Below are 56,317 nucleotides of genomic sequence, written 5' to 3'. Positions count from 1 at the left end.
CAGATCGATCTGCGGCACCGCGCCGCCATCGAAGCCGCGCTGGTAGCGCTGCAGGTCGCGGTCGGCGGCCTGTCGCTCGATGCTGGCCTGGTCGGTTTCCTTGCGCGATTTGGCCCGGGCCAGGGTGGCATCCAGGTTGGCGCGGCTGGCCTCGGCCTCCAGGCCGGCCAGGGTGGCCTCCTCCTGGGCGAGCTTGCTGCGCAGCTCGGGGCTGTCGATGATCGCCAGCTCCTGGCCCTTCTTGACCACGTCACCGGCGACCACCTTCAGGTCCACCGTGCCGGCGGAGATGGCGTACAGCACCGGGCTGTTGGCGGCGATCACGCGGCCGTCGGCGGCGATGTCGCGCACCAGGTCGCCGCGCTGCACTTCGGCGATGCGCACCCGGCTGCTGTCGAACGAGCTGCTGGCATTGGACCAGGCATGCACGGCCCAGCCGATGCCGGCCAGCAGCGCGATACCCGCCAGGGCCGGCCAGCGGTAACGGTGCCATGCGGCCTTGGGGGCACTGGCTGAAGCGGAGGAAACGATCTGGTCCTGGGCGGAGGTGTCGCGGATCATCGGGTTCGTGCCTGTCGGTGGTGCCAGAGTGGTGCTATGGACAAAGCACACAACGTGCCAACTTTATTTCCTTTTCCATCAATGAGTTGAACATGTGTCGCTACTGTCCGGGTGTCCGCGGACACCTTTCCGGACACTTTCATTAAGCGGACAGGAGGGGGCTGGCGGACGCGCAGGCTAGAATGCGGCGACCGTCTTCAAGGAAATGCGTGACATGTGTGGAATCGTGGGTGCGATCGCCGGGCGCGACGTGGTGCCGCTGCTGATCGAAGGACTGAAGCGACTGGAATACCGCGGCTACGATTCCTCCGGCATCGCCGTGATCGATCAGGCCGAACGGCCCGAGGTGCGCCGCGTACGCCGCACCGGTCGTGTCTCGGAGATGGCCACTGCTGCCGAGGCTGAAGGCTTCAACGCCAGCCTGGGTATCGGCCACACCCGCTGGGCCACCCATGGTGGTGTCACCGAGGCGAACGCGCATCCGCACATCAGCCATGGCGTGGCGCTGGTGCACAACGGCATCATCGAGAACCATGAGGAGCAGCGCGAGAAGCTGCGCGCGCTGGGCTATACCTTCGAGTCGCAGACCGACACCGAAGTGATCGCCCACCTGATCCACCACCATCTGAAGAAGGGCGATGACCTGCTGGTCGCGCTGCAGCACACGGTGAAGGAACTGACCGGTGCCTATGCGCTGGCCGTGGTCAGCCGTGCCGAGCCGGAACGCTTCGTCTGTGCCCGCATGGGCTGCCCGCTGCTGGTCGGGCTGGGCGAGGGCGAGAACTTCGTGGCGTCCGATGTGTCGGCCGTGCTGTCGGCCACGCGCAAGGTGATCTTCCTGGAAGAGGGCGACACCGCCGAGATCCGCCGGGATGGCGTGAGCATCTTCGATGGCAACGATCAGCCGATCGAGCGCGATGTGCATCTCTCCGATGTCTCGCTGGCCTCCCTGGAGCTGGGCCCGTACCGCCACTTCATGCAGAAGGAGATCCACGAGCAGCCGCGTGCGCTGGGCGACACCATCGAAGCGGCGATCGATGCTGGTGGCTTCCCGGCCGAACTGTTCGGCAAGAATGCCGAAGCGGTGCTGTCGGGAATCGAGGGCGTGCAGATCCTGGCCTGTGGTACCAGTTACTACTCGGGCCTGACCGCGCGCTACTGGATCGAGGCCATCGCCGGCCTGCCGTGCAGCGTGGAGATCGCCAGTGAGTACCGCTACCGCGCCGCGTATGCCAATCCCAAGCACCTGATCGTGACCATCTCCCAGTCCGGCGAAACGCTGGACACGATGGAAGCGCTGAAGTACGCCAAATCGCTGGGCCACACGCACACGCTGTCGATCTGCAACGTGCCGGAAAGCGCGATTCCGCGCGCCAGCGAACTGGTCTGCTACACCCGTGCCGGCGCCGAGATCGGCGTGGCCTCGACCAAGGCGTTCACCACCCAGCTGGCCGCGCTGTTCCAGCTGACCGTGGTGCTGGGCAAGCTGCATGGCCGCGTTGATGCCGCACAGGAAGCGGACTACCTGGAGCAGCTGCGTTTCCTGCCGGGCAGCGTGCAGCATGCGTTGAACATGGAACCGCAGATCGCCGCATGGGCCGAGCGCTTCGCACGCAAGAGCAGTGCGCTGTTCCTCGGCCGTGGCCTGCACTATCCGATCGCCCTGGAAGGCGCGCTCAAGTTGAAGGAAATCTCGTACATCCATGCCGAGGCCTACCCGGCCGGCGAGCTCAAGCACGGGCCGCTGGCGCTGGTGGACGAGGACATGCCGGTGGTGGTGATCGCACCCAACGACAGCCTGCTGGAGAAGGTCAAATCCAACATGCAGGAAGTGCGCGCGCGTGGCGGCGAGCTGTTCGTGTTCGCCGACCAGGACAGCAACTTCAACGAGTCCGAAGGCGTGCACGTGATCCGCACCCCGCGCCATGCCGGCGTGCTCAGCCCGGTGGTGCACACCATCCCGGTGCAGCTGCTGGCGTACCACACCGCGCTGGCGCGCGGCACCGACGTGGACAAGCCGCGCAACCTGGCCAAGAGCGTTACGGTGGAGTAACACTCGGATCCATTGGATGCTGCATGCGAAAGGGGCCCACGTGGCCCCTTTCGTTTACGACGCTGGCGCTGCCAAGTGGGACAGCTGCCGGGTTTTCTGTCCGCAGTCGGCAGCAGGCAATCAATCTTTAATGCGCGACATCGCCTGTATTCAGCGGCGGTTTCAGCCGCGGTGCCATTCTCTGGATCGTCAGTTGGTTCCTACGACGAACTGTCCCATCGATGCCGCTAGTGACCGATGGTCGCAGTCGTAGAATCGAGTTGACCGAGATCCGGGTTGAGCCGTTGAACCCCCTCGTTCGTGTTGCAGCACGACGTCTGCCGATCCATTCCAAGCGGCAGGTGGGTGCGCCAGACGTGCACTGAAAGGTCTGTTCCCGGGGAGGGGGCGAATCGGCAGAGCACACTTTTTTGACTTCAGTGACCTGCACCAGGAAACAAGAATGAACGTCCGCGAGCTCCTGCAATCCAAGAAAGAAGCTGTCATCACCATCGACACGGAAGACACGATCGGTGCCGCCGCGCACAAGATGAGCGCGAATAAAATCGCCGCACTGGTAGTGATGAAGGATGATGCGCCGGTCGGCATCATTTCCGAAAAGGACATCGTCCGCAGCCTGGCCGATGATGGCCCGCAGGCCGGTCGTCGGGTGATTTCCAGCCTGCCGTCCACCGGCCTGGAAGGCATTGCGCCGGACGCCACGTTGAAGCAGGCCATGTCCCTGATGACCTACTCGCGTCGTCGCCACCTGATGGTCACCGACGGCAGCAAGCTGGTCGGCATCCTCAGCCTGGGTGACATCGTGAAGAACCTGCTGGGCGAGCTGGAGCTGGAAAAGGCCGTGTTGCAGGACATCTACATGGCGGCCCACTGAGGCCTGCGCTGTGTGATGAAACGAAGCCGGGCATTGCCCGGCTTCTTCGTTGGTAGCGCCGGGCCATGCCCGGCGAGCGCGTAGCGCAGGAATCAGAAACTGACCTTCACCGAATCGGCGCTGTAGTTCGCCGGGCCGTGGTAGACGACCTCGATGTTGTTGCCATCCGGATCGAGCACGAAGGCGCCGTAGTAGCCGGGATGGTACGGGCGCTCGCCGGGCGCGCCGTTGTCCTTGCCGCCAGCCGCCAGCGCAGCGCTGTGGAAAGCATCGACGGTGGCGGTATCGCGTGCCTGGAACGCCAGATGGTGGCGACCGGTCAGCTGGCCGGCAGCGGCCTCGCTGCTGGCGCTGGAAATGAACAACTCGTCGGCCCAGAAGTAGTCATCGCCTTCGCCGGCCACCGGGATGCCGATCGTGTCGAACACCGCCTGGTAGAAGCGGCGGCTGGCGGCCAGATCGCGTACGACCAGCTGGATGTGGTCGATCAATCGCCCACGGTGCAGTTCCATCGTTTCCATACGAACCTCGCAAAAAAGGGGGACGGAGTCGGTAGCGCCGGGCCGGGCCCGGCGAGCGCGCAGCGCGGCCTGCTCAAGGCCGCCGGGCATGGCCCGGCGCTACCGGAATTGTGCCCCTTTCTGGGTCAGGCGTTGGCGATGATCTCGACCCAGTAGCCGTCCGGGTCCTTGATGAAGGCCAGGTTCTTCATGCGGCCGTCGGTCAGGCGCTTCTGGAAGGTGACGCCCAGGTCTTCGAAACGCTGGCAGGCCGCTTCGATGTCCGGCACCGACACGCAGATATGGCCGAAGCCGCGCGGGTCGCTGTTGCCGTCGTGGTAGACGGCGCCTTCCTGGTTCTCGGTGCCATGGTTGTGGGTCAGTTCCAGCACGCCCGGCAGGCCGGCCATCCACAGGCGGCGGGTGTTGTCATCTTCCGGCACCATGGTGCCGGCCGGTACGTAGGCCAGGAAGTACAGGCTGAACTGGGCTTCGGCAAAGTCGCGCTTGTCGATCAGCTGGTAGCCCAGCACGCGGGTGTAGAAGTCCAGCGAGGCGGTGGCGTCCTTGACCCGCAGCATGGTGTGGTTGAAGACGAAGCCGGTGGTCTCGGCCGGGGCCTGGGTGGCGACGCCGGGGACATCGCGCAGGGCGGGAATGGTCATGGGGGAGGTCCTTCAGACAGGGCCGTTGCCGGCCGGATGGGTGTCATTCTACGGGCCGGCAGCTGACGGCACCGCGACGTACAATGGCCGGATCGCACCGTTCCGTCCTGATGACCATTGCCCGCCATGTCGCAGCGTGAATGGGTGGCCGCCGCCATCCGCAAGATCGAAGCCGATTTCAACCGTTCCGCCGATACCCACCTGATCCCGCTGGCGCTGCCCGGGTTCGAGGGCATCGAGGTGTACCTGAAGGATGAATCGAGCCATCCCACCGGCAGCCTCAAGCACCGGCTGGCGCGTTCGCTGTTCCTGTATGCGCTGGCCAACGGCTGGCTGCGTGAAGGGCGGCCGGTGATCGAGGCCTCCAGCGGCTCCACCGCCGTTTCCGAGGCCTACTTCGCGCGCCTGCTCGGCCTGCCGTTCATCGCAGTGATGCCGGCCACGACGTCGCCGGAGAAGATTGCCGCGATCGAGTTCCACGGTGGCCGCTGCCATCTGGTCGAGCGCGCCTGCGACCTCAACTGCGATTCGGAAAAGCTGGCCCGCGAAACCGGCGGCCACTTCATGGACCAGTTCACCTATGCCGAGCGCGCCACCGACTGGCGTGCCAACAACAACATCGCCGAATCGATCTTCAAGCAGATGGCCGAGGAGCCCAGCCCGATTCCGGACTGGATCGTGTGCAGCCCCGGCACCGGCGGTACCGCAGCAACGCTCGGGCGCTACGTCAGCTATCGCCGGCATGACACCCGCATCCTGTGTGCGGACCCGGAAGTCTCGGTGTTCTACGATGGATACCAGGCTGCCCTGGCCGGCGGCAACGCGTGGCGCGGCATGACCTGCAACGGCGGCTCGCGGGTGGAAGGCATCGGCCGGCCGCGGGTGGAGTCCAGCTTCATCCCGACCAGTGTCGATGCCATGGTGAAGGTGCCCGACGCCTTGAGCCTGGCTGCGATGCGTCATGTCAGCCGCCAGCTGGGGCGCCGCGTCGGTGGCTCCACCGGCACCAACTTCATTGGCGTGCTGCAGGCCGCGCAGTGGATGCGCGAGGCCGGCCGCCAGGGCAGTATCGTCAGCATCCTGTGCGACAGCGGCGATCGCTACGCGCACAGCTATTACGACCCGGCCTGGTATGTGCGGCAGGGAATCGATGTGGACGCTGCCGACGCGCAGGTAGCGGCGGCGGTGGCCGGGCAGGGCCTGCCTGGATTGCCGTGGTGCAGTCTGGAAGCGCTGTAAGCCCGTCAGGCATCCGCCGGGCCATGCCCGGCGAGCGCAGCGGCGCATTGGATCGCGCTCAATACCCGGCGGCCATGAAGGCATCCAGTACCGCATCGCGCAGCGCGTCGGGCAGGGCCTCGATCTCCACGGCGCGGTCGTCCAGGTGCAGGCGTGGGTCCAGGCTGCTGGCCCGGCCCTGGGCCAGGGCCTGCAGCCACAGCAGCACGCAGATGACGAATTCGCGCTCGTGGCCCAGCCGCACCTGGCTGGCACCGCGCTCGATCACTTCGAAGGGATACCATTCCTGCTCGTCGCTGAACCTGCCGCCCTGGCGCTGCAGTGCCTGCAACTGCTGCAGGTGGCGCGGCGCATCATCGCCCGCATCGCACAGCGCGGCGATCCAGGCCAGTTCAGTCGGGCTGGCCGACAGCGCCAGCGTTGGTGAACGTACTGCGGATGGAGCTGGAGCCAGACCTTCCATGTGGGGCCTCCTCGACACGTTCCGCTGCGGTCTCCCCCGCGCAGCAAGCTTCAGCCGGCGGCCGTAAGGCCGACGTGAACAATGGCCCGCCGCCCCTTGTCTGCCGGCCCGGCCAGCGCCATATCGATCTGGCTGCCCGCGCTGCCGGGCCCGTACTCTGGAGACCTGCCGTGACCGTTGCCAACCCCCTGCTCGATTTTTCCGGCCTGCCGCGCTTCGAGGCGATCCGCCCCGAGCATGTGGCGCCGGCGCTGGACGTGCTGCTGGCGCAGGCCGAAGCGGCGGTCAGCGCTGCCGAGCAGGTGCAGCCGGTAACCTGGCAGACCTTCGTCACCCCGCTGGACGACGCCACCGAACGCCTGTGGCGCGCCTGGGGCCTGGTGGGACACCTGCAGGGCGTGGTCAACACGCCGGAACTGCGTGAGGCCTACAACAGCAACCTGCCGCGGGTGACCCGCTTTGCCAGTGCGCTGGGCCAGAACCTGGCGCTGTACCGCCAGTACCAGGCGCTGGCGGCCAGCACCGAAGCGGCCGGTTTTGATGAGGCGCGCCGCAAGGTGCTGGACAACACCCTGCGTGATTTCCGCCTCGGCGGTGCTGAACTGGATGCGGACGCGCAGCAGCGTTTTTCCGCCATCAAGGAGGAACTGTCGGCGCTGTCGGCGAAGTTCTCGCAGAACGTGCTCGACGCCACCGATGCGTGGTCGCTGATCGTCGAAGACCCGGCGCGCCTGGCCGGCGTGCCGGACGACGTGAAGGCTGCTGCACGCGCCGCTGCGGAAAAAGACGGCAAGGCAGGCTGGAAGCTGACCCTGCAGATGCCGTGCTACCTGCCGGTGCAGACCTGGGGCGAGGACCGCGACCTGCGCGAGATCCTGTACCGCGCCAGCGCGCAACGCGCTTCCGAGTTCGGCGACGATGCGCTGGACAACGGCGGCAACATCGATCGCATCCTTGCACTGCGTGCCGAGCTGGCCGCGCTGCTGGGCTTTGATTCCTACGCCGACTATTCGGTGGCCACCAAGATGGCCAGCGACCCCGCCGAAGTGCTGGGCTTCCTGCGTGACCTGGCCGCGCGCGCCAAGCCGTTCGCCGCCAAGGACCGCGCCGAGCTGGAGCAGTTCGCCCGCGAGCATCTCGGTATCGACAGCCTGCAGGCCTGGGATCTGGCGTTCGCCGCCGACCGCCTGAAGCAGGCGCGTTACAGCTACTCCGAGCAGGAAGTGAAGCAGTATTTCACCGAACCGAAGGTACTCGGCGGCCTGTTCTCGGTGATCGAGCAGCTGTACGGCCTGCGCGTGCAGGAAGACAGCGCGCCGGTCTGGCATGAGGACGTGCGCTTCTTCCGCCTGGTGGATGCGCAGGGCGCCCTGGTGGGCCAGTTCTACCTGGACCTGTACGCCCGCGAGGGCAAGCGTGGCGGCGCGTGGATGGATGACTGCCGCAACCGCCGCGAGCGCGCCGATGGCAGCGTACAGACGCCGCTGGTGTACCTGGTGTGCAACTTCGGCCGTGGTGCCGATGGCAAGCCGGCAACCTTCAGCCACAATGAAGTGACCACGCTGTTCCATGAAATGGGCCATGGCCTGCATCAGCTGCTGACCCGCATCGGCGAACTGGGCGTGGCCGGCATCAACGGCGTGGAGTGGGACGCGGTGGAGCTGCCCAGCCAGTTCATGGAGAACTTCTGCTGGGAATGGGACCACCTGCAGGGCATGACCGCGCATGTGGAAACCGGCGAGCCGCTGCCGCGCGCGCTGTACGAGCGCATGCTGGCCGCACGCAACTTCCACAGCGGCATGGCCACCGTGCGCCAGTTGGAATTCGGTCTGTTCGACATGCTGCTGCACAGCCAGTTCGAGGCGGCGCAGGACAGCGTGCTCGCACTGCTTGAGCGGGTGCGTGCGGAAGTGGCGGTGAACCATCCGCCGAGCTGGAATCGCTTCCCGCACCAGTTCAGCCATATCTTCGCCGGTGGCTATGCCGCCGGTTACTACAGCTACAAGTGGGCCGAAGTACTGAGCGCCGATGCCTACGCCGCGTTCGAGGAAGCGCCGCAGGCGCTGGCCGCAACCGGCGCGCGTTTCCGCGACGAGGTGCTGTCGCGCGGCGGCAGCCGCCCGGCCGCCGAGAACTTCAAGGCCTTCCGCGGCCGTGCGCCGCAGATCGACGCACTGCTGCGCCATTCGGGCATGGCGTAAGCAGGTTGCCGCCATCCACGCATGGCGTGGATCTACCGGAATGCTCCGGCATGGCGTAAACGCAAAAAAGGGCAGCGCTCCGGTAGCGCCGGGCCATGCCCGGCGAGCACGTAGCGCGGCGTAGGAAAGCCGCCGGGCATGGCCCGGCGCTACCGGGGCGTCCCGCTTTCAATCGGCGTAGATCATCTTCCGGGTCATGCCGCCGTCGACGATGAAATCCTGGCCGGTGCTGAAGCCGGACAACGAGGACAGCAGGTACACCGCCAGCGCGCCGATGTCCTCGGGTTCGCCGACGCGGCCAACCGGATGCTGGGCGTGGTCGGTGGCCGAGTACTGCGGCACGTGCCGGCGTGACGGCGCCTGCCAGGCATCGGTGCTGATCCAGCCGGGGCTGATGCTGTTCACCCGCACCGCCGGTCCCGCACTGATGGCCAGTGCATGGGTGAAGGCCACCAGCCCACCCTTGGCCGCAGCGTAGGCTTCGCTGTGCGCCTCGGACTGCCAGGCGCGCGTCGATGCGATGTTGATGATCGCGCCTGCGTCGGCCGACAACGCCGGCAATGCGTGCTTGCTGCACAGGAACGCGCCATGCAGCGATGACAGTCGGCGCTGCCATTCTTCCCACTCCATGTCCTGCAGCAGGGTGCCGTGCGGCCCGGCGATGCCGGCATTGTTGACCAGGCCGTCGATGCGCCCGAAGCGTTGCAGGGCCACTGCGATGAAGTCGCGCACGCTGCTTTCGTCGGTGATGTCCAGCCGCTGGAACGCGGCATCATCGCCGCGCTGCCATTCGGCCAGGCAGGCATGGCCCGCCTCCACATCCAGATCGCCGATCAGCACACGGCCGCCGGCCCCGAGCACCGCCTGGGCGATGCCGCGGCCGATGCCGTTGGCACCGCCGGTGACCAGCACCACCCTGCCGTGCAGCGGCGCAGCCGGCCAGGTGGCAATCGGCGGCACCGTGCTCATGACAGGTCGTCGCCGCGCAGGCGACGGTGCCAGCCCTCGACACCGATCCGGTCCAGGGTCTGGATGTTGCGCTCGACGATCACGTCCGGGTCCGGGTAGACATCCACCGCGCGTGCCACGCTGTCTTCGCGCAGCAGGTGCAGGGTGGGGTAGGGCGCGCGGTTGGTGTAGTTGCTGGCGTCATCGGCGGCGACGCCATCGAACTGGTAGTCCGGATGGAAGCTGGCCACCTGCAGGATGCCTTGCAGGTCCAGCGCCTCGATCGCCGCATCGGCGTTGTCGAGGAAGTCGTTGTAGTCGAGGAAGTCGGTCAGTACCTGCGGATGCACGATCAGGGTGGTATCGATCTGCTCGGCCGGCGTGTCGCGCAGCAGCACCAGTTCCTCGGCCAGTTCTTCCACCAGGGCTTCGGGTGTGGTCGCGTCGCTCAGCACGATGCGGACCTGGTCCTTCACATACACCGCCTTGGCGAACGGGCACAGGTTCAGGCCGATGACGATGCGCTCCAGCCACAGGCGGGTGGCGGCGATCGGGTCATCGGTGGGCAGGGGGGTGTCGGTCATGGCGGGCGCATCGGCGGGCGGGGGTGGCCATTGTAGGCGGGCCGCTGCAGGGGCGCCGTTCACTGTGCAGGAACTGGACAACGGCGATGCTGGAAATTCCCATTGATTCAATCCCTTGCCGATATCACGCCAATGGCCGATTGCCGACGCTGCGGGCCAGGCGTGCAATGGCGGCACGACACAGGAGGACTTTTCATGACTGCATCTTCCCCATGGCTGCCGGACGCACTCTGGTCAGGCGCCTTCTTCGACGGTCAATGGAGCGCCGCTGCACAGCGCCAGCCGGTGATCGAGCCCGCCACCGGGCACTCGCTTGGTGAGATCGGCCTGGCCGATGCGGCGCAGGTCGCACGTTCGGCGGCCGCTGCGGCGCAGGCGCAACAGGCATGGGCGGCAGCGCCGTACGAACAGCGCGCCGAGGTGCTGCGCAAGGCTGCACGCCTGGCCGAAGAAAACATCGATACGCTGGTCGACTGGCTGGTCCGCGAAAGTGGCTCCACCCGCCTGAAGGCCGGTTTCGAGGCCAAGGTGACCATCAAGGCGCTGCATGAGGCCGCCGCGCTGCCTTCGCGCAGCGTGGGTGAGATCCTGCCGTCCGAGCCTGGGCGCCTGAATCTGGCGCGGCGCCGTCCGCTGGGTGTGGTGGGGGTGATCTCTCCGTTCAATTTCCCGCTGTACCTGGCGATGCGCGCGGTGGCGCCGGCGATCGCGCTCGGCAATGCCGTGGTGCTCAAGCCGGACCCGCGCACGGCGGTGTGTGGTGGTGCGGCGATCGCACGCCTGTTCGAGCAGGCTGGTCTTCCGCAGGGTGTGCTGCAGATGTTGCCCGGCGACGGCGCCGCCGGTGCCGCGCTGACCAGCGACCCGCATGTGGCGATGATCCAGTTCACCGGCTCGACGGCGGCCGGACGCAAGGTTGGCGAAGCCGCCGGCAAGCACCTGAAAAAGGTGTCGCTGGAGCTGGGCGGCAAGAACGCGCTGATCATCCTTGACGATGCGGATCTCGACCTGGCCGTGGCCAACACCGCCTGGGGCGTGTACCTGCACCAGGGCCAGATCTGCATGGCCACCGGCCGTGTGCTGGTACAGCGCGGCATCCACCAGGCCTTCCTGCAGAAGCTGGTGGCCAAGGCGAAGTCGCTGAAGGTGGGTGACCCGGCACGCGAGGATGTTGCGCTGGGCCCACTGATCAATGCCGCGCAACGCGACCATGCGGCGCGTGTGGTCGACGACGCGGTGAAGGCGGGTGCCACGCTTGAAACCGGCGGCACCCACCAGGACCTGTTCTTCGCACCCACCGTGCTCGGCAACGTCAGTGTCGACAATCCGGCGTTCAACGAAGAGATCTTCGCGCCAGTAGCGGTGGTGGTGCCGTTCGATGACGACGACGAAGCCGTGCGCCTGGCCAATGACAGCGAGTACGGCCTGTCGATGGCGATCGTCTCCCGCAATGTCGGCCGCGCGCTGAAGCTGGGCGAGCGCCTGCGCACCGGTCTGCTGCACATCAACGACCAGACCGTGAACGACGAGGTCATCAATCCCTTCGGTGGGGTAGGGGCGTCCGGCAACGGCACCAGCATCGGCGGCCCGTCCAACGTGGAGGAATTCACCCAGTGGCAATGGATGACGGTCAAGGGCGAAGCCCCGGCCTATCCCATCTGATCGAGGAGAACGCAACGATGAGCAGCAACAGTGGATCGCGTGACATCACCGCCGCGGTGGTGCGCGGCAAGGAACAGCCCTTTGTCATCGAGCAGGCGCGCCTGCGCGGCCCGCAGGACGACGAAGTGCTGGTGAAGATCGTAGCGACCGGCCTGTGCCATACCGACCTGATCGTGCGCGACCAGTACTATCCGGTGCCGCTGCCGGCGGTGCTGGGCCATGAGGGTGCGGGCATCGTCGAGGCGGTCGGCCCCAACGTGCGCGAGCTGAAGGCCGGCGACCATGTCGTGCTGACCTACGGCCAATGCGGCCACTGCAATCCCTGTCGTGGTGGCCACGGTGCGTACTGCCGCGATTTCTTCGCGCTGAATTTCGGTGGTGATGATGGCCACGGCCATACGGCCATCACCGATGCACAGGGCCAACCGCTGCACGATCACTTCTTTGCACAGTCGTCGTTCGCCACGTTTGCGCTGGCGCGCGAGATCAATGCGATCAAGGTGCCTGACGATGCGCCGCTGGAGCTGCTCGGTCCGCTGGGCTGCGGCATCCAGACCGGTGCCGGTGCGGTGCTCAACTCGCTGCAGGTGCGATCGGGCAGCAGCTTCGCCAGCTATGGCGCCGGTGCGGTCGGCCTGAGTGCGGTGATGGCGGCCAAGGTCGCCGGTGCCACCACCATCATCGCCATCGACGTGGTGCCCTCGCGGTTGCAGCTGGCCATGGAGCTGGGCGCCACCCATGTGGTCAACAGCCGCGAGACCGATGTGATCGAGGCGGTGCGCGCGATCACCGGTGGTGGCGCCGATTTCGCGCTGGAATCGACCGGGCGCCCGGAAGTGCTGTCGGCCGGCATCGAAGCGCTCGGCGGGCTTGGCATGATGGGCGTGGTCGGTGCGCCGAAGCTGGGCACCACTGCCAGTTTCGATGTGAACAACCTGCTGTTGGGTGGCCGCAGCATCCGTGGCATTGTCGAGGGCGACAGCGTGCCGCAGGTGTTCATTCCGCAGCTGGTGACGCTGTACCAGCAGGGGCGCTTCCCGTTCGACAGGCTGGTGAAGTTCTATCCGCTGGAGCAGATCAACCAGGCGGCCGAGGACAGTACGCGGGGCATCACCCTGAAGCCGATTCTGCGGATTGCGGCGTGAGGTGAGGATGGGGTCGGTTTGCAGGGCTGCGCCCTGCACCTGCCGAATCAACGTCAACGTCAAAAGCTGGCATTCCGTGGGATGGCGGGGTGGGGGGGGGGGGGGGGGGGGGGGGGGGGGGGGGCGCTCCTCCCCGCCTCTCTCCCCCCCCCCCCCCCCCCCCCCCCCCCCCCCCCCCCCCCCCCCCCCCCACCCCGCCTTCGACAGGTTCCCGCTGCTGTTGGTGGGTGTCGACCTTGGTCGACACGTAGATCCACGCCATGCGTGGATGAATGCCGGACGAGAATGGAAGCGCATTTCCCGGCTTGGCGCTGTGCTGGGGTGATCGTGGGCTCCCGCGATCTGTCGTAACGGCATGGGCTGCTCTTGGTGGGTGGCGACCACGCGGCTGTTGGTGGGTGTCGACCTTGGTCGACACGTGGATCCACGCGATGCGTGGATGAATGCCCGACGAAATGGAAACGCTCCGTTGTTGGCATGTAACGCGGGCATGGCGTGTGTGGGTGTACGCTGCATGCATGATGGCCACGACAGTCGGGCAACAGCAGCTGGTGGCGGCTCGGGCCGCCTTCGCCGAGGGCGACGTGCAGTCGCTGGCGATGCTGCCCCTGCCGTTGCAGCAGTCCTGGCAGCGCTCGCATGCGGCGGGTGTGCGCCCCGGGCAGGAGCCGTATTACCCGCCGTTGCAGGGCAATGGACACCGCTTGGAGTCCCGCGATGACCGCCGCCTGGCGCGTTGCGTGCAGCCGGAACTGGAGCAGTTGTGGGCCGCGTTCGGTGCGCGTGGGTGGACGATGTTCTGCGCCAACCGCGAGGGCATGGTGATCGTGCATCGCGCCCATGGCCTGGAAGATGCCGCGCTGCTGCGGCCGATCCAGGTGGGCCGGCGGCTGGGCGAGGCCGAGATCGGCACCACCGCGCCTGCGGTCAGCCTGGCCGACGACCTGCCCGCATTGGTACGCGGCAATGAACACTATCTGCAGCGGTTCGCCCCCGTGTTCTGCCTGAGTGAGCCGCTGCATGACCTGCAGGGGCAGGTCTGCGGTGCGATCGACATCACTGGGCTGGGGGAGCGCGATCCGGCGTTGCTGCAGGGCTATTTCCGGCAGGCAGCGCTGGCCATCGAGAACCGCTTGATGCACACGCTCAGCGATGTGCATCTGCTGGCGGTGCAGCATGATCCGCGCTGGTTGGCATCACCGCTGCAGGGCCTGTTGGCGGTGCAGGAAGACGGCCAGTTGCTTTGCGCCAATCGCGTCGCCCGGCGCCTGCTCGGCCTGCCGCGGCGTGGGCCGCTGCCGCTGCTTTCGCTGGACACGCTGTTTGCCGGCGCCAGCGCAGCACAGCGACGTCGACTGCTGCAGCCCGGCCCTGCGCATCGGGTGCGACTGGGCGAGGGCAGTGCGGTCCATCTGCAGCATCTGCAGGCACCGCGCGCCGCACGGACGCGTTCACCGGCTACGGCCGCAGCGCCCGTGCAGGCGGCACCATTGCGTGACCAGCAGCGCGATGCGGCACGGCGAGCCGCCCATACCGCCGAAGGCAACCTCAGCCTCGCCGCACGCCAGCTCGGCATCTCGCGGACAACGCTGTACAAACTGCTGCGCGAGTGAGGCCGGCCACGTAGGCCGGCCCTACATCGCGGTGTCGATCAATCGCGGAAGTTGTTGAACTGCAGCGGCAGTTCGAACTTGCCGGCCTTCAGCACGGCGATGGCGTCCTGCAGGTCGTCGCGCTTCTTGCCCATCACCCGCAGCTTGTCGCCGTTGATCTGGGTTTCCACCTTCAGCTTGGCTTCCTTCAGCGCCGCAGCGATCTTCTTGGCGATCTTCTGCTCGATGCCCTGCTTGACGGTGATCTTCTGCCGGGCCTGCGCAAGGTTGGTTTCCACGTCGCCATATTCCAGGCTGAGCACGTCGATGCTGCGGGCGGCCAGGCGAGCGCGCAGGATGTCGTTCATCTGCTTGAGCTGGAACTCGCTCGGCGCGGACTGGGTGATCACTTCGCCGTCTCGTTCGAACTTGGCGTCCACGCCCTTGAAGTCGAAACGGGTGGCAAGCTCGCGGTTGGCCTGGTCGAGCGCATTGGTCAGTTCGTGGGTGTCGACTTCGGACACAACGTCGAAGGAAGGCATGGGCGTTACTCCGCAGAAATCAGTGGCGGCCATTCTATCGCGCCGGTCGCGGCGGCAACGCCCGTGGTCGGCGATAATGGGCCATGAACGTGCAACGCTCCCCTTCGCGCGCCGTGGCCTGGATGGTCGCTGCTGTCGCCTGTTTCTCGCTGATGGACGCCGGCATGAAGCAGCTCTCGGCCGGCTATCCCTCGCTGCAGGTCACCTTCCTGCGTGGCGCGGCGTCGCTGCCCTTCGTGCTGGTCTGGGTGCTGGCCAGTGCCGGGCCACGCTCTCTGATCCCGCGCCGCTGGGGGCTGCACCTGCTGCGCGGCGGGCTGGGCATGGCGATGATCGGCTGCTTCGTGTTCGCCCTGCGCGACCTGCCGCTGTCCACCGCCTACACCATTTATTTCGTCGCGCCGCTGCTGATTGCCGCACTGTCGGTGCCGCTGCTGGGCGAGCGGGTCGGGCCGCGGCGCTGGGTCGCCATCGGCATCGGCCTGGTCGGCGTGCTGGTGGTGCTGCGGCCGGGCGTGGGCGGTTTCATCTCGGTGCCGGGCCTGATGGTGCTGGCCGCCGCCACCGCCTATGCCATCGCCGCGATCACCGTCAGCCTGCTGACCCGCACCGATACCTCGCAGTCGATGGTGGTCTGGTTCCTGGTCATCATGGCCATCGGCGCCGGGCTGCTGGCTATCCCCGGCTGGGTGCCGCTGCAGATGGCGCATGCGCCGTTGATCGCCGGCATGGGCCTGGCCGGAGCGCTGGGCCAGATCGCGCTGACCAAGGCCTTCCAGCTGGGTGAGGCCTCGATGATCGCACCGCTCGAATACAGCGGCCTGGTCTGGGTGATCGGCTGGGACCTGGCCTTCTGGGGGCAGCTGCCGGATGGCTACACCTGGGCGGGCGCGGCAATCATCGTCGCCTCGGGCCTGTACCTGCTGCACCGCGAACGGGTGAACCGGCAGGAGCCGCCGAAACCGTTGGACCATCCCTGAACCGATCTGGCTGGGGAAGGGGTCAGAGCCCCTGCGGGGATCCGACCCCGGGGTCGGATCCCCGCAGGGGCTCTGACCGCCGCCGATGTGCCGGGGCGGGCAGCTTAGAACCAAAAGGAATAACATTCTGGCCCATGGCGCGGGCGCGCGAGCGCCAGCGCTGGTAGGCTGCACGCCCCTTCCATCGCCCTCCCGGTGAGCTGATCCCGTGATCGAGTTCCAGCGCCTGCACAAATCCTATGCCGTTGCCGGCCGCGCGGTCAGCGCGCTGCAGCCGCTGGACCTGACCATCGAGGCCGGCGAGGTGTTCGGCATCATCGGCCATTCCGGTGCGGGCAAATCGACGCTGATCCGCATGATCAACCGCCTGGAGGAGCCCAGTGGTGGCCGCCTGCTGATCGCCGGCGAAGATGTCACCGCGCTGGATCCGGAAGGCCTGCGCGCGCTGCGCCGCCGGATCGGCATGATCTTCCAGCACTTCAACCTGCTGTCCTCGCGCACGGTGGCCGGCAATGTCGCCTTCCCGCTGGAGCTGGCCGGTACGCCGAAGGCCGAGATCGATGCGCGCGTCGCCGAGCTGCTGCAGACCGTGGGCCTGCAGGCGCATGCGGACAAGTACCCGGCGCAGTTGTCGGGCGGCCAGAAGCAGCGTGTGGGCATCGCCCGCGCACTGGCCACCCGCCCGCAGATCCTGCTGTGCGACGAGGCCACCAGCGCGCTCGATCCGCAGACCACCGCGTCGGTGCTGGCGCTGCTGTCGAAGATCAACCGCGAACTGGGCCTGACCATCGTGCTGATCACCCACGAGATGGACGTGATCCGCCGCGTCTGCGACCGCGTGGCCGTGCTTGATGCCGGCCAGCTGGTCGAGACCGGCCCGGTAACGAAGGTGTTCCTGCACCCGCAGCACCCGACCACCCGCCGTTTCGTCAGCGAATCGGAGCAGGTGGACGAGGGCACCCTGCACCGCGACTTCGACGCGGTCGGTGGCCGTGTCGTGCGCCTGACCTTCCTCGGCGCCGACACCTACGAACCCCTGCTCGGCAGCGTCGCGCGGCAGACCGGGGTCGACTACAACATCCTGTCCGGGCGTATCGACCGGATCAAGGACACCCCGTATGGCCAGCTGATCGTCGCCTTGGTGGGCGGTGACCAGTCCGCCGCGCAGGCCGCATTCGTGGCTGCCGGCGTGCATGTTGAGGAACTGCGTCGATGATCATCGCCACCGCCGGCGGCTTCTTCCGTCACCTGGATGCAGGCAAGTGGGCCGACATCGGCCAGGCCACCATCGACACCCTGCTGATGCTTGCCGGTTCGCTGCCGCTGACCCTGGCCATCGGCCTGCCGCTGGGCGTGCTGCTGTACCTGTTCGGTGCGCCACAGCTGAAGCGCCGGCCGGTTGCCTACGGCGTGCTGGCGCTGGTGGTGAACCTGCTGCGCTCGGTGCCCTTCATCATCCTGATGATCGTCCTGATCCCGGTGACCCTGTTCATGATGGGCACCTCGCTGGGCGTGCGTGGCGCGATCGTGCCGCTGGTCATCGGCGCTGCGCCGTTCTATGCGCGGCTGGTGGAAACCGCGCTGCGTGAAGTGGACCGCGGGGTGATCGAGGCGACCCAGGCAATGGGTGCCACCACTTGGCAGCTGGTCACCCGCGTGCTGCTGCCCGAAGCACGGCCGGGCCTGATTGCCGGTGCCACGGTGACCACCGTGGCCCTGATCGGCTTCACCGCGATGGGCGGTGCGATCGGTTCCGGTGGCCTGGGCGACCTGGCCTTCCGCGATGGCTACCAGCGCTCGCACACCGACGTGGCGCTGGTCACCGTGGTCCTGCTGCTGGTGCTGGTGCAGCTGCTGCAGATGCTCGGCGACCGCCTGGTCGCGCATTACAGCCGCAGATAACAGAATGCCGGGCGGCGCCCGGCATCGTTCAGGGTAGTGCCGGCCGCTGGCCGGCAACTTCATGTCTGGTAGTGCCGGCCGCTGGCCGGCAACCTCATGAACGCGGGAAGCACCGTGCAGTTGCCGGCCAGCGGCCGGCACTACCACCGTGTGCAGTCAACGCACGTTTGGTACTTCGTAGCCCAGCTTGCCGACCTGCTCGGCGTGCTGCGGCACGCGCTTGAGCTTGTCGGTGTTGACCCCGTACTCGTCGCGCAGGCGTTCGGCCAGGTCCTTGTACAGGGCCTTGTCCATGTCAGGCGTGCGGGCGAAGATCCAGGCCATCTCGCGGCCCGGGTAGCCGATCAGCGCCCAGGAATAGTCCGGTGCGACTTCCAGTACCCGCGAATGGGTCGGCACGACCCGGTAGAACCAGGTGCGCCAGCCGTGGTTGCCACTGTCGGGATCGACGCTGGCGCGCGCACGGATTTCCTGCAGCGGTTCACCGAAACCATCGCGGTAGCGATAGGTGATGGCGACCTTGTGGTCCTCGCGCAGCTCGTACTGGTTGACGCTGGCGACGTGGCCGCGCTCGATGAAGTTCGGCACGCGGCCGATCACGTACCAGGTCCCCATGAAGCGCTGCAGGTCGATCACCCCATCTGCAGAGGCTTCCGCGGCGCTGTTGCGGGACGACGGTGGGGAATTGGCAGCCACTGCCGGACCGCCCAGGGACAGGGCCAGCAACACAGCGCAGAGCGGGCGGATCGAGGTCATGCGGGAGCGGGCTCCAGTGGGCTTGCCCGCGCATGGTCACTGTGTGCACGCCATCCGTCAATGGTGTCGCAGCCGGTGAGAAGCCCCGCAGCCAAGCTGACCGGCATCGACCACCGGAGAATCCGCATGCGCACACGTCCCCGCCACCGCCCGCCAACTGAACGCGTCAGCGAACGCGCCGATCCGCGCCTGTTGCGGGTGGTGCCGCAGCTCGCCCTTGCTGGCCTGGCCGTGGTGCTGGTGTGGCCGGCCGCGCGCGGCAGCAGTGCCTGGCTGGGCTGGTTGCCGCTGTGGCTGGTCGGCATGCCGTTGGCGGCCTGGTGGGCACTGCTGCGCTGCCCGTTGCCAACGCTGGCCGCGCTCCGCTCGCTGCGACGCGACCATGGGCAGGCCCGGCGGCGCTCCCCCACGCGTACGCGCAAGGCGCACACCGCCACGGCCTGACCTTCGACACGGGGGCGGCCCCGGTGATCCATGCTAGCGTTCCACGGCTAATGACTGCCTGGAGCTGCAATGTCACGATTCGCTTCCGCCTGCCTGCTGGCCGGCATGATGACCGCTGCCTCGGTGGGTACCGCCGTGGCCGCTGAAGACACCGACCGTTACGCCTGGCTGGAGGACGTCACCGGCGACAAGCCGTTGTCCTGGGTCAAGGAACAGAACGCCAAGTCCGAGGCGCGCCTGGCGCAGACCCCGGCCTTCAAGCAGATGGAGAGCAGCATCCGCGAGGTGCTCGACTCGGACGCCAAGATTCCCGGCGTGCAGAAGATCGGCGATTACTACTACAACTTCTGGAAGGACAAGCAGCACGAGCGCGGCCTGTGGCGTCGCACCACCCTGGCCGAGTACCGCAAGGCCTCGCCGACCTGGGAAACCGTGCTCGACCTGGATGCGCTGAACAAGGCCGAAAACGAAAACTGGGTCTGGCACGGCGCCGACTGCCTGCGTCCGGATTACAGCCGCTGCCTGATCGCGCTGTCGCGCGGCGGTGCCGACGCCGATGTCACCCGCGAGTTCGACCTGGCCAGCAAGAGCTGGATCAAGGACGGCTTCTTCCGTCCCGAATCGAAGGGCGGCCTGAGCTGGATCGACCGCGACACCGTGTTCGTCTACACCGATTTCGGCAGCGGCTCGATGACCACCTCCGGTTACCCGCGCGTGGCCAAGCTGTGGAAGCGTGGCACGCCTATGTCCGCCGCCAGCCTGGTCTACGAAGGCAAGCCGGAAGACATGTACATCGCGGCGATGCACGATGACACCCCGGGCTTCGAGCGCAACCTGGTCAGCCGTACGCTGGCCTTCTACAACAACGAGATCTACCTGCGCGGCGACGATGGCAAGCTGACCAGGATCGATGCGCCGAACTCGGCCGAGAAGGGCCTGCACAAGCAGTGGCTGACCCTGGAACTGCGCGATCCGTGGACCGTGGGTGGCAAGACCTACGCCTCCGGCGCACTGCTGGTGACCAAGCTGGATGATTTCCTGGCCGGCAAGCGTGACTTCGAGGTGCTGTTCACCCCGACCGCGACCACCTCGCTGGCCAGTGCCTCGTGGACCAAGAACCACCTGGTGCTGAACGTGCTGGACGACGTCAAGAACCGCCTGTCGGTGCTGACTCCGACCGCCAAGGGCTGGCAGAAGAGCGATTTCGTCGGCGCGCCGGCCTTCGGCACCCTGGGCGTCAGTGCGGTCGACAGCAATGACAGCGATGCAGTGTGGCTGACCGCCACCGATTACCTGACCCCGACCACCCTGGCGATCGCCGACATCGGCAAGGCACCGGAAGTGCTCAAGACCATGCCGGCGTTCTTCGATGCCGACGGCAAGGTGATCGAGCAGCATTTCGCCACCAGCAAGGACGGTACCCGCGTGCCGTACTTCGTGGTGCACGACAAGGCGATGAAGCTCGACGGCTCCAACCCGACCCTGCTGTACGGCTACGGTGGTTTCGAGATTTCGCTGACCCCGTCGTACTCGGGCGGCATGGGCCGCGCCTGGCTGGAGAAGGGCGGCGTGTACGTGGTCGCCAACATCCGTGGTGGTGGCGAGTACGGCCCGCGCTGGCACCAGGCGGCGCTGAAGCAGAACCGTCACAAGGCCTATGAAGACATGGCCGCGGTTGCCCAGGACCTGGTCGCCCGCAGGATCACTTCTGCCAAGCACTTGGGCGTGCAGGGCGGCAGCAACGGTGGCCTGCTCACCGGCAACATGCTGACCCAGTACCCGGAGCTGTTCGGTGCGGTGGTGGTGCAGGTTCCGCTGCTGGACATGAAGCGTTACAGCCACCTGCTGGCCGGCGCCTCGTGGATGGCCGAGTACGGCAACCCGGACACCAGCGACTGGGAGTTCATCAAGACCTTCTCGCCGTACCACCTGTTCGACGCGAAGAAGAGCTATCCGCCGGTGCTGTTCACCACCTCCACCCGCGATGACCGCGTGCATCCGGGCCACGCCCGCAAGATGGCCGCGAAGATGATCGATGCCGGCAAGGACGTGACCTACTACGAGAACATCGAAGGCGGTCATGGCGGTGCAGCCAACAACGCGCAGGCCGCGCACATGTCCGCACTGGCCTACAGCTTCCTGTGGGAGCGGTTGGGCGGCAAATGATGAAATGAAAAACGCCGCCCTCGGGCGGCGTTTTTCGTTGGGTATTCGTTGAACGGTAGCGCCGGGCCATGCCCGGCGGCTCCTTTGCCGCGTCGCGCGGCAAAAATCCGCCGGGCACGGTCCGGCACTACCGGAATCGTTTCAACCCGCGCGCGATACGCTCCACCGCTTCCTGCAGCCGCGGCACTTCCTGGGTATAGGCCAGGCGTACGTGCTGGTTCGATCGATGGAAGCCGAAATCCAGGCCCGGGGTGAACGCCACGTGCTCGGTTTCCAGGAAGTGTGCGCAGAACGCCTGCGCGTCATCGGTGAACGCGCTGACGTCGGCGTACAGGTAGAACGCCCCCTGCGGCTCCACTTCGATGCGGAAGCCAAGCTCGCGCAGCGCCGGCAGCAGGAAGTCGCGGCGCTGCTGGAAGGCCTGGCGGCGTTGCTCGAAGATCGCCATCGCCTCGTCGCTGAAACAGGCAAGGGCCGCGTGCTGGGCGATGCTCGAAGCGCTGATGTAGAGGTTCTGCGCCAGCTTCTCCAGGTCGGGTACCGCCGCCGGTGGCGCCACCAGCCAGCCCAGTCGCCAGCCGGTCATGCCGAAGTACTTGGAGAAACTGTTCAGCACGAAGGCACTGTCATCCACCTGCAGCACGCTCGCTGCATCCAGGCCGTAGGTCAGGCCGTGATAGATCTCGTCGACCACCAGGTGGCCGCCGCGCGCATGCAGCGAAGCCGAGAGGGCCGCTAGTTCATCGGCTGACAGCACGGTGCCGGTGGGATTGGCCGGCGACGCCACCAACGCGCCGACGCTGTCGGCGTTCCAGTGCTGCTGCACCAGCGAAGGGGTCAACTGGTAGGCCGTTTCGGGGCCGACCGGAACGAGCTGCGCGCCGCCTTCCACCAGCCGCAGGAAGTGGCGGTTGCACGGATAACCGGGATCGGCCAGCAGCCAGTGGCGGCCGGGGTCGACCAGCAGGCTGCTGGCCAGCAGCAGCGCGCCGGAGCCGCCCGGCGTGACCAGAATGCGCTCGGGGTCGATATCCAGGCCGTAATGACTACGATAGAAACCGCTGATCGCCTGGCGCAGGGCGGGCAGGCCGCGTGCGGCGGTGTAGCGGGTGTGGCCGGCGGCCAACGCCGCCTGGCCGGCACGCACGACCGGCTCGGCGGTGGTGAAGTCCGGTTCGCCGATCTCCAGATGGATCACATCGTGACCGGCCTGTTCCAGCGCCTGTGCGCGGGCCAGCAGGGACATCACATGGAAGGGAGCGATTTCGTGGCTGCGCCGGCTGTAGCCCGGCGTGTGGGGCAGGGTACTCATGCCCCACATGGTACGCCGGGTGTCCCGGTAGTGCCGGCCGCTGGCCGGCAACCTCGGGATGAACAGTCTGCTGCCGTTGCCGGCCAGCGGCCGGCACTACCTCCGCGCGTCCATGACGATCCGCAGGGTTGCCCGCAGCCCCCCTGCCACCCAGACTCAGGCGCAAGGACGCCATTGCATTGCCGATCAAGGAGCCTTATTTCATGAAATCCACTCTCTGCCTGTTGCTTGCGAGCCTGATGACCAGCACCGCTACCGCCGCCACCCCGCCCGTTCCGCCGGATGTTGAGAAGCGTCCGCACGTGGTCAAGGCGCCGTTCGGCGCGACCCGCAACGATGACTATTACTGGCTGCGCGACGACAAGCGCGAGGACAAGGCCATGCTGGCCTACCTGCAGGCCGAGAACGCCTACGCCGACCAGCTGCTGGCACCGCTGAAGCCGCTGGAGGATGCGCTGTACGGCGAGATCGTCGGCCGCATCAAGCAGGACGATGCCAGTGTGCCGGCGCGCGAGCGCGGCTACTGGTACTACAGCCGCTACGAAACCGGCCAGGACTATCCCATCCATGCGCGCCGCAAGGCCAGCATGGACGCGCCGGAGGAAGTCCTGCTCAACGTCAACACGATGGCTGCCGGCAAGGGCTATTTCAGCGTCGGCTCGATGGAGGTCAGCCAGGACAACCAGCTGCTGGCCTGGGCCGACGATGACGTGGGTCGCCGCCAGTACGTCATCCGCTTCAAGGACCTGCGCACCGGCGCGGTGCTGCCGGACACGATCACCGGCACCTCGGGCGACCTGGTCTGGGCCGACGACAACCGCACCGTGCTGTATGTCGAGAACGATCCGGAAACCCTGCTGACCGTGCGAGTGAAGAAGCACGTGCTGGGCACCCCGGCCAGCGCCGACACCGTCGTCTACGAAGAGAAGGACGACAGCTTCTACATGGGCATCGGCCGCACCCGCGACGATCGCTTCATCACCATCGGCGTGCACAGCACCGTGTCCTCCGAAGAGCGCTACGCGCCGGCCAGCGACCCGACCACGTTCACCGTGCTCGCCCCGCGCCAACGCGACGTGGAGTACGACGCCGACCACTATGACGGCCGCTGGGTGATCCGCACCAACGATGGCGCGAAGAACTTCAAGCTGGTGACCGCACCGACCGATGCCACCTCGCGTGCGCAGTGGAAGGATTGGATCGCCCATGACGATGCGGTGTTCATCGAAGGCTTCGAACTGTTCGATACCTACACCGCCATCGCCGAACGTTCCGAAGGCCTGGAGCGCATCCGCCTGCTGTTCAAGGACGGTCGCAACGACTACGTAAAGGCCGACGAACCGGCCTATTCGATGGGCCTGGGCGACAACACCGAGGCTGACACCACGTGGCTGCGCTACGTGTACACCTCGATGACCACGCCGACCACGGTGTACGAACTGAACACCGCCACCGGCGAGCGTCGCCAGCTGAAGCAGCAGCCGGTGATCGGCTATGACGCCTCGAAGTACGAGACCGACCGGGTGTGGATCACCGCGCGCGACGGGGTGAAGGTGCCGGTGTCGCTGGTCTATCGCAAGGGCTACAGGAAGGATGGCACCGGCGCGCTGTTCCAGTACGCCTACGGCAGCTACGGCATGTCGATGGACCCCTACTTCAACCAGACGGCGGTGAGCCTGCTCGACCGTGGCGTGGTGTACGCCATCGCCCACATCCGCGGTGGCCAGGAAATGGGCCGCGACTGGTACGAGAACGGCAAGCTGCTGCACAAGCAGAACACCTTCAACGACTTCATCGACGTCACCCGTGGCCTGGTGGCACAGGGCTGGGCGGCGAAGGACCGTGTCGCCGCGTCCGGTGGCAGCGCCGGTGGCCTGCTGATGGGCGCCATCGCCAACCAGGCGCCGCAGGACTACCGCGTGCTGGTGGCGCAGGTGCCTTTCGTGGACGTGGTCACCACCATGCTCGACCCGACCATCCCGCTGACCACCAACGAGTACGACGAGTGGGGTAACCCCGAGCAGAAGCCGTACTACGAGTACATGCTGTCCTACTCGCCCTACGACAACGTGAAAAAGCAGGCCTATCCGTCGCTGTTCGTGGGTACCGGCCTGTGGGATTCGCAGGTGCAGTACTGGGAACCGGCCAAGTGGGTGGCCAAGCTGCGTGATGACAACACCAGCACCTTCCCGATCCTGTTCCGCACCAACATGGAAGCCGGCCACGGCGGCAAGTCCGGGCGCTTCCAGCGTTACCGCGAACTGTCCGAGTCGTATGCATTCGTGCTGCAGCAGCTGGGCATCGAAACGCCCGCGGCCGGTGCTGCGACGGAATGACGCATCGTGGCGGCGGTGATATCGCCGCCGCCACCTGCGCTCGGTATCCTTGCGCGATGCGCCCGCCCGAACCGCCCACCACCAAGGACCTGCCAACGCCCGCCCGGCCGGTGCGGTTCCGTTGGGCGTGGTGGCTGCTGGCCTATGCCAGCCTGGGCACCGGCATCGTCGGCATCTTCGTGCCGGGGCTGCCTACCACCGTATTCATCCTGATCTCGGCCTGGGCCGCCTCGCGCGGCTCCGAGCGCCTGCACGGCTGGCTGCTGCAGCACCCGCGCTTCGGCCCGGCCATCGCCAACTGGCAGGCACATGGTGCGGTGAGCCGCTACGGCAAATGGATGGCCACGATCACCATGGCGGTGTGCGCCGGCATCATGCTGTGGTGCGTGCCGGTGGCCTGGGTGAAGTGGTTCTCCATCGGCAGCATGACCGTGGTGGCGATCTGGCTGTGGACCCGGCCGCTGCCGCCGGCCGATTGATCTCTCCCGCCGGGCATGGCCCGGCGCTACCAGGGGTGCTGGGTTGCGGTAGCGTCGGGCCATGCCCGGCGGATGCCTGACGCGGCACCCTGCACCAACCGCTCAGCCGCCAATGGCTATACTCGGGGCATGAACATCCCCCATCGCAATGTCATCCTGATTCCGCTGGCAGCGGCCTCGCTGCTGTTCCTCGCCGCATGCGGCAACAAGGGCCCGCTGGTGCTGCCGCAGAAGCCGGTGCCGGTGGAAGAAACCGTCGAACCGGCCGCTGATGCCGACGCCACGCCTGCTGCCACCCAGGCCCCGCGCGACGGCAGTCCGTCCGTCACTCCTGATCCGGCCAAGAAGGTGGACGACGGGAATGAGTAAGGCCGGTACCAACGGCCTGCGCTTCAGCAAGATGCACGGCGCGGGCAACGATTTCGTAGTGATCGACCTGCGCGACGGCACCCCGCCGCCCACTCCGGAACTGGCCGCGCGCCTGGCCGACCGCCATACCGGCGTCGGCTGCGACCAGATCCTGACCATCGAGCCGCCGCGCGCCGAAGGCTCCGTCGCCTCTTACCGCATCTGGAACGCCGATGGTTCCAATTCCGAGCAGTGCGGCAACGGCGCGCGCTGCATCGCTGCCTGGCTGGTGCGCGAGGGCAGTGCGCAGGGCGACCGCTTCGTCATCGACAGCCCGCTGGCCAGCCACGCCGTGGATGTCCTCGGCGATGGCCAGTACGCGGTGGCGATGGGCGTGCCGCTGTTCGATCCGGCGCAGGTGCCGCTGATCGGCTTCGCCCACCCGCGTGAGGAGTACCTGCTGCCACTGCAGGGTGAGACCGTGCGCTTCGCGGCGGTGTCGATGGGCAATCCGCACGCGGTGATTGAAGTGGGCCTGGTCGACGCCGCACCGGTCGAGCGCGTGGGCGGACTGCTGCAGCAGCATGCCTCGTTCCCGAAGTCGGTGAACGTGGGCTTCGCCCAGGTAATGGGCCCGGAACATGTGCGCCTGCGCGTGTTCGAGCGCGGCGCGGGTGAAACCCTGGCCTGCGGCAGTGGCGCCTGCGCGGCGGCAGTGACCCTGATGCATCGCGGCCGCCTGCAGCGCGATGCGCGCATCAGCCTGCCTGGTGGCGACCTGCGCATCCAGTGGCCGGGCGATGGCCAGCCGGTGGTGATGGCGGGCCCGACCGCATTCGTCTTCGAAGGGGAGTGGATCGCATGACTGAGACCGTCGACAAGCTCGGTGCCCATGAAGTCGCCGCCTGGTTGCGGCGCCATCCGGGTTTCCTCAAGCAGTTCCCGGACCTGGCGCTGACCCTGGTGGTGCCACGCGATGACGGCCCGACCGCATCGCTGGCCAGCTACCAGCTGGAAGTGCTGCGCGAGAAGAACCGCGAGCTGGCGCGACGGTTGGCAGACCTGGGCGCGACCGCGCAGGTCAACGAGCGGTTGGCGGTGCGCACGCATCAGCTCACCCTGGCCCTGATGAAGCAGGACAACGCCGCCGACACGCTGCGCGCGATGGCGGCGTCACTGCAGGAAGATTTCGCCGGCGATCTGGTACGGCTGGTCGTGCATGCGCCGGTGGCGGGGCTGGAGCAGGCCGAGTGGCTGCAGGTGCTGGCTGCCGATGATGCGCAGCTGGGCCCGTTCCGCGACTGCCTGAAGGATGGTGAGCCGATCTGCGGCCGCCTGCACAGCGACAAGAACGCGGTGCTGTACGGCGCGCGCAGCGAGGAGGTGCAGACCACCGCGCTGCTGCCGCTGCCGGGTGTTGGCCTGATCGCGGTGGGCAGCCATGATCCGAACCGCTTCTATCCCGGCATGGGCACGCTGTTCCTGCGGATGATGGGCGAGGCCCTGGTGACCGGGCTCAAGCGCTTCGCGGATTGAGCGGGAAACGACGACGATGAGCGCGGTGCAGGCGTTCCTGCAGCACCTGCAGGTGGAGCGGCGGATGTCGGCGCATACGCTCGACGCCTACCGCCGCGACCTGGATGCGTTGTCGGTGTGGGCCGAACCCCGCGGGGTGGCCGTGGAGGCGCTGGATACCGACGCGGTGCGCCAGTTCGTTGCCGATGAACACCGCCGTGGCCTGTCGGCCAAGAGCCTGCAACGCCGGCTGTCGGCCTGCCGCAGCTTCTATGCCTGGCTGCTCAAGCATGGCCGCATCGAGGCCAGCCCGGCAGCGACACTGAAGGCGCCGCGTGCGCCGCGACGGCTGCCGCAGGTGCTCGATGCGGACGAAGCCGTGCAGCTGGTTGAACTGGAACCGGAAGGCGAGCTGGGTCGTCGTGACCGCGCGCTGCTGGAACTGTTCTATTCCTCCGGCCTGCGCTTGAGCGAAGTCTGTGCGCTGACCTGGCGCGATTTGGATTTCGCCAGTGGCCTGGTCAACGTGATGGGCAAGGGCAACCGGCAACGTCGCGTCCCCTTCGGAAAGCCGGCACGCGAAGCGCTGCTGACCTGGCGCAGCGAAAGCGGTGGTAGTGGCGCCACACCGGTTTTCCCCGGCCGCAACGGGCCGATCAGCCAGCGCGCGGTGCAGATCCGCATCCGCCAGCTGGCGCAGCGCCAGGGCTTGTTCAAGCACGTGCACCCGCACATGCTGCGGCACAGTTTCGCCAGCCACATCCTGGAATCCTCCGGTGACCTGCGCGGTGTGCAGGAACTGCTCGGCCATGCCGACATCGCCACCACGCAGATCTACACCCACCTGGATTTCCAGCATCTGGCCAAGGTCTACGATGCGGCGCATCCGCGCGCGAAACGCCGCAAAGACCCGCCCGACACGGGGGGGTAGCGCCGGGCCATGCCCGGCGGCTGTGCGATCCATGTGTCGTGTACGCGACACCGCCCGCACTGCGCGCTCGCCGGGCATGGCCCGGCGCTACCGGAACGGCCGCCGCTTGATCTGGATCAGGGCGGTGCAGTGGTCGCCGGTGCATCGTGGCCGCAGGCCACGACGAGATGCCGACCATGGCAAAGCCCATTCCGCTGCGCCCCAAGCACCCCGAGCGTATCTGCTGGGGCTGCGACCGTTACTGCGCTGCCGACGCACTGGCCTGTGGCAACGGCTCGGGCCGCACCCAGCACCCGATCGAGACGCAGGGTGAGGACTGGTACGTGGCGTGGGGCATTGAACCCAATCCGGACCGGCCATCGCATGCCAAGCGCTGAACGGCAGCTATCGGTGCGGGCTTGATCGCTTCGGCGGCTGTCCCCATGTCCCGTGAACAGCTATCGGAGGCCGCATGGACCCCAGTCAGAATCCCACCGTTTTCCACGCCACCACCATCGTCTGCGTTCGTCGCGGCGAGCACGTGGCCATTGCCGGCGACGGCCAGGTCACCCTCGGCCACACGGTGATGAAGGGCAACGCACGCAAGGTCCGCCGCCTTGGCCGCGATGGCCAGGTACTGGCCGGCTTTGCCGGTGCCGCCGCCGATGCCTTCACCCTGTTCGAGCTGTTCGAAGCCAAGCTGGAAAAGCATGGCCAGCTGCAGCGTGCCGCGGTGGAACTGGCCAAGGATTGGCGCACCGAGCGCCGCCTCGGCAAGCTCGAAGCCCTGCTGGCGGTGGCCGACAAGGAAACCTCGCTGATCATCAGCGGCACCGGCGACGTGATCGAGCCGGAGGACGGCATCATCGCCATCGGTTCCGGTGGTTCGTATGCGCTGTCCGCTGCACGCGCGCTGATGGCGCACACCGAACTGGATGCACGCACCATCGCCAGCGAAGCGATCAACATCGCCGGTGACATCTGCATCTACACCAACCGCAACGTGGTGGTCGAGGAGTTGTGACGGGGAACCGTCACACGCATTCCTGATCCGCCGGGCATGGCCCGGCGCTACCGACAACGCATTCGTGAGCACACCCATGCCGCACAAGATCGAAGTTTCCTCCGCCACCATGACCCCGCGCGAGATCGTGCAGGAACTGGACCGGCACATCGTCGGCCAGCATGACGCCAAGCGCGCGGTCGCCATCGCCCTGCGCAACCGCTGGCGCCGCATGCAGCTGCAGCCCGAGCTGCGCAACGAGGTCATGCCCAAGAACATCCTGATGATCGGCCCGACCGGCGTCGGCAAGACCGAGATCGCGCGCCGCCTGGCCACGCTGGCCAACGCGCCGTTCGTCAAGGTCGAAGCGACCCGCTTCACCGAAGTCGGCTATGTCGGCAAGGATGTCGAGCAGATCATCCGTGACCTGGCCGATACCGCGGTCAAGCTGTACCGCGAACAGGCCAAGGTGCGCGTGCGCACGCAGGCCGAAGAGCGCGCCGAAGACCGCATCCTCGATGCGCTGCTGCCGCGCCGCAGCGGTGGCATCGGCTTCGACCCGGAGGCTGCGCGCAACGAGCCGTCGGCGCAGGACAACGAGACCCGCATCAAGTTCCGCAAGATGCTGCGCAACGGCGAGCTGGACGATCGCGAGATCGAGCTCGACCTGACCGCCAACGTCAGCATGGACATCATGACCCCGCCGGGCATGGAGGAAATGGGCCAGCAGCTGAAGTCGATGTTCGCCAACCTCGGTGGTGGCGCCAAGGCCCACAAGCGCACGCTGACCATCAAGGCCGCGCGTCCGCTGCTGCAGGAGGAAGAGGCCGGCAAGCTGGTCAACGAGGACGACATCCGCACTGCCGCGATCGAGGCCTGCGAGCAGCACGGCATCGTGTTCATCGACGAGATCGACAAGGTCGCCAAGCGGGGTGACAACGTGGGCGGTGGCGATGTCTCGCGCGAAGGCGTGCAGCGCGACCTGCTGCCGCTGGTGGAAGGTTCCAACGTGTCCACCAAGTACGGCACGATCAAGACCGACCACATCCTGTTCATCGCATCGGGCGCGTTCCACCTGGCCAAGCCCAGCGACCTGATCCCTGAGCTGCAGGGCCGCTTCCCGATCCGCGTGGAGCTGGGTGCGCTGAGCAAGGCTGATTTCGTGCGCATCCTGACCGAGCCGAAGGCTGCGCTGACCAAGCAGTACGAAGCGCTGCTGGCCACCGAAGGCGTCAAGGTCAGCTTCACCACCGATGCCATCGACCGCCTGGCCGAGATCGCCTTCCAGGTGAACGAGCGCCAGGAGAACATCGGTGCGCGCCGCCTGCATACCGTGCTGGAGCGCCTGCTGGATTCGCTCAGCTACGAAGCACCGGACCGCGATGGTGAAACCCTGGCCATCGACAGTGCCTATGTCGATGCGCACCTGGGTGAACTGGTGCAGGACCCGGACCTGAGCCGTTACATCCTGTAACCGGGAATGCGAAAAGGCCGCCGAAAGGCGGCCTTTTTCGTTATGCAGGGTCGGATCCCTCGCCATGGCGAGGGATCCGACCCGTTACGTACTCGCCGGGCATGGCCCGGCGCTACCTTTGTGGCCGAATCTGCGGTAACGCCGGGCCATGCCCGGCGGCGCCGTCACGCCTCCGGCAGCGGCTCGGGTACCGAACCCGGTACGAACACGCCTTCCTTCACGTAGGCGGCCAGGGTCATGTCCAGCGCCAGCATGCCGTCGCGCTTGAGGTCCATCAGGTCCGGTTCGACCATCGCCCCGTGCAGCACGCCGAGCACGGTGGCGTGCAGCATGCGCGCGGCGATCTTCGGGTCGGCGCCGTCGCGCAGCTGGCCCAGGTCCTGGGCACGGCGCAGGGCGCGTTCCATCCGGTCCAGGGCATCGCGGAAACCGCTCTGCTGCAGTTCGGTCAGCACCCTGGTGTCGGCCGAGGCATCGCTGCGCAGCATGATCTCCATGGTCTTGCGCAGGCGCTCGTCCTCGGACAGCTCGATGAACGAGTGGATCATCACCGCGCGCAGGTCATGCACCGGCGTGTCGCGCTGGTCGGTGGAGGTGCGCTCCAGCTCCTGCATGAAGGGCAGGTGCACCCGTTCGACGATCGCGGTCAGCACCTCGCCCTTGTTCTTGAAATGCCAGTACACGGCGCCGCGGGTGTAGCCGGCGCGGGCACCGATCATCTCCAGCGTGGTCCGGGCCACGCCGTGTTCGTGGAAACAGGCTTCGGCGGCATCCAGGATGCCTTCGCGGGTTGCCTGGGTGTCCTCTTTGGTTTTGCGGGCCATGAGCGGGTACGAGTGCGGGTGAAACGTGGCTGAATTGTACCGCTTTACAAACAAACACGCATGTATGTATATTTCCCTCCCATCATTCCCGTCGTGTGCGTGGCAGGCCTGTCCTGGCTCCCACTTCACGCGGGTGGGCGCTGTCCGCGCGGTCTTCACTCCTGCAAGGGGAGGGGCCGTCGTATCAGCACCTGCTGAGATCCCTCCCTTCAAGAGCCATTCCCATCATGTTGCTGAGCCGAATCCGACCCTTCGCGTTGTCGCTGGCGATCGCTGCCACCGTCGCTGCCTGCGGCGGCCAACCCCAGGCGCCCGAACAGGGGCCGGGCCAGGTCAGCGTGGTCACGCTGAAGTCCGAGACCGTCGGGCTGACCCGTGAGCTGCCGGGCCGCACCAACGCCTTCCTGGTGGCCGAAGTGCGCCCGCAGGTCAACGGCATCGTCGCCAAGCGCCTGTTCACCGAGGGTGGGATGGTCAAGGCCGGCGAGCCGCTGTACCAGATCGAGGACGCCAGCTATCGCGCCCAGGCCAACAGTGCGCGTGCACAGCTGGCCCGCGCCGAAGCCACCGCCAATGCGGCGCGGCTGAGCGCCAAGCGCATCACCGAACTGGCCAAGGTCGACGCGGTCAGCCAGCAGGATCTGGAAAACGCCGTGGCCGCGCAGAAGCAGGCAGAGGCCGATGTCGGCGCCGCCAAGGCCTCACTGGATGCCGCCAACGTGACCCTTGGCTATGCGCGCATCACCGCGCCGATCAGCGGCCGCATCGGCAAGTCCAGCGTCACCCAGGGCGCGCTGGTCAGCGCCGGCCAGGCCACGGCGCTGGCAACCGTGCAGCAGCTGGACCCGATCTACGTCGACCTGACCCAGTCCTCGGCCGAGCTGCTGCAGCTGCGCCGCGAACTGGCCGCCGGCCGCCTGCAGGACAACCAGCAGACGCCGGTCAGCATCCTGATGGAAGACGGCAGCACCTTCGAACACAAGGGCACGCTGGAGTTCTCCGAAGTCAGCGTCGATCCGGCCACCGGCAGCTTCGCGCTGCGGGTCAGGGTCGACAACCCCGATGGCCTGCTGATGCCGGGCATGTACGTGCGCGCGGTGATCGGCGGCGGTGTGCGCAGCGATGCGGTGCTGGTGCCGATGCAGGGCATCGCCCGCGATCCGAAGGGCGATACCAGTGCAATGGTGGTCGGCAAGGACAACAAGGTCGAAGTGCGCCCGGTCAAGGTCAGCCGCACCGTCGGCGACAAGTGGCTGGTCGAGGACGGCCTGAAGGCCGGCGACAAGGTCATCGTCGAAGGCCTGCAGAAGATCGGCCCGGGCATGCCCGTGAATGCCACCGAACAGGGCGCCGCCCCGGCCAAGCCGGCCGCCGCCCAACCTGCAGCTGCGGCCGCAGGCGCGAAGTAAGCGGAGAACTCCATGGCACGTTTCTTCATCGATCGACCCATCTTCGCGTGGGTCATCGCGATCATCATCATGCTCGCCGGCGGCCTGGCCCTGTTCAAGCTGCCGATCTCGATGTACCCCAACGTCGCACCGCCGGCGGTGGAAATCAGCGCCAGCTACCCGGGTGCTTCGGCCAAGGTGGTCGAAGACTCGGTGACGCAGATCATCGAGCAGAACATGAAGGGCCTTGATGGCCTGATCTATTTCTCCTCCAACAGCTCGTCCAACGGCCAGGCCACCATCACCCTGACCTTCGAGAGCGGGACCAACCCCGACATCGCCCAGGTGCAGGTGCAGAACAAGCTGCAGCTGGCGATGCCGCTGCTGCCGCAGGAAGTGCAGCGGCAGGGCATCAACGTGGCCAAGTCCAGCTCGGGCTTCCTGAACGTCATCGCGTTCGTGTCCGAAGACGGCAGCATGGATGCCAACGACATCGCCGACTACGTCGGTTCCAATGTCGTGGACCGTCTCAGCCGCGTTCCGGGCGTGGGCAACATCCAGGTGTTCGGTGGCAAGTACGCCATGCGCATCTGGCTGGACCCGAACAAGCTGCACACCTACGGCATGTCGGTGCCGGAAGTGGTCGCTGCGGTAAAGGCACAGAACGCGCAGGTGGCCATCGGCCAGCTGGGTGGTGCGCCGTCGGTGAAGGGCCAGCAGCTCAACGCCACCATCAACGCGCAGTCGCGCCTGCAGACCCCGGAACAGTTCCGCAACATCATCGTGCGCGGTGCGCAGGACGGTGCCGAACTGCGCCTGGGCGATGTAGCCCGCGTCGAGCTGGGCGCCGAGTCGTACGACTTCGTCACCCGCTACAACGGGCAGCCGGCCAGCGGCCTGGCGGTCACGCTGGCCACCGGCGCCAACGCGCTGGATACCGCTGCCGGTGTCGATGAAACGCTGAAGGAACTGGAAGGCTTCTTCCCGGCCGGCCTGAAGGCCGAGATCCCGTACGACACCACCCCGTTCGTGCGCGTGTCGATCAAGGGCGTGGTGCAGACCCTGCTCGAAGCGATCGTGCTGGTATTCGTGGTGATGTACCTGTTCCTGCAGAACTTCCGCGCCACCCTGATCCCGACCATCGCCGTGCCGGTGGTGTTGCTGGGTACCTTTGGCGTGCTGTCGGTGCTTGGCTTCTCGGTGAACATGCTGACCATGTTCGCGATGGTGCTGGCCATCGGCCTGCTGGTGGACGATGCCATCGTGGTGGTGGAGAACGTCGAGCGCATCATGTCCGAAGAGGGCCTGTCGCCGCTGGAAGCCACCCGCAAGTCGATGAGCCAGATCACCGGCGCGCTGGTGGGTATCGGCCTGGTGTTGTCGGCGGTGTTCGTGCCGATGGCCTTCATGAGCGGCTCCACCGGCGTGATCTACCGGCAGTTCTCGGCGACGATCGTGTCGGCGATGGCGTTGTCGGTGCTGGTCGCGATCGTGCTGACGCCAGCGCTGTGCGCGACCATGCTCAAGCCGCTGAAGAAGGGTGAGCACCATGTCGCCCACCGCGGTTTCGCCGGTCGCTTCTTCAACGGCTTCAACCGTGGCTTCGACCGCACCAGCGAGAGCTACCAGCGCGGCGTGCGCGGCATTCTGCATCGCCCGTGGCGGTTCATGGGCATCGTGGCCGCGCTGTTCCTGCTGATGGGCGTGCTGTTCGTGCGCCTGCCCAGCTCGTTCCTGCCCAACGAAGACCAGGGCGTGCTGATGGCGCTGGTGCAGGCGCCGGTGGGCGCAACCCAGGAGCGCACGCTGGAATCGATCGCCGCGCTCGAAAAGCACTTCATGGAAAACGAGAAGGGTGCGGTCGAATCGGTGTTCTCGGTGCAGGGCTTCAGCTTCGCCGGCATGGGCCAGAACGCGGGCATGGCCTTCGTCAAGTTGAAGGACTGGAAGGATCGTGACGCCGACAACGGCGTGATGCCGATCACCGGACGTGCGATGGCCGCGCTGGGGCAGATCAAGGATGCCTTCATCTTTGCCTTCCCGCCGCCGGCCATTCCGGAACTGGGTACGGCCTCCGGCTACACGTTCTTCCTGAAGGACAACAGCGGCCAGGGCCACGAGGCATTGCTGGCGGCCCGCAACCAGCTGCTGGGCCTGGCGGCCGGCAGCAAGAAGCTGGCCAACGTGCGACCGAACGGCCAGGAAGACACCCCGCAGTTCCGCATCGATATCGATGTGGCCAAGGCCAGCTCGCTGGGCCTGTCGATCGACCAGGTCAACACCACTCTGGCCACCGCGTGGGGCAGCTCGTACATCGATGACTTCATCGATCGCGGCCGCGTCAAGCGCGTGTTCGTGCAGGCTGACCAGCCGTTCCGCATGGTGCCGGAGGACTTCGATCTCTGGTCGGTGAAGAACGACAAGGGCGAGATGGTTCCGTTCAGCGCCTTCGCCAGCAAGCATTGGGACTACGGCTCGCCGCGCCTGGAACGCTACAACGGCGTGTCGGCTACCGAAATCCAGGGCGAACCGGCCCCGGGCGTGGCGTCCGGTGATGCCATGGCCGAGATCGAACAGCTGGCCAAGCAGTTGCCGGCGGGCTTCGGCGTCGAGTGGACGGCGATGTCCTACCAGGAACGCCAGGCGGGCTCGCAGACGCCGCTGCTGTACACCCTGTCGCTGATGATCGTGTTCCTGTGCCTTGCCGCGTTGTATGAAAGCTGGAGCGTGCCGACCTCGGTGCTGCTGGTGGCGCCGCTGGGCATCCTCGGTGCGGTGCTGGCCAATACCTTCCGTGGCATGGAGCGCGACATCTATTTCCAGGTGGCGATGCTGACCACGGTGGGTTTGACCAGCAAGAACGCGATCCTGATCGTCGAGTTCGCCAAGGAGCATCTGGAGAAGGGCGCGGGGCTGATCGAAGCGACGATGCACGCGGTCCGCGACCGTCTGCGCCCGATCATCATGACCTCGCTGGCCTTCGGCATGGGCGTGCTGCCGCTGGCAATCTCCAGCGGTGCCGGCTCCGGCGCCAAGCAGGCGATCGGCACCGGCGTGCTCGGTGGCATGGTGGTCGGCACCGTACTCGGCGTGTTCTTCGTGCCGCTGTTCTTCGTCGTGGTGCAGCGCGTGTTCAAGAAGCGCAACGCCACCAGCTGATTTGAAACGGTAGTGCCGGCCGCTGGCCGGCAGCTGCTGATCGCTTGATGTGAATCCAATGAGGTTGCCGGCCAGCGGCCGGCACTACCTCCTGCCATCCGGCAGTACCGATGGAAGTCATTCCAATGAAAAGTGCATCTCTGTTCCTCTCCATCGCTGCGGCACTGGCGCTTGCCGGCTGCGGCACCCTGGCGCCGAAGAACACCGCAGTGGCCCCGGCCATTCCGTCGCAGTGGCCGGCCGAAGCCGCGCAGGGCGAAGTGGCCGATGCGGCCGCGGTCGGCTGGCGTGACTTCTTCACCGACGAGCGCCTGCAGCAGGTGATCGGCCAGGCGCTGGACAACAACCGCGACCTGCGCGTGGCCGTGCTCAACGTCGAAAAGGCGCGTGGCCAGTATCGCGTGCAGCGCGCAGACCGGGTGCCGGCCGTGGCCGTGACCGGGCAGATGGACCGCCGCGGTGGCGACGTGCCGGTCACCGAGCAGTTCAGCGCGGGCGTCGGCGTGGCCGAGTTCGAACTGGACCTGTTCGGCCGCGTGCGCAACCTGAGCGAAGCCGCGCTGCAGCAGTACTTCGCTGTAGCCGCCAACCGCCGCAACGCGCAGCTGAGCCTGGTGGCCGAGACCGCCACCGCGTGGTTGACCTACGGTGCCGACGCGCAACAGTTGAAAATCGCCGAAGCCACGGTGAAGACCTATGAGGATTCGCTGCGCCTGGCCGAAGCACGCCATGAGCGCGGTGGCAGTTCGGGGTTGGAACTGACCCAGACCCGCACCCTGGTCGAGACTGCGCGTACCGATGCCGCACGCCTGCGTGGGCAGCTGGCCCAGGACCGCAACGCGCTGGCGCTGCTGGCCGGTGGCCAGCTGGATCCGGCGCTGCTGCCGGACAGCATCGCGCCGCAGGTGCTTGCGCTGGCACCACCGCCGGCTGGCCTGCCCAGCGACGTGCTGCTGCAGCGCCCGGACATCATGGCGGCGGAACATCAGCTGTTGGCGGCCAATGCCAACATCGGTGCCGCACGCGCTGCGTTCTTCCCCAGCATCTCGCTGACCGGCAGCATCGGCAGTGGTTCGGGTGAATTGTCCGGCCTGTTCGACAGCGGTACGCGGGTGTGGAGCTTCCTGCCGAAGATCACCTTGCCGATCTTCCAGGGCGGCAAGCTGCGCGCGAACCTGGCCGTGGCCAACGCCGACCGCGATATCGCGCTGGCGCAGTACGAAAAGTCGATCCAGAGTGGTTTCCGCGAAACCGCCGATGCGCTGGCATTGAATGTCAGCCTGGATGAACAGGCGGCCTCGCAGCAGCGCCTGGTGGAAGCGGCCGAGCAGGCCAACCGCCTGTCGCAGGCGCGCTATGACGCGGGCCTGGACAGCTTCGTCACCCTGCTGGATGCACGTCGTACCGCCTACAACGCGCAGCAGAGCCAGCTGCAGACACAGCTGGCGCAGCAGGCCAACCGCATCACGCTGTACAAGGTGCTGGGCGGCGGCTGGCACGAGCGCGGGTAAGCGCGCAGACCGGTAGTGCCGGCCGCTGGCCGGCAGCGCGCGGGATCAACAGGGATCGTGCAGTTGCCGGCCAGCGGCCGGCGCTACCGGTCAATGAGCAGGGCTACACCGCTTCGTCGTCGCGCCGCTCGGTGCGGCAGGCGCGTACCCGCGTCAATGCGTCGCCGGCTTCGCGCGCCATCCTTTCGTACTCGGCGCGGATCTCTTCCAGGCGCTCTTCGTCCAGTTCTTCCAGATCCAGCAGCTCGTTGTTGGCCTCGGCGGTGGCGCGGATCAGCTCGTCCAGCTTGATCTGCATCGCCGCGGTGTCCGAGTTCTGCGTGTGCTGGATCAGGAACACCATCAGGAAGGTGATGATGGTGGTGCCGGTGTTGATCACCAGCTGCCAGGTGTCGTTGAACTTGAATATGGGGCCACTGATGCCCCACAGCACGACGATCGATACTGCGGCCAGGAAGGTCCACGGCGAGCCGGTGGCGGCCGCGGCCTTCTTGGCGATCGTATTGAACAGGTTCCTTGCGCTCATCGTCATCGTTCCACGGGAATGGCGACGATCATCGGCACATGGCCGTGCAGGTGCCGTGCAGCAGGCGTGGACTCAGGCGCGCAGGCGCGGTGCTTCCTGGCTGCGCACCGGGCTGGCCAGGTAGACGTGCTGCCAGCAGCGTTCGACGAATTCGCGGGCCTGCGCTTCACTCAGGCGCGGCATGATCTGCAGGGCGTACTGGGTCTGGAACAGCTCATCGCGCTGGGCGTTGCTGGCGCGTGGCTGGGTGATCAGCGAATCACAGGCGAACTTGATCCACGGGACATAGGTGCCGAACGAGGTGTGCGCGAGTGCGCCATCGGCGTGCTGGCGGCGCCAGTAATCCAGCTCCGCATCGACATTGATGACAGGGGGAATGGCGGGAACTTCAGCGTGCATGACGATCCAATCGGTTGGAGGTGAAGGGAGTGGGGGCCCATTACAGTGTGGCCCGGGCGGCGGTGCATGCCGCGTCAGCGTGATGTGCAGCCAGCGTGGCGATGGCGCAGCAGCTGTGCGTGTTCAACCGCACCCAGGCGTTCGGCCATGGCGGCCATCGCATTGCACAGGCGCACCAGGTCGCGGGGATGGTCGTGCAGCAGATCCTGCTGCATGTCCTGGTAGGCGCTCCAGAACGGGGCACTGCGCTGGTGCAGTGCGTATTGCTGCTGCAGTCGGCTCCAGATCGCGGCCAGGGCCGGGTCACTGCGAGGACGTACGGCATGCGCTTGCATGGTCGGCTCCAATCCGGGGCGGGGCCCCGGTTGCATTCCACCCTAGACGTCGCTGCGCAGCAGGATGTTAGTGGCGCGTGTTGACGGCACGCAGCTGACTGCGCAGCAGTTCACGTTGAAGCGTGCAGACGCTGCCGGCACAAGGCTGTGCCGGCACTGAAGCGTTCATCAAGGCGGGCTCATCAGCCGTGGCGGATGCTCATTCGCCGATGTCTTCGTTCCAGATTTCCGGATGTTGCGCAATGAAACCGCCAAGCAGGTCCACGCATTCCTGGCTGTCCAGGTCGATCACGTTGACGCCGTTTTCCCGCAGCCAGTCGATGCCGCCCTGGAAAGTGCGCGATTCGCCGACCACCACCGTGCCGATGTTGAACTGCCGCACCAGGCCCGAGCAGTACCAGCACGGGGCCAGGGTCGTGACCATGATGGTGTCCTGGTAGCGGCGCTGGCGGCCGGCCTTGCGGAAGGCATCGGTTTCGCCATGCACGGACGGGTCACCTTCCTGCACGCGGCGGTTGTGGCCGCAGCCGAGCAGGCGGCCGTCGTTGTGGTACAGCGCCGCGCCGATCGGCACACCGCCCTCGGCCAGCCCCTGGCGGGCTTCGGCAATGGCGGTCTGCAGCAGGGCCTGGTAGTCGGGCGTGGTGATCATGCGGGGCTCCGGTAGGTCGTGGGGCGCCATGATACGGCCAGCGTTCCCCGCAGGGGCCCGGCGGTGCGATAATCGGGGGCATGAGCGAATCCCCCTACAAATCCGGTACCACCCATTTCGGGTTCCGCGACGTTGACGCCAAGGACAAGCAGAAGCTGGTCGGCCAGGTGTTCACGTCGGTCGCGCGCAACTACGACCTGATGAACGACCTGATGAGCATGGGCGTGCACCGGGCATGGAAGCGCTACTACGTCGCCACCGCGCAGGTGAAGCCGGGTGACCGCGTGCTCGATCTGGCCGGTGGCACCGGCGATATCGCCGCGCTGCTGAAGGAGCGCGTCGGTGCCGAGGGCTCGGTGGTGCTGGGCGACATCAACGCCGGCATGCTGTCGGTCGGCCGTGACCGCCTGACCAACCGCGGCCTGGTGCTGGGCCTGGACTATGTGCAGTGCAACGCCGAGGCCCTGCCGTTCCCGGACAACAGCTTCGACCTGGTGACCATCGCCTTTGGTCTGCGCAACGTGACCGACAAGGACGCTGGCCTGCGCGAGATGTTCCGCGTGCTGAAGGTGGGCGGCCAGGCCCGTGTGCTGGAGTTCTCCGAAGTCACCGCCGACTGGTTCAAGCCGATCTACGACTTCCACTCGTTCAAGATCCTGCCGAAGCTGGGCAAGCTGTTCGCCAACGATTCGGACAGCTACCAGTACCTGGCCGAGAGCATCCGCAAGCATCCGCCGCAGGAAGAACTGAAGGCGATGATGGGGCAGGCCGGCTTCGAGCGCTGCCACTACAAGAATCTGACCGGCGGCATCGTCTCGATCCACTCCGGCTACAAGCTGTAAGCCTTGACGGTCGCCGGGCATGGCCCGGCCGGCGCTACCACGCAACGTCCCGGCACGGTCCTGGTAGGTGCCAACCTTGGTTGGCACACGCCCGTCCGCGAGCGCTGACAGGTCCGTGCCAACCAAGGTTGGCACCTGCCGGGCCATCGCGGGGCCGGCCATTACCCCGCACCGCGCAACGCTTCCCGGCCGGGGGAGAGGTACCATTGGGGTTTGTTCCCCGTAACGGTCCCGATTCATGCGCAATCCGCTGATGCTCCTTCCGCTGGCCGTGGCCCTGGCCGCCGGCTGCTCCCAGGAGGCGGCCGCACCCGCCGCCGCCCCGACTGCCCAGAAGGCTCCCGCCGCCCCCGTGAACGCCGAAAACCGCAGCCACGATGAAAGCTCGTACGCCGAGCCGGACAAGGTCGTCGTCAAGGACATCGCGCTGGACCTGAAGCTGGACTTCGACCAGAAGCAGATCGGCGGCACCGCCACCTACACCCTGGAATGGAAGCAGAAGGACGCCAAGCAGCTGGTGCTGGACACCCGCGAGCTGAGCATCGCCAAGGTCGAAGCGATCGCCGCTGACGGTGCGCGCAGCCCGCTGCAGTTCGTGCTGGCCCCGGCCGACAAGGTGTTCGGCAGCAAGCTGACCATCGAAACCCCGCAACAGCCGGCCAAGGTCGAAGTGACCTACCACACCGCACCGACCGCTTCGGGCCTGCAGTGGCTGGCGCCGTCGATGACCGAGGGCAAGAAGCTGCCCTTCATGTTCAGCCAGTCGCAGGCGATCCACGCCCGTTCCTGGGTACCGCTGCAGGACACCCCGAGCGTGCGCTTCACCTACAGCGCGCACGTGGTCTCGCGCCCGGACGTGATGGTGCTGATGAGCGCCGACAACGATCCCAAGGCCGCGCGTGACGGTGACTACACCTTCAAGATGCCGCAGCCGATTCCGTCCTACCTGCTGGCGATCGCCGCCGGCGACCTGGTGTTCGAGCCGATCTCCGGCCGCTCCGGCGTCTGGGCCGAGCCGACCATGGTCAACAAGGCCGCCAAGGAATTCGAAGACACCGAGAAAATGATCGGTGCCGCCGAGAAGCTGTACGGCGAATACCGCTGGGGCCGCTACGACATGCTGGTGCTGCCGCCGTCGTTCCCGTTCGGCGGCATGGAAAACCCGCGCCTGACCTTCGCCACGCCGACCGTGATCGTCGGCGACAAGTCGCTGGTCTCTTTGGTCGCCCATGAACTGGCACACAGCTGGTCGGGCAACCTGGTGACCAACGCCAGCTGGAAGGACATCTGGCTCAACGAAGGCTTCACCACCTACGTCCAGGGCCGCATCACCGAAGCCCTGTATGGCAAGGAGATGGCCGAAATGGAAAAGCAGATCGACCAGACCGATCTGCTGGCCGAAGTGAAGGACATGAGCCCGGCCGACCAGGCGCTGGCGCTGCCGCCGCTGAACGAGCGTGATCCGGACGAAGCCCTGAGCCAGGTGGCCTACGTCAAGGGTTCGTGGTTCCTGGAATTCCTGGAACAGCGTTTCGGCCGCGAAACTTTCGATCCGTTCCTGCGCGGCTGGTTCGATGACCACGCCTTCCAGAGCGCCAACACCGACCAGTTCGTCGAGTACCTGAAGAAGAACCTGCTGCCGAAGAATCCGTCGGCGGTGACCGAGGCCGAACTGAAGGCGTGGCTGGACGAGCCGGGCATTCCGGCGTTCGCAGCCAAGGCGCAGTCGCGCAATTTCACCAGCGTCGATACCGCGCGCATCGCTTTCGCCAGCGCCGGCACCGTGCCGAGCAGCCAGGTGATCGCCGAGTGGAGCACCCAGGAATGGGTCCGCTTCATCGATGGCCTGGGCGCCACCCAGCCGCTGGACAAGCTGGCCACGCTGGACAAGGCGTTCCACTTCACTGGCACCCCGAATGGCGAGATCGCCATGCGCTGGTACCCGCTGACCATCCGCAGCGGCTACGAGCAGGCCAATGAAGCGGCCGCTGCGTTCATCGAGCGTGTCGGCCGTCGCAAGCTGATCCTGCCGATCTACGCTGAACTGGTGAAGACCCCGAAGGGGCTGGAGCTGGCCAAGCAGGCGTTCGAGAAGGCCAAGCCGGGCTACCACCCGATCACCACCGCCTCGGTGCAGGACATGCTGGCCAAGGCTGAAGCCAAGTAAACGGTAGTGCCGGCCGCCGGCCGGCAACCTGATGCTGCTTCACCAGCAACGGCGGGGAAACTCGCCGTTGCTGTATCCGCTTTTCGCTGCCGATAGAATCGGGATGCACCCGTAAAGGACTCCGCCATGAAACGACTGATCCTGCTCACCGCCTGCACCCTGGCCCTGGCCGCCTGCAGCAACCCCGAGGAAGAGCGCAAGGCGCAGGAGGCCGCCGCTGCCGCCGCGCAGGCGCAGAAGGAGGCCAAGGCCGAGGACGTGGCCAAGCAGTACGACATGGCCGTGGCCGCGCAGGACTGGGAGCGTGCGCGCCTGCATGGCGCCTCGCTGCTGGACCAGTACAAGGACACCGCCGCCGCCGAGCGCATCGCCGCCGGCTTCGACGAGGTCAAGGCCAAGGGCGATGCCGCGCGCGATCTGCGCCGCATGCAGGCGCTGTGGCAGTACAACCAGATTCCGGTCGGCAGCAAGGGCAACCAGGTGTCGGCACAGATCTTCAGCAAGGAGCGGGTGGATGTGGATGGCAGCGGCGCCAAGCCGGTGCAGCTGGTGTTCCGCGACCACCCCGAATGGAAGCGTCATGCCTACCTGGTGCTGCAGGCCGGCGATTTCCGTTGCCCGCAGTGCACGGTGAAGGTCACGGTGGACGGCGGCAAGCCGGTCTCCATGGCGGCCTGGCGGCCGAAGACCGACGAGGCGATCGCCATGTTCATCACCGACCAGAAGGCGTTGTGGAAGCTGGCAGCCAAGGGCAAGTCGATCAGCATCGAGTTCCCGGTCAAGGCCGGTGGCACGCGCACGGCCGTGTTCGAGACCGGTGGTGTGGATGCCAGCCGCATGCCGGCGTGGTGGCGTTGACCGTGCAGGCACCGGCGGCTGCGTCGTCGCTGTCGGCGATCCGCCACTGGGTGTTCGACATGGATGGCACGCTGACCGTGGCGGTGCATGATTTCGCGCGGATCAAGCGCGAACTGGCGATTCCGCAGGAGGATGACATCCTCACCCACCTGGCCGGGTTGCCGGCCGCAGAGGCCAGCGCCAAGCACGCCTGGCTGCTGGCGCACGAGCGTGCGCTGGCCGCTGCTTCCCAGCCGGCAACGGGAGCGGTGGCGCTGGTACGCGCGCTGCAGGGCGCCGGCTGCCGGCTGGGCATTCTGACCCGCAACGTGCGCAGCCTGGCGCAGGTCACCCTGCAGGCGATCGGGCTGGGCGACGTCTTTGCCGAAGACGACATCATCGGCCGCGACGAGGCCGAGCCGAAACCCTCACCGGCCGGGCTGCAGTACTTCCTGCGGCGTTGGCAGGTGGAACCTTCGCAGGTGGTGATGGTAGGCGACTACCGCTTCGATCTCGAATGCGGCCGCGCGGCGGGCAGCCGCACGCTGCTGGTCAACGCTCCGGACAACCCGTGGCCGGGCATGGCCTGTTGGCACCTGGCCGATTGCGGGGCGGTGCTGGAGCGCTGGGGAGGCTAGCGCGGTGCTCTGTGCGCGCGCTGGCGGGTAGCCAGGGGCCGCACCTGCAGTCAACTGCCGACTGTCATCACAGTGTATTGTGCGCGGTCGGCGGGACGTTCTTCGAATGACCCACCGGGGCTGAAGCGGAGGCGGTTGCGGAACCACCGCCGCTCACTGCCGCAGCCCGATTGAAGCTGAGGTGGATGCTGAAGGTGCCGGCGGGAAGTTCCGCTGCGCTGGCGGTTGTGTCGGGTAACACGTTGTCCGGTGTGGCCCGCTGCCAAGGATGGGGCATGGGTGTCCTTTGCTCCATTTCTGGATTCCTTTCATGCTCCGAGCTGCGTGGGTGTCGCTGTACCGGCGTCTGTGTCCGATTGCCGCCTTCTTCCTGTTTGGCCTGGTCGCCCTGTCGTTGTCCCGACTGGGGCTGTCGCTGTGGCATGCCGCGCGGGTGAGTGCTGCCGACGGCTGGTCCACGGTGCTGCTGCAGGGGCTGCGGGTGGATGTGTCGACCCTGTGCCTGCTGTACGGCATCCCTGCGGTGCTGGCGCTGCTGTTGCCGCTGGAGGGACGCGTGGGCCGCGCGTGGCGCCATCTGTTGCGGTGGTGGCTGATCCTGGCAAGCGTGCTGCTGGTGTTCATGGAACTGGCCACGCCGAGCTTCATGGCCGAGTACGGCCTGCGCCCCAATCGGCTGTTCCTGGAGTATCTGATCTATCCCGAAGAAGTCGGGATGACGCTGCTGCGCGGCCATCTGCTGGCCGTGGTGATCGAAGTTGCCGCTGTGATCGTGCTGTTCTGGGCATTGCTTCGCGGGTCGCGGCGCTGGGTCGGCAACAGCCCGGCGCTCGCAGTCGAAGCCGGATGGCTATGGCGGCTGCCATTGGCGTTGCTGGTGCTGCTGCTGGCGGCGCTGGGCGTGCGTTCCAGCCTGGGTCATCGGCCCTTGAATCCGGCGCTGGTGGCATTCTCTACCGACCCCACCATCAACGCCTTGCCGCTGAATTCGCTGTACACCGTCGGCTATGCCGCGCGGCAACTGGCGACCCGCAGCGAAACCTCTCGCGTCTACGGTGACCTGCCGCTTGCCGAGGTGATCAGCGAACTGCGCGCCAGCAGCGGCCTGCCGGCATCGGCGTACGTCTCCGACGCGTTGCCGAGCCTGGCGCTGCGTCCGCCGCAGTACCAGGGCAAGCCGCGCAATCTGGTGATCGTGCTGGAAGAAAGCCTGGGCGCGCAGTTCATCGGCAGTCTCGGCGGACGACCGTTGTCGCCCAACTACGACCGCCTGAGCACGCAGGGCTGGGCGTTCGAGCGGCTGTATGCCACCGGCACGCGTTCGGTGCGCGGCATCGAGGCGGTCCTGACCGGGTTCCCGCCGACCCCGGCCGAATCGGTGGTGAAGCTGCCTGCCAGCCGCCAGCGCTTTTTCACCCTGGCCGATGTGCTGGGGCGGCATGGCTACGACACCGGCTTCTACTACGGCGGTGAAAGCCACTTCGACAACATGCGCGAGTTCTTCCTCGCCAATGGCTTCACCCGCATCGTGGACCGCAAGGATTACCGCAAGCCGGCTTTCGTCGGCTCCTGGGGCGCGTCGGACGAGGATCTGTTCGCTCGCGCCGACCAGCAGTTCCGGCAGCTGAAAGCGCAGGGCACGCCGTTCTTCGGCCTGGTGTTCACCTCCAGCAACCACGATCCCTTCGAGTTCCCCGACGGCCGAATCGACCTGTACGAGCAACCGAAGCAGACCCGCGACAACGCCGCCAAGTACGCCGACTACGCGCTGGGCGAGTTCTTCCGCAAGGCGATGGCCTCACCGTACTGGCAGGACACCGTGTTCCTGGTGGTGGCCGACCATGATTCGCGGGTGTTCGGCAAGAACATGGTGCCGATCGGCAACTTCCATATTCCCGGGTTGATCCTTGGCGGCGGCATCGAGGCGCGCCGCGATGCCCGCATCGTCAGCCAGATCGATCTGCCGCCGACGCTGTTGTCATTGCTGGGCATTGCCGATGCCACCCCCACCGTTGGCCAGGACCTGACCGACCTGCAGCGGCTGCAGCCCGGACGCGCGCTGATGCAGTACGACCGCAATCTGGCGTGGATGGAGGGCAACGACGTGGCCATCCTGCAGCCGGACAAGCCAGCGCAGGGCTTCCGCTACGACCCGGCCAGCGACCAGCTGCAGCCGCAGCCGCTGCGGCCGGAACTGGCACGGCGCGCACATGCCTACGCGATGTGGGGCACGCTGGCCTACGAGAAAGAGCTGTACCGCTTGCCGAAGGCCAGGCCCTGAGATGGAGGTAGCGCCGGGCCATGCCCGGCGAGCGCGCAGCGCGGGCTGCATCTGGAATCGAAGGTGTCTGATCGGAAAGCCGCCGGGCGTGGCCCGGCGCTACCAGAGCGGTGCCGGCCGCCGGCCGGCAGGTCGACCAAGCATTCCCCACTGGCGCATCGGGTTGAATGCGCGGGCAGTTCGTTTACGCGTTCAACGCGTAACCGAACTGCTGCTTGAACTGCTCGTTGAACTCATCGAAGGTGAAGCGCTGGTTCTGGGTGCCCGGGTGTTCGACCTTCAGCGCGCCCATCAGGTTGCCCATGCGGCCGATGGTCAGCCAGTCGAAGCCCTTCTGGATGCCGTAGATCAGGCCGGCGCGGAACGCGTCGCCACAGCCGGTCGGATCGACCACGCGGCGCTCGTGCGCCGGCGGGATGTCGTAGCTCTTTTCCGGGGTGTGGATCACTGCGCCCTTCGGGCCGCGGGTGGTGATGTAGGCCTTGACCCGGCTGACGATCTCCTTTTCGTTCCAGCCGGTGCGTTCCTGCAGCAGGTTCGACTCATAGTCGTTGACCACCACGTAATCGGCCTGCTCGATGAACTCGCGCAGTTCCGGGCCGTTGAACAGCGGCATGGCCTGGCCCGGGTCGAAGATGAACGGCACGCCGTCTTCGTGGAATTCCAGCGCGTTCTGGATCATGCCTTCGCGGCCGTCCGGGCCGACCAGGCCCAGGCTGACGCCCGGCACGTCGCGCACGTGGTTTTCGTAGGAACGCATCATCGCGCCCGGGTGGAAGGCGGTGATCTGGTTGTTGTCGTGGTCGGTGGTGATGAACGCCTGCGGGGTGAACAGCTCATCGATCACGCGCACGCGGGTGAGGTCGATGCCCAGGGCATCGAAGTGCTCGCGGTACGGGCCGAAGTCCGAACCCACCGTGCCCATCGGGATCGGATCGCCACCGAGCAGGTGCAGGTTGTAGGCGATGTTGCCGGCGCAGCCGCCGAACTCGCGGCGCATGCGCGGCACCAGGAAGGACACGTTCAGGATGTGCACCTTGTCCGGCAGGATGTGATTCTTGAACTGGTCCGGGAACACCATGATGGTGTCGAAGGCAAGAGAACCACAGATCAGAGCGGACATCGATGTAAGCCTATGCGGTGAATTTTGGGGTGGGCCTGCCCACTTCGGCAGGCAAGCAAACGGCGCCCTTGGGCGCCCGACGGCGCAAAGGTTACCCGCTGGTGCCGCTCAGGGCCAGAACCGGGTGATGCCCGATCAGGCCGAAAGCCTGTGAAGGCGCGGGTTCAGCTAGTTTTCTCCTTGCTCGGCGGCAGGCAGGTTGCTAGGCTTGTCGACCTCGATTTCTGCCCATTTTTTCGCCATCCCGCGTTGGGCGCGACACCCCTCAGGATCAACTCCCAGATGTTCAAGAAACTGCGCGGCATGTTCTCCAATGACCTGTCCATCGACCTGGGCACGGCCAACACCCTCATCTATGTGCGTGGTCAGGGAATCGTGCTGAACGAGCCGTCCGTGGTCGCTGTGCGCCAGGATCGCGCCATTGGTGGTACCCGGTCGGTGGCAGCCGTTGGCGCCGAGGCCAAGCAGATGCTTGGCCGTACCCCGGGCCACATCACCACCATCCGCCCGATGAAGGACGGTGTCATCGCCGACTTCACCTACACCGAAGCGATGCTCAAGCACTTCATCAAGAAGGTGCACAAGTCGCGCTTCCTGCGCCCGAGCCCGCGCGTGCTGGTCTGCGTGCCGGCCGGCTCGACCCAGGTCGAGCGCCGCGCCATCAAGGAATCGGCCGAGGAGGCCGGTGCCCGTGACGTGTTCCTGATCGAAGAGCCGATGGCGGCTGCGATCGGTGCCGGCATGCCGGTCACCGAGGCCCGTGGCTCGATGGTCATCGATATCGGCGGCGGCACCACTGAAGTGGCGGTGATCTCGCTCAACGGCATCGTCTATTCCGCCTCGGTGCGGATCGGCGGCGACCGCTTCGACGAATCGATCACCAACTACGTCCGCCGCAACCACGGCATGCTGATCGGTGAAGCCACCGCCGAGCGCATCAAGGTCGAACTGGGCTGTGCCTACCCGCAGGCGGAAGCGATCGAGATGGAAATCTCCGGCCGCAACCTCGCCGAGGGCGTGCCGAAGATGATCAAGATCAGCTCCAACGAAGTGCTTGAAGCGCTGCACGAGCCGCTGTCCGGCATTGTCAGCGCGGTCAAGCTGGCACTGGAACAGACCCCGCCGGAACTGTGCGCCGACGTCGCCGAGCGCGGCATCGTGCTGACCGGTGGTGGCGCCCTGCTGCGCGACATGGACCGCCTGATTTCCGAGGAAACCGGTCTGCACGTGCAGGTGGCTGACGACCCGCTGACCTGCGTGGCCCGCGGTGGCGGTCGTGCGCTGGAACTGGTCGACATGCACGGCAACGAGTTCTTTGCGCCGGAATAAGCTGTCCCGGCTGCCTGCGCCCGCAGCGCCCCTCCGGGGTGCGGCCCGCCACATCGGCGGGTCGGCACCGGCGGGGCGCCCGCGTGTTTCCCTTCCGCCTTCTGCCAGTTGAATCGCTGCCGTGCCGCCCTACGCCGGACCTCCCGTCGCTTCCCGATCCGGTGATGCCGCCAGCCCGCTGCGGCTGCTGGCCTATCTCGCACTGGCAATCACCTTGATCGTCCTCGACGACCAGGCTGGCTGGCTGGCGCGTCTGCGCGAGCAGGCCAACAGCCTGGTGCAGCCGGTGTGGGCCCTGGCCGGCCTGCCCGGCAAGCTCGGCGGCCAGGTGCGCGACACCGCCGCCAGCCACGGCCAGCTGGTGACCGAGAACCGCGAGCTGCGCAACCAGCTGCTGCTGGCCAACGCCCGCCTGACCCGCCTGCAGACCGCCGCACTGGACAACGCCCAGTTGCGCGAACTGCTGAACGTGGCCGAGCGCAGTGGCCTGGACGTGCAGCTGGCGCCGATCCTGGACATCGACCTGGACCCGGTCAAACAGCGCCTGGTACTGGACGCTGGCAGCCGCGAAGGCGTGCACGTTGGCCAGGCGGTGATCGATTCCGGCGGCCTGATGGGCCAGGTGATCAGCGTGACCGCGGGCAGCTCTACCGTGCTGTTGCTGACCGACCCCGACCACGCGGTGCCGGTGACCGTGGCCCGCAATGGCGTGCGCCTGATCGTCTACGGCCGCGGCGACAAGCTGGAACTGCGCGACATCCCGCTCAGCGCTGGCGTGGAAGTGGGCGATGAGATCGTCACGTCCGGTCTCGGCGGCCGCTTCCCGGCCGGATTCCCGGTCGGCACCATCACCGGGCTGCGCCCGGACGATACCCATGCCTTCCTGGTGGGCGAACTGAAACCGGCCGCGCAGCTTGATCGCGGCCGCGACGTGCTGCTGCTGCGCCCTGGCGCTGCGATCCGCATTCCGCCGAACCTGCGCCTGCAGATGGAACAGGCCGCTCCCGGTGGCCCGGCCGATGCCACAGCGCTGCCGACCGGACCCGCGCCTGCAGCAACGCAGGCTACCCCGGTAGTGCCGGCCGCTGGCCGGCAGCCGTCCTCGTCTGCGACGAGCCCGTCGGGCCTCGCGCCTTCGACGACGCAGCCCTCCCCGGTAGTGCCGGCCGCTGGCCGGCAACCGCAGCAAACGCAACCGCAGCCCACCCAACCGCAGCCGGAGGCGCAGCGATGAGCCGCCTTCGCGACAACCGCTGGGTGCTGCCGGCCAGCCTGGTGGTGGCCCTGCTGCTGGGCCTGCTGCCGTTGCCCGCGCTGCTGCAGCCGCTGCGTCCGTATTGGCTCGCACTGGTGCTGGCCTACTGGGTCATCGAAGCACCCGAGCGCGTCGGCCTCGGCATCGCCTTCGCCAGCGGCGTCGTCGCCGACCTGCTGTATGGCGGGGTGCTGGGCGAGCAGGCGCTGCGCTTGGTGATGCTGGCCTTCATCCTGCAGCGCTTCCGCGCGCGCATCCGCTTCTTCCCGATGTCGCAGCAGATGCTGGCCATCGGCGGCCTGCTGTTCAACGATCGCATCGTCAGCGCGCTGGTCCATATCCTGGTGGGCGAGCCGACCCTGCCGTGGTCGTACTGGTGGGCACCGTTGCTGGGCATGGGCCTGTGGCCGCTGGTGTTCGTACTGCTGGACGCGGTGCGCTTCGGCAAGCGCGGGCGCTGAGCCATGCTGCCGCGCCGCCAGGTCAAGAATCCGCACGCCGAAGCCGAACAGTTCCGGCGCCGTGCGGCGTTGGGCTTCTTCGGCGTGCTGGTCTGCCTGCTGGGCCTGGGCGGCTGGTACTTCAAGCTGCAGGTGCTGGACCACGACATCTACGCCACCCGATCCGAAGCCAACCGCATCAAGCCGCGGCCGGTGGTGCCCGGGCGCGGCATGATCTATGACCGCAATGGTCGGTTGCTGGCCGAGAACGTGCCGGCATTCCGCCTGGATGTGACCCCGGACAAGGTCAAGGACATGGACGCCACCTTGGAAGGGCTGGCGAAGATCATCCAGATCAGTCCGGAAGAGCTGGAAGCGTTCAACAAGTCGCGCAAGGCGCGCCGCAAGTTCCTGCCGGTCACGCTGAAGCTGCGCATGAGCGATGAGGAAATGGCGCGCTTCGCGGTGGACCGCTGGCGCTTTCCCGGCGTCGAGCTGGAACCGTACCTGACCCGTCGCTATCCCTATGGCGACCTCTTCGCGCACATCATCGGCTACGTTGGCCGGGTCGATGACAAGGATCTGGAGATCCTCGGCGAGGGCAATGCCGCATTGACCCACATCGGCAAGTCCGGCCTGGAGCGTTATTACGAGCAGGAACTGCGCGGCAAGGTCGGCTACGAGCAGGTCGAGACCAACGTGCAGGGCCGCGCGATCCGCACCATCGGTCGTGTCGCTGCGCAATCCGGCGCCGACCTGCGGCTGTCGATCGACGCCGACCTGCAGCGGGCGATGGTGGCTGCCTTCGGTGATCAGGAAGGCTCGGCCGTGGCGATGGACCCGCGTACCGGTGAAGTGCTGGCGATGGTCAGCCTGCCGTCCTACGACCCGAACCTGTTCGTCAACGGCATCTCGCATGCCGATTTCAAGGCGCTGAACGACAACCCGTCGCGCCCGCAGTTCAATCGCCTGGTACTCGGCGGCGTTGCCCCCGGTTCGACCCTGAAGCCGCTGATCGGCTTGGCCGGCCTCGATTCGGGCGTTCGCCGTCCGGAGGACAAGGTGCTGTCGACCGGCATGTTCTACCTGCCGGGCACCTCGCGTGGCTGGGGTGATTCACATCGTGGCGGTCACGGCTGGACCGATCTGCGCAAGTCCATCGCGCAGTCGGTCAATACCTACTACTACCGGCTGGCATTGGACCTGGGCATCGAGCGGTTCGATCATTACATGGAGTACTACGGCTTCGGCCAGCCGACCGGCATCGATCTGACCGGCGAGATCTCCGGCATCCTGCCGTCGCCGGCCTACAAGCGGAAGAGCCGCAAGGAAGCCTGGTATCCCGGCGACACGGTGAACATCAGCATCGGCCAGGGCGACTGGAAGGTCACCCCGCTGCAGCTGGCCCGTGGTGTCAGCGGCCTGGCCAATGGCCAGCTGCGCACGCCGCATCTGGTGATGCAGCAGCGTGCTGGTTTCGACAGCGACTGGGTGGCGGCGGAGCCCGGCCCGAGCAAGCCGGTCAGCCCCAACCCGAACAATCTTCAGGCCGTGCGCGAAGGCATGATGGCCACCATGCTTCCCGGCGGCAGCGCCGCACGCATGGCGGCCGGCGCGCCCTACACGATGGCGGGCAAGACAGGCACGGCACAGGTCGTCAGCCGCAAGGGCACGGCCGCGGTCAATCCCAGAAGCCTGCCGATGCACCTGCGCCACCGTGCGCTGTTCGTCGGCTTCGCGCCGGCCGAGCAGCCGGTGATCGCGCTGGCCATCGCCGTGGAAGGCGGCGGTTACGGCGGCGCGGCGGCCGCACCGATCGCGCGCAAGATCTTCGATGCCTGGCTGCTGGGCAAGATGCCTGAAGGCATGCAGCCGCTGGACAGCGAACGCGGCACCACCGCCATCGGCATCACCGCCTTCGACAATGAGGATGTGAACGCGCGTCCGGCCGGCGACGCCGCCGCCGCCGAGCTGGGCGAGCACCCGGTGCTGATCGGCATGCCCGCACCGCAACCGGCGCCGGCGCCGGCACCGGTTCCGGGTTCGCCATCTGCTGCGGCGGTGCCCGTCGGTCCTCGCCCGACCGTCGCGGCGGAGGCCAGCCGATGAGCGCCTTCCTGCGCTGGGCCGGGGAAATGCTGCAGCGGTTCTTCAGCAGCCTCGACTGGCTGCTGTGCCTGGCCCTGGGCGCGCTGATGGTGATCGGCCTGGCGACGTTGAAGAGTGCTGGCGGCGATGGCCTGGTGATGGCGCAGGGCGTGCGTTTTGCCGTGGGCCTGGCGGCGATGTGGGGCATTTCGCGGGCGCCGATCCTGCGCATCCGCTCGGCCACGCCACTGATCTACGCCATCTCGATGATCCCGTTGCTGGCGGTGTTCGCGCTGGGAACGGGAAAATACGGCCGGCAGTGGCTGGACCTCAAGTTCTTCTACCTGCAGCCGGCCGAACTGCTCAAGGTCAGCCTGCCGATGATGGTGGCCTGGTACCTGCACAAGATGCCGCTGCCGCCGCGCTTCAACACGGTGCTGGTGGCGATGGTGATCATCGGTGTGCCGACCGGGCTGGTGATGCTGCAGCCGGACTTCGGCACCGGCGTGCTGATCGCCGCCAGTGGTGTGTTCGTGCTGCTGCTGGCGGGCCTGCCGTGGTGGTGGGTGGGGCTGGGCGTGGGCGGTGTGGCAGCGGTGGCGCCGGTCGCCTGGTTCTGGTTGCTGCGGCCGTACCAGAAGGACCGCATCATGATGTTCCTCGACCCGGAAATGGATGCGCTGGGCGCGGGCTGGAACATCATCCAGTCGAAGATCGCCATTGGTTCCGGCGGTTTCGACGGCAAGGGCTGGGGCGAAGGCTCGCAGTCGCACCTGAATTTCATTCCCGAGCAGACCACCGACTTCGCGTTCTCGGTGCTGAGCGAGGAGTTCGGCTGGATCGGCGTGGCGCTGGTGCTGACGCTGTACCTGGTGGTGATCGGGCGCTGCCTGTGGATCGCCAGCCAGTCGCGCGATTCGTACTCGCGCCTGCTGGCGGGTGCCACGGGTCTGGCGTTCTTCGTCTATGTGCTGGTGAACGGCGGGATGATTTCCGGCCTGCTGCCGGTGGTAGGTGTGCCGATGCCGTTGATCAGTTACGGCGGTACGTCGGCGGTGTCGCTGCTGGCGGGGTTCGGGTTGGTGATGGCGGTGCGTCGTCACAATCCGGTGCATGGCGGTTACGGGTAGTTTCCAGCCATCGGCGCAGCCCCTCGTGGGTGGTTGCTGAAAGCAACAGCCGTGGTTGGCCGGGCGGGGTGGATTCGCGGGGGACGCCGTGAACCCATCCCTGGGGACTTGGCCGCGGCATCCATGCCGCGGACACCCCCGCGAAGCCACCCCGCCCGGCCTCTGACAGTTTCCTGCGGTGGCCACCCACGCAAAGAGAAATAAAGCAGAGCAGAAGCGGGTCGCTTCGCTCTTTGTAGTGCCGAGCCATGCTCGGCTCAGGGCCGGCATGCGCTGTACGAGAGGCAGGCGAGGGCACAGCGACGTGCGCATTACGCGGCCTGCAACTGCACATCCACGTATTCCGACAGGCCTCGGCAGGCCAGCAGCAGTCCTTCGCGGGCGTCGTCGGGCAGATGCTGCGTGTCGTCCCCGTCCACGCGTACGCGTTCGCTGGCGTGCAGCAGTTCCAGCAGGAAGGTCAGCCCGGCATTGGCGCGGTCGATGCGCGCCATCGCCATGCACTGCGCCTGCGTTCGCCCTTTGCTCGGCCACGGCTGGCCATCTGCCGCTTCCACCTGGCGGATGCGCTGCGGCAGTCCAGCAGGGTAGGGCCGCCCGGCGCGTTGGCGGCCTGCGTTGCAGTGAGCGTGGTTTCCAGCGCGCGGGCGATGTCATGCGGCAGCTGGTGAGCAGCCTCGCCCAGCGTGGCGAACAGGTACGGGTAGGTGGAAGCGGACATGGCGGGGTCCTCGTGCGGTCGGCAAGGGCCACCCCGCGTGGAGGCGAGGGTGGCAGGCGATGCGTGGCTCCAATACCGGTGATAGACGCTGGAACGCCGGCGGGCACGAGGCCCTCCACGCACCGCCCGCCAAAGACGCACGGACGGATTGCCAGCCGACGCCGCTCAACAAGGAAAAAGCGACGCCGGCTGGCAAGCGTAAACAACGCATCTATCAAACGGGATTGGAGTCCCGTGCCACCCGTTGTCGGTGGCCGCACATGATGTGCACGGGGCCCTTGCGGCTCCAATCAGAATTGTTTGAAACCCGGAAAGTCCAGTCGCCAAAAGCAGTTGTCGCCGAAGGAGTCGATAGCGTCAAACAGCGCTGACAGCTTCGCGAAAGCGCCGGTTGCTACCGTGCCGCGGGTGAAATGGAAACGAATGCTTGGTGGCTGCCGTGAGGCGCTGCGCACGATCGATCTGCCGTTGCTGATCGCGTTGTTGATCCTGATGGGCGCAGGCCTGGCGGTGCTGCACAGCGTGAACGGGCCGGTGCACGGGCAGGCGATGCGCTTTGCCGGTGGCCTGGCAGCGATGTGGCTGCTGTCGCGGGTCTCGCTGCTGCGCCTGCGCGCGTGGACGCCGGCGATCTATGCACTGTCGATGCTGCCGTTGATGGCGGTGTACGTGATCGGCACCGGCAAATACGGGCAGCGCTGGCTCAACCTCGGCGTGTTCTACCTGCAGCCTTCGGAACTGCTCAAGCTCAGCCTGCCGTTGATGATGGCCTGGTATCTGCACCGCCAGCCGCTGCCGCCATCGCCGCGCACGGTGCTGACGGCCGCAGTACTGATCGGGGTGCCAGCGCTGCTGATCCTGATGCAGCCCAACCTGGGTACCGCCACCCTGGTGACGGCCAGTGGCGTGTTTGCGTTGCTGCTGGCTGGACTGCAGTGGCGCTGGGTGGTGGCCGGCTTGAGTGCGGTATCGGTGGCTGCGCCACTGGCGTGGTTCGGGCTGCTGCGGCAATACCAGAAGAATCGCGTGCTGACCTTCCTGGATCCGGCTGCCGATCCGTTGGGCACCGGCTGGAACATCCTGCAGTCGCGCATCGCCATCGGCTCGGGTGGCCTGCAGGGCAGGGGCTGGGGGCACGGCACGCAGGCGACGTTGGATTTCCTGCCCGAGTACACCACCGATTTCGCGTTCTCGGTGCTTGCCGAGGAATTCGGCTGGATTGGCGTGGTGGTGGTGTTCGCGCTGTATCTGTTCGTGGTCGGGCGTTGCCTGTCGATCGCGGTGCAGGCACGCGACACGCACGCGCGGTTGTTGGCTGGGAGCCTCGGCCTGGCGTTCTTCGTGTACGTGCTGGTCAACGGCGGGATGATTTCCGGATTGCTGCCGGTGGTGGGCATTCCGATGCCGTTGATCAGTTATGGCGGCACCTCGGCGGTGTCGTTGCTGGCGGGGATCGGGCTGGTGATGGCGGTGCGGGGGCATCGGCCGGTGCACGCGTAGGTTTCCAGCCAACGGCACAGCCCCTCGTGGGTGGGGCGGGTGGGTCGTGGAAAGCTGGATTGCTGAGGGCTGGCCGGGCGGGTGGATAGTGCGGGGACGCCGTGAACCCATCCCTGGGGGCTTGGCCGCGGCATCCATGCCGCGGACACCCCGCACTACCCACCCGCCCGGCCGCTGACAGGTTCCTGCAGCGTCCACCCACGCAAGAAGAAAAAAAGATCAAAAGCAAAAGCAGCATGGCCGGTTGCCCACGCTTCCTGTAGAGCCGAGCCCACGCTCGGCTCAGAGCGAAGCGACCCGCTGTTGCTCTTCGCTCTTCTTTTTTCTCTTTGCGTGGGTGGAAGCTGCAGGAACCTGTCCGTGGCCGGGTAGATGGGTTGCGCAGGGGTGTCTGCGGCATGGATGCCGCGGACAAGCCCCCAAGGTGAAGTGACCCCCAGGAGTTGGACACCTGATCCAACCCCGAGGGTTACATGAATAGATATGAGGTTTGTTTCAAATTGCAGGTCGCCAAAGAG

Annotated in this window: 51 protein-coding genes and 1 pseudogene (1 of these 52 cut by a window edge); 35 read left to right on the top strand and 17 right to left on the bottom strand. The window is 66.8% G+C overall.

Features of this window, described 5'->3' with window-relative positions; translation table 11 throughout:
- Nucleotides 1–561, bottom strand: the beginning of a protein-coding gene (locus ABIA73_RS11800; RefSeq protein ID WP_025877336.1) for an efflux RND transporter periplasmic adaptor subunit. Its footprint begins 717 nt before the window's first position; only the first 561 of its 1,278 coding nucleotides appear in the window; the start codon lies at nt 559–561; the stop codon falls past the left edge of the window.
- A gap of 214 nt (nt 562–775) precedes the next feature.
- Here ABIA73_RS11800 and glmS point away from each other — a divergent pair, with 214 nt between their 5' ends.
- Together glmS and ABIA73_RS11790 are read left to right on the top strand one after the other, a co-directional pair.
- Nucleotides 776–2,614, top strand: coding sequence for a glutamine--fructose-6-phosphate transaminase (isomerizing) (gene glmS, locus ABIA73_RS11795; protein WP_032976564.1), 1,839 nt, complete (start codon nt 776–778; stop codon nt 2,612–2,614).
- Nucleotides 2,615–3,056: 442 nt separating this feature from the next.
- Nucleotides 3,057–3,488: a CBS domain-containing protein gene (locus tag ABIA73_RS11790; RefSeq protein ID WP_025877332.1), complete on the top strand. Its 432-nt coding sequence runs from the start codon at nt 3,057–3,059 to the stop codon at nt 3,486–3,488.
- Between the two features lie 92 nt (nt 3,489–3,580).
- Here ABIA73_RS11790 and ABIA73_RS11785 read toward each other — a convergent pair whose 3' ends face one another.
- Together ABIA73_RS11785 and gloA are read right to left on the bottom strand one after the other, a co-directional pair.
- The gene (locus tag ABIA73_RS11785; protein WP_025877330.1) at nt 3,581–4,009 is read right to left on the bottom strand and encodes a VOC family protein; all 429 of its coding nucleotides are present in this window, start codon (nt 4,007–4,009) and stop codon (nt 3,581–3,583) included.
- Nucleotides 4,010–4,134: 125 nt separating this feature from the next.
- Nucleotides 4,135–4,653 (bottom strand): lactoylglutathione lyase, encoded by a 519-nt coding sequence (gloA, locus tag ABIA73_RS11780; protein WP_354275831.1) that lies wholly within the window; start codon nt 4,651–4,653, stop codon nt 4,135–4,137.
- A 126-nt stretch (nt 4,654–4,779) separates the two neighbouring features.
- Between gloA and ABIA73_RS11775 the strand changes: the two genes are divergently transcribed.
- On the top strand, nt 4,780–5,892 hold the full coding sequence (locus ABIA73_RS11775; RefSeq protein WP_059065187.1) for a PLP-dependent cysteine synthase family protein: 1,113 nt from the start codon (nt 4,780–4,782) through the stop codon (nt 5,890–5,892).
- A gap of 58 nt (nt 5,893–5,950) precedes the next feature.
- Here the strand turns inward: ABIA73_RS11775 and ABIA73_RS11770 are convergent, their stop codons facing one another.
- Complete coding sequence (locus ABIA73_RS11770) at nt 5,951–6,355, bottom strand: hypothetical protein (RefSeq protein WP_032976560.1); 405 nt, start codon at nt 6,353–6,355, stop codon at nt 5,951–5,953.
- A gap of 170 nt (nt 6,356–6,525) precedes the next feature.
- Between ABIA73_RS11770 and ABIA73_RS11765 the strand changes: the two genes are divergently transcribed.
- Entirely contained in the window at nt 6,526–8,556 is a 2,031-nt protein-coding gene (locus ABIA73_RS11765; protein WP_059065185.1) for a M3 family metallopeptidase, read from the top strand.
- 168 nt (nt 8,557–8,724) lie between these two features.
- Here ABIA73_RS11765 and ABIA73_RS11760 read toward each other — a convergent pair whose 3' ends face one another.
- Both ABIA73_RS11760 and ABIA73_RS11755 read right to left on the bottom strand, forming a co-directional pair.
- Complete coding sequence (locus ABIA73_RS11760; RefSeq protein WP_309911191.1) at nt 8,725–9,525, bottom strand: SDR family oxidoreductase; 801 nt, start codon at nt 9,523–9,525, stop codon at nt 8,725–8,727.
- Entirely contained in the window at nt 9,522–10,088 is a 567-nt protein-coding gene (locus ABIA73_RS11755; protein WP_025877318.1) for a DUF1415 domain-containing protein, read from the bottom strand. Before ABIA73_RS11755 ends, ABIA73_RS11760 begins: the two co-directional genes overlap by 4 nt.
- A 195-nt stretch (nt 10,089–10,283) precedes the next feature.
- Here ABIA73_RS11755 and ABIA73_RS11750 point away from each other — a divergent pair, with 195 nt between their 5' ends.
- The 3 genes from ABIA73_RS11750 to ABIA73_RS11740 all read left to right on the top strand — a co-directional run bounded on the left by ABIA73_RS11750 (nt 10,284) and on the right by ABIA73_RS11740 (nt 14,508).
- Nucleotides 10,284–11,750 carry a benzaldehyde dehydrogenase gene (locus tag ABIA73_RS11750; protein ID WP_354275830.1) on the top strand — a complete coding sequence of 489 codons (1,467 nt, stop codon included), beginning with the start codon at nt 10,284–10,286 and terminating at the stop codon, nt 11,748–11,750.
- A 17-nt stretch (nt 11,751–11,767) separates the two neighbouring features.
- Complete coding sequence (locus tag ABIA73_RS11745) at nt 11,768–12,895, top strand: NAD(P)-dependent alcohol dehydrogenase (RefSeq protein WP_025877316.1); 1,128 nt, start codon at nt 11,768–11,770, stop codon at nt 12,893–12,895.
- 521 nt (nt 12,896–13,416) lie between these two features.
- Nucleotides 13,417–14,508, top strand: a complete 1,092-nt coding sequence (locus ABIA73_RS11740; protein ID WP_223483514.1) for a helix-turn-helix domain-containing protein — start codon at nt 13,417–13,419, stop codon at nt 14,506–14,508.
- A gap of 38 nt (nt 14,509–14,546) precedes the next feature.
- Here the strand turns inward: ABIA73_RS11740 and ABIA73_RS11735 are convergent, their stop codons facing one another.
- Nucleotides 14,547–15,029, bottom strand: coding sequence for a YajQ family cyclic di-GMP-binding protein (locus tag ABIA73_RS11735; RefSeq protein WP_025877313.1), 483 nt, complete (start codon nt 15,027–15,029; stop codon nt 14,547–14,549).
- A gap of 83 nt (nt 15,030–15,112) precedes the next feature.
- Here ABIA73_RS11735 and ABIA73_RS11730 point away from each other — a divergent pair, with 83 nt between their 5' ends.
- From ABIA73_RS11730 to ABIA73_RS11720, 3 genes are all read left to right on the top strand, one after another.
- On the top strand, nt 15,113–16,009 hold the full coding sequence (locus ABIA73_RS11730; protein WP_025877311.1) for a DMT family transporter: 897 nt from the start codon (nt 15,113–15,115) through the stop codon (nt 16,007–16,009).
- Between the two features lie 208 nt (nt 16,010–16,217).
- On the top strand, nt 16,218–17,225 hold the full coding sequence (locus tag ABIA73_RS11725; protein ID WP_025877309.1) for a methionine ABC transporter ATP-binding protein: 1,008 nt from the start codon (nt 16,218–16,220) through the stop codon (nt 17,223–17,225).
- Nucleotides 17,222–17,911, top strand: coding sequence for a methionine ABC transporter permease (locus tag ABIA73_RS11720; protein ID WP_025877307.1), 690 nt, complete (start codon nt 17,222–17,224; stop codon nt 17,909–17,911). Before ABIA73_RS11725 ends, ABIA73_RS11720 begins: the two co-directional genes overlap by 4 nt.
- Before the next feature lie 156 nt (nt 17,912–18,067).
- On the opposite strand, the gene ABIA73_RS11715 is transcribed toward ABIA73_RS11720, so the two are convergent.
- Entirely contained in the window at nt 18,068–18,667 is a 600-nt protein-coding gene (locus tag ABIA73_RS11715) for a lipocalin family protein (RefSeq protein WP_025877305.1), read from the bottom strand.
- Between the two features lie 126 nt (nt 18,668–18,793).
- On the opposite strand from ABIA73_RS11715, the gene ABIA73_RS11710 reads away from it, so the two are divergent.
- The gene (locus tag ABIA73_RS11710; RefSeq protein WP_032976554.1) at nt 18,794–19,111 is read left to right on the top strand and encodes a hypothetical protein; all 318 of its coding nucleotides are present in this window, start codon (nt 18,794–18,796) and stop codon (nt 19,109–19,111) included.
- Between the two features lie 69 nt (nt 19,112–19,180).
- The gene (locus ABIA73_RS11705) at nt 19,181–21,277 is read left to right on the top strand and encodes a prolyl oligopeptidase family serine peptidase (RefSeq protein ID WP_354275829.1); all 2,097 of its coding nucleotides are present in this window, start codon (nt 19,181–19,183) and stop codon (nt 21,275–21,277) included.
- Nucleotides 21,278–21,404: 127 nt separating this feature from the next.
- Here the strand turns inward: ABIA73_RS11705 and ABIA73_RS11700 are convergent, their stop codons facing one another.
- Nucleotides 21,405–22,589 carry a pyridoxal phosphate-dependent aminotransferase gene (locus tag ABIA73_RS11700; RefSeq protein WP_025877299.1) on the bottom strand — a complete coding sequence of 395 codons (1,185 nt, stop codon included), beginning with the start codon at nt 22,587–22,589 and terminating at the stop codon, nt 21,405–21,407.
- Between the two features lie 203 nt (nt 22,590–22,792).
- On the opposite strand from ABIA73_RS11700, the gene ABIA73_RS11695 reads away from it, so the two are divergent.
- From ABIA73_RS11695 to hslU, 9 genes are all read left to right on the top strand, one after another.
- Nucleotides 22,793–24,925 carry a S9 family peptidase gene (locus tag ABIA73_RS11695; RefSeq protein WP_099843713.1) on the top strand — a complete coding sequence of 711 codons (2,133 nt, stop codon included), beginning with the start codon at nt 22,793–22,795 and terminating at the stop codon, nt 24,923–24,925.
- A 56-nt stretch (nt 24,926–24,981) separates the two neighbouring features.
- A complete protein-coding gene (locus ABIA73_RS11690; RefSeq protein ID WP_312964837.1) occupies nt 24,982–25,404 on the top strand; it encodes a YbaN family protein in 423 nt (140 codons plus the stop codon).
- Nucleotides 25,405–25,533: 129 nt separating this feature from the next.
- A complete protein-coding gene (gene lptM / locus ABIA73_RS11685; protein WP_025877294.1) occupies nt 25,534–25,773 on the top strand; it encodes an LPS translocon maturation chaperone LptM in 240 nt (79 codons plus the stop codon).
- Complete coding sequence (dapF, locus tag ABIA73_RS11680; protein WP_099785448.1) at nt 25,766–26,617, top strand: diaminopimelate epimerase; 852 nt, start codon at nt 25,766–25,768, stop codon at nt 26,615–26,617. The genes lptM and dapF overlap by 8 nt, the downstream gene beginning before the upstream one ends.
- Nucleotides 26,614–27,288 (top strand): DUF484 family protein, encoded by a 675-nt coding sequence (locus tag ABIA73_RS11675; RefSeq protein ID WP_025877290.1) that lies wholly within the window; start codon nt 26,614–26,616, stop codon nt 27,286–27,288. The genes dapF and ABIA73_RS11675 overlap by 4 nt, the downstream gene beginning before the upstream one ends.
- A gap of 16 nt (nt 27,289–27,304) precedes the next feature.
- Complete coding sequence (gene xerC, locus ABIA73_RS11670; protein ID WP_154881082.1) at nt 27,305–28,198, top strand: tyrosine recombinase XerC; 894 nt, start codon at nt 27,305–27,307, stop codon at nt 28,196–28,198.
- A gap of 176 nt (nt 28,199–28,374) precedes the next feature.
- Nucleotides 28,375–28,575, top strand: coding sequence for a DUF3079 domain-containing protein (locus tag ABIA73_RS11665; protein ID WP_025877286.1), 201 nt, complete (start codon nt 28,375–28,377; stop codon nt 28,573–28,575).
- 74 nt (nt 28,576–28,649) lie between these two features.
- Nucleotides 28,650–29,201: an ATP-dependent protease subunit HslV gene (hslV, locus tag ABIA73_RS11660; RefSeq protein ID WP_025877284.1), complete on the top strand. Its 552-nt coding sequence runs from the start codon at nt 28,650–28,652 to the stop codon at nt 29,199–29,201.
- 76 nt (nt 29,202–29,277) lie between these two features.
- Nucleotides 29,278–30,654, top strand: a complete 1,377-nt coding sequence (hslU, locus tag ABIA73_RS11655) for an ATP-dependent protease ATPase subunit HslU (RefSeq protein ID WP_025877282.1) — start codon at nt 29,278–29,280, stop codon at nt 30,652–30,654.
- 164 nt (nt 30,655–30,818) lie between these two features.
- On the opposite strand, the gene smeT is transcribed toward hslU, so the two are convergent.
- Entirely contained in the window at nt 30,819–31,478 is a 660-nt protein-coding gene (gene smeT / locus ABIA73_RS11650) for an efflux transporter SmeDEF transcriptional repressor SmeT (protein ID WP_025877280.1), read from the bottom strand.
- 227 nt (nt 31,479–31,705) lie between these two features.
- Here smeT and smeD point away from each other — a divergent pair, with 227 nt between their 5' ends.
- The 3 genes from smeD to smeF all read left to right on the top strand — a co-directional run bounded on the left by smeD (nt 31,706) and on the right by smeF (nt 37,536).
- A complete protein-coding gene (smeD, locus tag ABIA73_RS11645) occupies nt 31,706–32,887 on the top strand; it encodes a multidrug efflux RND transporter periplasmic adaptor subunit SmeD (protein WP_032976547.1) in 1,182 nt (393 codons plus the stop codon).
- 12 nt (nt 32,888–32,899) lie between these two features.
- On the top strand, nt 32,900–36,025 hold the full coding sequence (gene smeE / locus ABIA73_RS11640) for a multidrug efflux RND transporter permease subunit SmeE (protein WP_080149814.1): 3,126 nt from the start codon (nt 32,900–32,902) through the stop codon (nt 36,023–36,025).
- 110 nt (nt 36,026–36,135) lie between these two features.
- Entirely contained in the window at nt 36,136–37,536 is a 1,401-nt protein-coding gene (gene smeF / locus ABIA73_RS11635) for a multidrug efflux RND transporter outer membrane subunit SmeF (protein ID WP_144435806.1), read from the top strand.
- 103 nt (nt 37,537–37,639) lie between these two features.
- Here smeF and ABIA73_RS11630 read toward each other — a convergent pair whose 3' ends face one another.
- The 4 genes from ABIA73_RS11630 to ABIA73_RS11615 all read right to left on the bottom strand — a co-directional run bounded on the left by ABIA73_RS11630 (nt 37,640) and on the right by ABIA73_RS11615 (nt 39,448).
- Complete coding sequence (locus ABIA73_RS11630) at nt 37,640–38,062, bottom strand: low affinity iron permease family protein (protein ID WP_025877275.1); 423 nt, start codon at nt 38,060–38,062, stop codon at nt 37,640–37,642.
- Between the two features lie 72 nt (nt 38,063–38,134).
- Nucleotides 38,135–38,461 carry a hypothetical protein gene (locus ABIA73_RS11625; protein ID WP_025877273.1) on the bottom strand — a complete coding sequence of 109 codons (327 nt, stop codon included), beginning with the start codon at nt 38,459–38,461 and terminating at the stop codon, nt 38,135–38,137.
- Nucleotides 38,462–38,535: 74 nt separating this feature from the next.
- Nucleotides 38,536–38,796, bottom strand: coding sequence for a hypothetical protein (locus ABIA73_RS11620; protein ID WP_025877271.1), 261 nt, complete (start codon nt 38,794–38,796; stop codon nt 38,536–38,538).
- Between the two features lie 199 nt (nt 38,797–38,995).
- The gene (locus tag ABIA73_RS11615; RefSeq protein WP_005411083.1) at nt 38,996–39,448 is read right to left on the bottom strand and encodes a nucleoside deaminase; all 453 of its coding nucleotides are present in this window, start codon (nt 39,446–39,448) and stop codon (nt 38,996–38,998) included.
- 80 nt (nt 39,449–39,528) lie between these two features.
- Between ABIA73_RS11615 and ubiE the strand changes: the two genes are divergently transcribed.
- From ubiE to ABIA73_RS11590, 5 genes are all read left to right on the top strand, one after another.
- Complete coding sequence (ubiE, locus tag ABIA73_RS11610) at nt 39,529–40,290, top strand: bifunctional demethylmenaquinone methyltransferase/2-methoxy-6-polyprenyl-1,4-benzoquinol methylase UbiE (RefSeq protein WP_025877269.1); 762 nt, start codon at nt 39,529–39,531, stop codon at nt 40,288–40,290.
- A 238-nt stretch (nt 40,291–40,528) separates the two neighbouring features.
- Nucleotides 40,529–42,457, top strand: coding sequence for a M1 family metallopeptidase (locus ABIA73_RS11605; RefSeq protein WP_354275828.1), 1,929 nt, complete (start codon nt 40,529–40,531; stop codon nt 42,455–42,457).
- Between the two features lie 126 nt (nt 42,458–42,583).
- The gene (locus tag ABIA73_RS11600) at nt 42,584–43,315 is read left to right on the top strand and encodes a hypothetical protein (RefSeq protein ID WP_315830040.1); all 732 of its coding nucleotides are present in this window, start codon (nt 42,584–42,586) and stop codon (nt 43,313–43,315) included.
- A complete protein-coding gene (locus tag ABIA73_RS11595; RefSeq protein WP_099785438.1) occupies nt 43,303–43,932 on the top strand; it encodes an HAD family hydrolase in 630 nt (209 codons plus the stop codon). The genes ABIA73_RS11600 and ABIA73_RS11595 overlap by 13 nt, the downstream gene beginning before the upstream one ends.
- Before the next feature lie 310 nt (nt 43,933–44,242).
- The gene (locus ABIA73_RS11590) at nt 44,243–46,213 is read left to right on the top strand and encodes an LTA synthase family protein (RefSeq protein ID WP_354275827.1); all 1,971 of its coding nucleotides are present in this window, start codon (nt 44,243–44,245) and stop codon (nt 46,211–46,213) included.
- Nucleotides 46,214–46,397: 184 nt separating this feature from the next.
- Here ABIA73_RS11590 and ABIA73_RS11585 read toward each other — a convergent pair whose 3' ends face one another.
- On the bottom strand, nt 46,398–47,336 hold the full coding sequence (locus tag ABIA73_RS11585; RefSeq protein ID WP_059065157.1) for a carbohydrate kinase family protein: 939 nt from the start codon (nt 47,334–47,336) through the stop codon (nt 46,398–46,400).
- A 282-nt stretch (nt 47,337–47,618) separates the two neighbouring features.
- Between ABIA73_RS11585 and ABIA73_RS11580 the strand changes: the two genes are divergently transcribed.
- The 5 genes from ABIA73_RS11580 to rodA (ABIA73_RS11560) all read left to right on the top strand — a co-directional run bounded on the left by ABIA73_RS11580 (nt 47,619) and on the right by rodA (ABIA73_RS11560) (nt 53,578).
- Nucleotides 47,619–48,665 carry a rod shape-determining protein gene (locus ABIA73_RS11580; RefSeq protein WP_025877255.1) on the top strand — a complete coding sequence of 349 codons (1,047 nt, stop codon included), beginning with the start codon at nt 47,619–47,621 and terminating at the stop codon, nt 48,663–48,665.
- A 121-nt stretch (nt 48,666–48,786) separates the two neighbouring features.
- Nucleotides 48,787–49,899: a rod shape-determining protein MreC gene (gene mreC / locus ABIA73_RS11575; protein WP_140225480.1), complete on the top strand. Its 1,113-nt coding sequence runs from the start codon at nt 48,787–48,789 to the stop codon at nt 49,897–49,899.
- Nucleotides 49,896–50,381, top strand: a complete 486-nt coding sequence (mreD, locus tag ABIA73_RS11570; protein WP_025877251.1) for a rod shape-determining protein MreD — start codon at nt 49,896–49,898, stop codon at nt 50,379–50,381. Before mreC ends, mreD begins: the two co-directional genes overlap by 4 nt.
- Nucleotides 50,382–50,384: 3 nt before the next feature.
- The gene (gene mrdA / locus ABIA73_RS11565) at nt 50,385–52,469 is read left to right on the top strand and encodes a penicillin-binding protein 2 (RefSeq protein ID WP_354275826.1); all 2,085 of its coding nucleotides are present in this window, start codon (nt 50,385–50,387) and stop codon (nt 52,467–52,469) included.
- Nucleotides 52,466–53,578 (top strand): rod shape-determining protein RodA, encoded by a 1,113-nt coding sequence (rodA, locus tag ABIA73_RS11560; protein ID WP_025877247.1) that lies wholly within the window; start codon nt 52,466–52,468, stop codon nt 53,576–53,578. Before mrdA ends, rodA (ABIA73_RS11560) begins: the two co-directional genes overlap by 4 nt.
- 311 nt (nt 53,579–53,889) lie before the next feature.
- Here rodA (ABIA73_RS11560) and ABIA73_RS11555 read toward each other — a convergent pair.
- Nucleotides 53,890–54,299, bottom strand: a pseudogene (locus ABIA73_RS11555) (hypothetical protein).
- 423 nt (nt 54,300–54,722) lie between these two features.
- On the opposite strand from ABIA73_RS11555, the gene rodA (ABIA73_RS11550) reads away from it, so the two are divergent.
- Nucleotides 54,723–55,799, top strand: coding sequence for a rod shape-determining protein RodA (gene rodA, locus ABIA73_RS11550; RefSeq protein WP_180831964.1), 1,077 nt, complete (start codon nt 54,723–54,725; stop codon nt 55,797–55,799).
- 155 nt (nt 55,800–55,954) lie between these two features.
- Here rodA (ABIA73_RS11550) and ABIA73_RS11545 read toward each other — a convergent pair.
- Nucleotides 55,955–56,317 (bottom strand): hypothetical protein (locus ABIA73_RS11545; protein WP_354275825.1); only part of this gene is annotated, 363 nt, incomplete at its 5' end.

Source organism: Stenotrophomonas sp. 2694, assembly GCF_040548715.1.
Lineage (GTDB): Bacteria > Pseudomonadota > Gammaproteobacteria > Xanthomonadales > Xanthomonadaceae > Stenotrophomonas > Stenotrophomonas indicatrix.
Note: the sequence above shows the minus strand (reverse complement) of the source record. Positions and strands in the feature narration are given on the sequence as shown.

Coding starts and splice junctions, on each gene's coding strand:
- glmS (WP_032976564.1), top strand. CDS start 776: ATGTGTGGAATCGTGGGTGCGATCGCCGGGCGCGACGTGGTGCCGCTG.
- ABIA73_RS11790 (WP_025877332.1), top strand. CDS start 3,057: ATGAACGTCCGCGAGCTCCTGCAATCCAAGAAAGAAGCTGTCATCACC.
- ABIA73_RS11785 (WP_025877330.1), bottom strand. CDS start 4,009: ATGGAAACGATGGAACTGCACCGTGGGCGATTGATCGACCACATCCAG.
- gloA (WP_354275831.1), bottom strand. CDS start 4,653: ATGACCATTCCCGCCCTGCGCGATGTCCCCGGCGTCGCCACCCAGGCC.
- ABIA73_RS11775 (WP_059065187.1), top strand. CDS start 4,780: ATGTCGCAGCGTGAATGGGTGGCCGCCGCCATCCGCAAGATCGAAGCC.
- ABIA73_RS11770 (WP_032976560.1), bottom strand. CDS start 6,355: ATGGAAGGTCTGGCTCCAGCTCCATCCGCAGTACGTTCACCAACGCTG.
- ABIA73_RS11760 (WP_309911191.1), bottom strand. CDS start 9,525: ATGAGCACGGTGCCGCCGATTGCCACCTGGCCGGCTGCGCCGCTGCAC.
- ABIA73_RS11755 (WP_025877318.1), bottom strand. CDS start 10,088: ATGACCGACACCCCCCTGCCCACCGATGACCCGATCGCCGCCACCCGC.
- ABIA73_RS11750 (WP_354275830.1), top strand. CDS start 10,284: ATGACTGCATCTTCCCCATGGCTGCCGGACGCACTCTGGTCAGGCGCC.
- ABIA73_RS11745 (WP_025877316.1), top strand. CDS start 11,768: ATGAGCAGCAACAGTGGATCGCGTGACATCACCGCCGCGGTGGTGCGC.
- ABIA73_RS11740 (WP_223483514.1), top strand. CDS start 13,417: ATGGCCACGACAGTCGGGCAACAGCAGCTGGTGGCGGCTCGGGCCGCC.
- ABIA73_RS11735 (WP_025877313.1), bottom strand. CDS start 15,029: ATGCCTTCCTTCGACGTTGTGTCCGAAGTCGACACCCACGAACTGACC.
- ABIA73_RS11730 (WP_025877311.1), top strand. CDS start 15,113: ATGAACGTGCAACGCTCCCCTTCGCGCGCCGTGGCCTGGATGGTCGCT.
- ABIA73_RS11720 (WP_025877307.1), top strand. CDS start 17,222: ATGATCATCGCCACCGCCGGCGGCTTCTTCCGTCACCTGGATGCAGGC.
- ABIA73_RS11715 (WP_025877305.1), bottom strand. CDS start 18,667: ATGACCTCGATCCGCCCGCTCTGCGCTGTGTTGCTGGCCCTGTCCCTG.
- ABIA73_RS11710 (WP_032976554.1), top strand. CDS start 18,794: ATGCGCACACGTCCCCGCCACCGCCCGCCAACTGAACGCGTCAGCGAA.
- ABIA73_RS11705 (WP_354275829.1), top strand. CDS start 19,181: ATGTCACGATTCGCTTCCGCCTGCCTGCTGGCCGGCATGATGACCGCT.
- ABIA73_RS11700 (WP_025877299.1), bottom strand. CDS start 22,589: ATGAGTACCCTGCCCCACACGCCGGGCTACAGCCGGCGCAGCCACGAA.
- ABIA73_RS11695 (WP_099843713.1), top strand. CDS start 22,793: ATGAAATCCACTCTCTGCCTGTTGCTTGCGAGCCTGATGACCAGCACC.
- ABIA73_RS11690 (WP_312964837.1), top strand. CDS start 24,982: ATGCGCCCGCCCGAACCGCCCACCACCAAGGACCTGCCAACGCCCGCC.
- lptM (WP_025877294.1), top strand. CDS start 25,534: ATGAACATCCCCCATCGCAATGTCATCCTGATTCCGCTGGCAGCGGCC.
- dapF (WP_099785448.1), top strand. CDS start 25,766: ATGAGTAAGGCCGGTACCAACGGCCTGCGCTTCAGCAAGATGCACGGC.
- ABIA73_RS11675 (WP_025877290.1), top strand. CDS start 26,614: ATGACTGAGACCGTCGACAAGCTCGGTGCCCATGAAGTCGCCGCCTGG.
- xerC (WP_154881082.1), top strand. CDS start 27,305: ATGAGCGCGGTGCAGGCGTTCCTGCAGCACCTGCAGGTGGAGCGGCGG.
- ABIA73_RS11665 (WP_025877286.1), top strand. CDS start 28,375: ATGGCAAAGCCCATTCCGCTGCGCCCCAAGCACCCCGAGCGTATCTGC.
- hslV (WP_025877284.1), top strand. CDS start 28,650: ATGGACCCCAGTCAGAATCCCACCGTTTTCCACGCCACCACCATCGTC.
- hslU (WP_025877282.1), top strand. CDS start 29,278: ATGCCGCACAAGATCGAAGTTTCCTCCGCCACCATGACCCCGCGCGAG.
- smeT (WP_025877280.1), bottom strand. CDS start 31,478: ATGGCCCGCAAAACCAAAGAGGACACCCAGGCAACCCGCGAAGGCATC.
- smeD (WP_032976547.1), top strand. CDS start 31,706: ATGTTGCTGAGCCGAATCCGACCCTTCGCGTTGTCGCTGGCGATCGCT.
- smeE (WP_080149814.1), top strand. CDS start 32,900: ATGGCACGTTTCTTCATCGATCGACCCATCTTCGCGTGGGTCATCGCG.
- smeF (WP_144435806.1), top strand. CDS start 36,136: ATGGAAGTCATTCCAATGAAAAGTGCATCTCTGTTCCTCTCCATCGCT.
- ABIA73_RS11630 (WP_025877275.1), bottom strand. CDS start 38,062: ATGAGCGCAAGGAACCTGTTCAATACGATCGCCAAGAAGGCCGCGGCC.
- ABIA73_RS11625 (WP_025877273.1), bottom strand. CDS start 38,461: ATGCACGCTGAAGTTCCCGCCATTCCCCCTGTCATCAATGTCGATGCG.
- ABIA73_RS11620 (WP_025877271.1), bottom strand. CDS start 38,796: ATGCAAGCGCATGCCGTACGTCCTCGCAGTGACCCGGCCCTGGCCGCG.
- ABIA73_RS11615 (WP_005411083.1), bottom strand. CDS start 39,448: ATGATCACCACGCCCGACTACCAGGCCCTGCTGCAGACCGCCATTGCC.
- ubiE (WP_025877269.1), top strand. CDS start 39,529: ATGAGCGAATCCCCCTACAAATCCGGTACCACCCATTTCGGGTTCCGC.
- ABIA73_RS11605 (WP_354275828.1), top strand. CDS start 40,529: ATGCGCAATCCGCTGATGCTCCTTCCGCTGGCCGTGGCCCTGGCCGCC.
- ABIA73_RS11600 (WP_315830040.1), top strand. CDS start 42,584: ATGAAACGACTGATCCTGCTCACCGCCTGCACCCTGGCCCTGGCCGCC.
- ABIA73_RS11590 (WP_354275827.1), top strand. CDS start 44,243: ATGCTCCGAGCTGCGTGGGTGTCGCTGTACCGGCGTCTGTGTCCGATT.
- ABIA73_RS11585 (WP_059065157.1), bottom strand. CDS start 47,336: ATGTCCGCTCTGATCTGTGGTTCTCTTGCCTTCGACACCATCATGGTG.
- ABIA73_RS11580 (WP_025877255.1), top strand. CDS start 47,619: ATGTTCAAGAAACTGCGCGGCATGTTCTCCAATGACCTGTCCATCGAC.
- mreD (WP_025877251.1), top strand. CDS start 49,896: ATGAGCCGCCTTCGCGACAACCGCTGGGTGCTGCCGGCCAGCCTGGTG.
- mrdA (WP_354275826.1), top strand. CDS start 50,385: ATGCTGCCGCGCCGCCAGGTCAAGAATCCGCACGCCGAAGCCGAACAG.
- rodA (WP_025877247.1), top strand. CDS start 52,466: ATGAGCGCCTTCCTGCGCTGGGCCGGGGAAATGCTGCAGCGGTTCTTC.
- rodA (WP_180831964.1), top strand. CDS start 54,723: ATGCTTGGTGGCTGCCGTGAGGCGCTGCGCACGATCGATCTGCCGTTG.